49 protein-coding genes and 1 pseudogene (1 of these 50 cut by a window edge) are annotated in these 56,659 nt (G+C 74.2%); 24 read left to right on the top strand and 26 right to left on the bottom strand.

The genetic code is table 11. The annotated features are described in order from the left end of the window. The 3 genes from ACIP60_RS22440 to ACIP60_RS22430 form a co-directional block, all read left to right on the top strand. Positions 1-982 carry the 3' portion of an ABC transporter permease gene (locus ACIP60_RS22440; RefSeq protein WP_400687109.1) on the top strand. The gene continues 284 nt to the left of window position 1, outside the view, so only the last 982 of its 1,266 coding nucleotides appear in the window; the start codon falls outside the window, past its left edge; it ends in the stop codon at positions 980-982. After that, the gene (locus tag ACIP60_RS22435) at positions 979-1,374 is read left to right on the top strand and encodes a cytidine deaminase (protein ID WP_400687107.1); all 396 of its coding nucleotides are present in this window, start codon (positions 979-981) and stop codon (positions 1,372-1,374) included. The genes ACIP60_RS22440 and ACIP60_RS22435 overlap by 4 nt, the downstream gene beginning before the upstream one ends. A gap of 93 nt (positions 1,375-1,467) precedes the next feature. Then, the gene (locus ACIP60_RS22430) at positions 1,468-2,745 is read left to right on the top strand and encodes a thymidine phosphorylase (RefSeq protein ID WP_111556302.1); all 1,278 of its coding nucleotides are present in this window, start codon (positions 1,468-1,470) and stop codon (positions 2,743-2,745) included. A 49-nt stretch (positions 2,746-2,794) separates the two neighbouring features. Here the strand turns inward: ACIP60_RS22430 and ACIP60_RS22425 are convergent, their stop codons facing one another. The 4 genes from ACIP60_RS22425 to ACIP60_RS22410 form a co-directional block, all read right to left on the bottom strand. After that, on the bottom strand, positions 2,795-3,691 hold the full coding sequence (locus tag ACIP60_RS22425; protein ID WP_400687104.1) for a hypothetical protein: 897 nt from the start codon (positions 3,689-3,691) through the stop codon (positions 2,795-2,797). 11 nt (positions 3,692-3,702) lie between these two features. Beyond that, positions 3,703-5,529 (bottom strand): hypothetical protein, encoded by a 1,827-nt coding sequence (locus ACIP60_RS22420; protein WP_400687102.1) that lies wholly within the window; start codon positions 5,527-5,529, stop codon positions 3,703-3,705. 163 nt (positions 5,530-5,692) lie between these two features. Beyond that, positions 5,693-6,250 carry a Uma2 family endonuclease gene (locus ACIP60_RS22415; protein WP_400687100.1) on the bottom strand — a complete coding sequence of 186 codons (558 nt, stop codon included), beginning with the start codon at positions 6,248-6,250 and terminating at the stop codon, positions 5,693-5,695. Beyond that, positions 6,247-7,521 carry an MFS transporter gene (locus ACIP60_RS22410; protein ID WP_400687098.1) on the bottom strand — a complete coding sequence of 425 codons (1,275 nt, stop codon included), beginning with the start codon at positions 7,519-7,521 and terminating at the stop codon, positions 6,247-6,249. The genes ACIP60_RS22415 and ACIP60_RS22410 overlap by 4 nt, the downstream gene beginning before the upstream one ends. A gap of 64 nt (positions 7,522-7,585) precedes the next feature. Here ACIP60_RS22410 and ACIP60_RS22405 point away from each other — a divergent pair, with 64 nt between their 5' ends. The 3 genes from ACIP60_RS22405 (at position 7,586) to ACIP60_RS22395 (ending at position 10,518) form a co-directional block, all read left to right on the top strand. After that, entirely contained in the window at positions 7,586-8,542 is a 957-nt protein-coding gene (locus tag ACIP60_RS22405) for a LysR family transcriptional regulator (RefSeq protein ID WP_400687096.1), read from the top strand. Between the two features lie 128 nt (positions 8,543-8,670). Further along, entirely contained in the window at positions 8,671-9,816 is a 1,146-nt protein-coding gene (locus ACIP60_RS22400; RefSeq protein ID WP_400687094.1) for an adenosine deaminase, read from the top strand. A 225-nt stretch (positions 9,817-10,041) separates the two neighbouring features. Next, positions 10,042-10,518, top strand: a complete 477-nt coding sequence (locus ACIP60_RS22395; RefSeq protein WP_400687092.1) for a hypothetical protein — start codon at positions 10,042-10,044, stop codon at positions 10,516-10,518. A 94-nt stretch (positions 10,519-10,612) separates the two neighbouring features. Here ACIP60_RS22395 and ACIP60_RS22390 read toward each other — a convergent pair whose 3' ends face one another. Beyond that, on the bottom strand, positions 10,613-10,795 hold the full coding sequence (locus tag ACIP60_RS22390; protein WP_111556310.1) for a PspC domain-containing protein: 183 nt from the start codon (positions 10,793-10,795) through the stop codon (positions 10,613-10,615). A 311-nt stretch (positions 10,796-11,106) separates the two neighbouring features. Between ACIP60_RS22390 and ACIP60_RS22385 the strand changes: the two genes are divergently transcribed. Further along, a complete protein-coding gene (locus tag ACIP60_RS22385) occupies positions 11,107-11,922 on the top strand; it encodes a hypothetical protein (protein WP_400687090.1) in 816 nt (271 codons plus the stop codon). A 13-nt stretch (positions 11,923-11,935) separates the two neighbouring features. Here the strand turns inward: ACIP60_RS22385 and ACIP60_RS22380 are convergent, their stop codons facing one another. The 4 genes from ACIP60_RS22380 to ACIP60_RS22365 all read right to left on the bottom strand — a co-directional run bounded on the left by ACIP60_RS22380 (position 11,936) and on the right by ACIP60_RS22365 (position 15,296). After that, a complete protein-coding gene (locus ACIP60_RS22380) occupies positions 11,936-12,622 on the bottom strand; it encodes a VanZ family protein (protein ID WP_400687088.1) in 687 nt (228 codons plus the stop codon). A gap of 145 nt (positions 12,623-12,767) precedes the next feature. After that, positions 12,768-13,082, bottom strand: coding sequence for a hypothetical protein (locus tag ACIP60_RS22375; protein ID WP_400687086.1), 315 nt, complete (start codon positions 13,080-13,082; stop codon positions 12,768-12,770). Further along, on the bottom strand, positions 13,079-14,590 hold the full coding sequence (locus ACIP60_RS22370; protein WP_400687084.1) for an ATP-binding protein: 1,512 nt from the start codon (positions 14,588-14,590) through the stop codon (positions 13,079-13,081). The genes ACIP60_RS22375 and ACIP60_RS22370 overlap by 4 nt, the downstream gene beginning before the upstream one ends. Positions 14,591-14,618: 28 nt before the next feature. After that, complete coding sequence (locus ACIP60_RS22365) at positions 14,619-15,296, bottom strand: response regulator transcription factor (RefSeq protein ID WP_199528270.1); 678 nt, start codon at positions 15,294-15,296, stop codon at positions 14,619-14,621. Positions 15,297-15,578: 282 nt separating this feature from the next. Between ACIP60_RS22365 and ACIP60_RS22360 the strand changes: the two genes are divergently transcribed. Beyond that, positions 15,579-16,385, top strand: coding sequence for a SigE family RNA polymerase sigma factor (locus ACIP60_RS22360; RefSeq protein WP_400687574.1), 807 nt, complete (start codon positions 15,579-15,581; stop codon positions 16,383-16,385). Positions 16,386-16,617: 232 nt separating this feature from the next. On the opposite strand, the gene ACIP60_RS22355 is transcribed toward ACIP60_RS22360, so the two are convergent. The 4 genes from ACIP60_RS22355 to deoC form a co-directional block, all read right to left on the bottom strand. After that, a complete protein-coding gene (locus ACIP60_RS22355; protein ID WP_400687081.1) occupies positions 16,618-17,253 on the bottom strand; it encodes an ATP-binding protein in 636 nt (211 codons plus the stop codon). 193 nt (positions 17,254-17,446) lie between these two features. Further along, the gene (locus tag ACIP60_RS22350) at positions 17,447-18,349 is read right to left on the bottom strand and encodes an aldehyde dehydrogenase family protein (RefSeq protein ID WP_400687079.1); all 903 of its coding nucleotides are present in this window, start codon (positions 18,347-18,349) and stop codon (positions 17,447-17,449) included. Then, on the bottom strand, positions 18,342-19,895 hold the full coding sequence (locus ACIP60_RS22345; protein WP_400687077.1) for an aldehyde dehydrogenase family protein: 1,554 nt from the start codon (positions 19,893-19,895) through the stop codon (positions 18,342-18,344). The genes ACIP60_RS22350 and ACIP60_RS22345 overlap by 8 nt, the downstream gene beginning before the upstream one ends. A 5-nt stretch (positions 19,896-19,900) precedes the next feature. Beyond that, positions 19,901-20,887: a deoxyribose-phosphate aldolase gene (deoC, locus tag ACIP60_RS22340; RefSeq protein ID WP_400687572.1), complete on the bottom strand. Its 987-nt coding sequence runs from the start codon at positions 20,885-20,887 to the stop codon at positions 19,901-19,903. Between the two features lie 133 nt (positions 20,888-21,020). Here deoC and ACIP60_RS22335 point away from each other — a divergent pair, with 133 nt between their 5' ends. Continuing rightward, positions 21,021-21,611 carry a TetR family transcriptional regulator gene (locus ACIP60_RS22335; protein ID WP_111556317.1) on the top strand — a complete coding sequence of 197 codons (591 nt, stop codon included), beginning with the start codon at positions 21,021-21,023 and terminating at the stop codon, positions 21,609-21,611. 6 nt (positions 21,612-21,617) lie between these two features. Here ACIP60_RS22335 and metG read toward each other — a convergent pair whose 3' ends face one another. After that, positions 21,618-23,324, bottom strand: coding sequence for a methionine--tRNA ligase (metG, locus tag ACIP60_RS22330; protein ID WP_400687075.1), 1,707 nt, complete (start codon positions 23,322-23,324; stop codon positions 21,618-21,620). Between the two features lie 320 nt (positions 23,325-23,644). Between metG and ACIP60_RS22325 the strand changes: the two genes are divergently transcribed. The 3 genes from ACIP60_RS22325 to ACIP60_RS22315 all read left to right on the top strand — a co-directional run bounded on the left by ACIP60_RS22325 (position 23,645) and on the right by ACIP60_RS22315 (position 25,964). Beyond that, on the top strand, positions 23,645-24,394 hold the full coding sequence (locus ACIP60_RS22325; RefSeq protein WP_400687073.1) for an ABC transporter ATP-binding protein: 750 nt from the start codon (positions 23,645-23,647) through the stop codon (positions 24,392-24,394). Beyond that, positions 24,391-25,134 carry an ABC transporter permease gene (locus ACIP60_RS22320; RefSeq protein ID WP_100837953.1) on the top strand — a complete coding sequence of 248 codons (744 nt, stop codon included), beginning with the start codon at positions 24,391-24,393 and terminating at the stop codon, positions 25,132-25,134. Before ACIP60_RS22325 ends, ACIP60_RS22320 begins: the two co-directional genes overlap by 4 nt. 164 nt (positions 25,135-25,298) lie before the next feature. Next, positions 25,299-25,964 (top strand): PH domain-containing protein, encoded by a 666-nt coding sequence (locus ACIP60_RS22315; protein ID WP_282205895.1) that lies wholly within the window; start codon positions 25,299-25,301, stop codon positions 25,962-25,964. Positions 25,965-25,997: 33 nt separating this feature from the next. On the opposite strand, the gene ACIP60_RS22310 is transcribed toward ACIP60_RS22315, so the two are convergent. After that, entirely contained in the window at positions 25,998-26,984 is a 987-nt protein-coding gene (locus ACIP60_RS22310; protein ID WP_400687070.1) for a zinc-binding alcohol dehydrogenase family protein, read from the bottom strand. Positions 26,985-27,092: 108 nt separating this feature from the next. Here ACIP60_RS22310 and ACIP60_RS22305 point away from each other — a divergent pair, with 108 nt between their 5' ends. Both ACIP60_RS22305 and ACIP60_RS22300 read left to right on the top strand, forming a co-directional pair. Next, a complete protein-coding gene (locus ACIP60_RS22305) occupies positions 27,093-27,425 on the top strand; it encodes an ArsR/SmtB family transcription factor (RefSeq protein WP_400687068.1) in 333 nt (110 codons plus the stop codon). Between the two features lie 147 nt (positions 27,426-27,572). Continuing rightward, positions 27,573-28,229, top strand: coding sequence for a DUF3710 domain-containing protein (locus ACIP60_RS22300; RefSeq protein WP_400687066.1), 657 nt, complete (start codon positions 27,573-27,575; stop codon positions 28,227-28,229). Between the two features lie 234 nt (positions 28,230-28,463). Here ACIP60_RS22300 and ACIP60_RS22295 read toward each other — a convergent pair whose 3' ends face one another. From ACIP60_RS22295 to ACIP60_RS22280, 4 genes are all read right to left on the bottom strand, one after another. Beyond that, the gene (locus ACIP60_RS22295) at positions 28,464-30,509 is read right to left on the bottom strand and encodes a hypothetical protein (RefSeq protein WP_400687064.1); all 2,046 of its coding nucleotides are present in this window, start codon (positions 30,507-30,509) and stop codon (positions 28,464-28,466) included. Between the two features lie 156 nt (positions 30,510-30,665). Next, positions 30,666-32,363: a phospho-sugar mutase gene (locus ACIP60_RS22290; RefSeq protein WP_400687062.1), complete on the bottom strand. Its 1,698-nt coding sequence runs from the start codon at positions 32,361-32,363 to the stop codon at positions 30,666-30,668. Positions 32,364-32,627: 264 nt separating this feature from the next. Continuing rightward, on the bottom strand, positions 32,628-33,458 hold the full coding sequence (locus ACIP60_RS22285; RefSeq protein ID WP_111556946.1) for a purine-nucleoside phosphorylase: 831 nt from the start codon (positions 33,456-33,458) through the stop codon (positions 32,628-32,630). 251 nt (positions 33,459-33,709) lie between these two features. Then, positions 33,710-34,147, bottom strand: coding sequence for a gamma-glutamylcyclotransferase (locus ACIP60_RS22280; RefSeq protein ID WP_014136114.1), 438 nt, complete (start codon positions 34,145-34,147; stop codon positions 33,710-33,712). Positions 34,148-34,274: 127 nt separating this feature from the next. On the opposite strand from ACIP60_RS22280, the gene ACIP60_RS22275 reads away from it, so the two are divergent. From ACIP60_RS22275 to ACIP60_RS22260, 4 genes are all read left to right on the top strand, one after another. Then, positions 34,275-34,493: a hypothetical protein gene (locus tag ACIP60_RS22275; protein ID WP_400687059.1), complete on the top strand. Its 219-nt coding sequence runs from the start codon at positions 34,275-34,277 to the stop codon at positions 34,491-34,493. A gap of 128 nt (positions 34,494-34,621) precedes the next feature. Continuing rightward, entirely contained in the window at positions 34,622-36,076 is a 1,455-nt protein-coding gene (locus ACIP60_RS22270; RefSeq protein WP_400687057.1) for an NAD(P)H-quinone dehydrogenase, read from the top strand. A 241-nt stretch (positions 36,077-36,317) separates the two neighbouring features. Beyond that, positions 36,318-37,238, top strand: coding sequence for a DeoR/GlpR family DNA-binding transcription regulator (locus tag ACIP60_RS22265; RefSeq protein WP_400687570.1), 921 nt, complete (start codon positions 36,318-36,320; stop codon positions 37,236-37,238). Between the two features lie 149 nt (positions 37,239-37,387). After that, a complete protein-coding gene (locus tag ACIP60_RS22260) occupies positions 37,388-38,740 on the top strand; it encodes a condensation domain-containing protein (protein WP_400687055.1) in 1,353 nt (450 codons plus the stop codon). A 101-nt stretch (positions 38,741-38,841) separates the two neighbouring features. Here ACIP60_RS22260 and ACIP60_RS22255 read toward each other — a convergent pair whose 3' ends face one another. Continuing rightward, positions 38,842-40,617, bottom strand: coding sequence for an acetyl/propionyl/methylcrotonyl-CoA carboxylase subunit alpha (locus tag ACIP60_RS22255; RefSeq protein ID WP_400687053.1), 1,776 nt, complete (start codon positions 40,615-40,617; stop codon positions 38,842-38,844). A 219-nt stretch (positions 40,618-40,836) separates the two neighbouring features. Next, positions 40,837-41,589 carry a hypothetical protein gene (locus ACIP60_RS22250; RefSeq protein ID WP_100837963.1) on the bottom strand — a complete coding sequence of 251 codons (753 nt, stop codon included), beginning with the start codon at positions 41,587-41,589 and terminating at the stop codon, positions 40,837-40,839. A gap of 246 nt (positions 41,590-41,835) precedes the next feature. On the opposite strand from ACIP60_RS22250, the gene ACIP60_RS22245 reads away from it, so the two are divergent. Continuing rightward, complete coding sequence (locus ACIP60_RS22245; protein WP_400687051.1) at positions 41,836-42,597, top strand: alpha/beta hydrolase family protein; 762 nt, start codon at positions 41,836-41,838, stop codon at positions 42,595-42,597. A 31-nt stretch (positions 42,598-42,628) separates the two neighbouring features. On the opposite strand, the gene ACIP60_RS22240 is transcribed toward ACIP60_RS22245, so the two are convergent. The 4 genes from ACIP60_RS22240 to ACIP60_RS22225 all read right to left on the bottom strand — a co-directional run bounded on the left by ACIP60_RS22240 (position 42,629) and on the right by ACIP60_RS22225 (position 45,294). After that, positions 42,629-43,240 carry a Maf family protein gene (locus ACIP60_RS22240; RefSeq protein WP_400687049.1) on the bottom strand — a complete coding sequence of 204 codons (612 nt, stop codon included), beginning with the start codon at positions 43,238-43,240 and terminating at the stop codon, positions 42,629-42,631. Between the two features lie 40 nt (positions 43,241-43,280). After that, on the bottom strand, positions 43,281-43,406 hold the full coding sequence (mmpB, locus tag ACIP60_RS22235) for a morphogenic membrane protein MmpB (protein ID WP_255410785.1): 126 nt from the start codon (positions 43,404-43,406) through the stop codon (positions 43,281-43,283). Positions 43,407-43,481: 75 nt separating this feature from the next. Then, positions 43,482-43,682, bottom strand: a complete 201-nt coding sequence (locus ACIP60_RS22230; protein ID WP_100837966.1) for an acyl-CoA carboxylase subunit epsilon — start codon at positions 43,680-43,682, stop codon at positions 43,482-43,484. A 22-nt stretch (positions 43,683-43,704) separates the two neighbouring features. Then, complete coding sequence (locus tag ACIP60_RS22225) at positions 43,705-45,294, bottom strand: acyl-CoA carboxylase subunit beta (protein WP_400687046.1); 1,590 nt, start codon at positions 45,292-45,294, stop codon at positions 43,705-43,707. 202 nt (positions 45,295-45,496) lie between these two features. On the opposite strand from ACIP60_RS22225, the gene ACIP60_RS22220 reads away from it, so the two are divergent. From ACIP60_RS22220 to ACIP60_RS22210, 3 genes and pseudogenes are all read left to right on the top strand, one after another. Continuing rightward, a complete protein-coding gene (locus ACIP60_RS22220; RefSeq protein ID WP_400687044.1) occupies positions 45,497-46,393 on the top strand; it encodes a biotin--[acetyl-CoA-carboxylase] ligase in 897 nt (298 codons plus the stop codon). 197 nt (positions 46,394-46,590) lie between these two features. After that, positions 46,591-47,655 (top strand): adenylate/guanylate cyclase domain-containing protein, encoded by a 1,065-nt coding sequence (locus ACIP60_RS22215; RefSeq protein WP_400687042.1) that lies wholly within the window; start codon positions 46,591-46,593, stop codon positions 47,653-47,655. A gap of 168 nt (positions 47,656-47,823) precedes the next feature. Continuing rightward, positions 47,824-48,969, top strand: a pseudogene (locus ACIP60_RS22210) (diguanylate cyclase domain-containing protein); the annotation flags it as partial. Between the two features lie 584 nt (positions 48,970-49,553). On the opposite strand, the gene ACIP60_RS22205 reads toward ACIP60_RS22210, so the two are convergent. Then, a complete protein-coding gene (locus ACIP60_RS22205; RefSeq protein ID WP_400687040.1) occupies positions 49,554-50,462 on the bottom strand; it encodes an IS5 family transposase in 909 nt (302 codons plus the stop codon). Positions 50,463-50,599: 137 nt separating this feature from the next. Here ACIP60_RS22205 and ACIP60_RS22200 point away from each other — a divergent pair, with 137 nt between their 5' ends. Further along, positions 50,600-52,132 carry an esterase/lipase family protein gene (locus tag ACIP60_RS22200; RefSeq protein WP_400687038.1) on the top strand — a complete coding sequence of 511 codons (1,533 nt, stop codon included), beginning with the start codon at positions 50,600-50,602 and terminating at the stop codon, positions 52,130-52,132. Between the two features lie 16 nt (positions 52,133-52,148). Further along, complete coding sequence (locus tag ACIP60_RS22195; RefSeq protein WP_400687036.1) at positions 52,149-56,549, top strand: AAA family ATPase; 4,401 nt, start codon at positions 52,149-52,151, stop codon at positions 56,547-56,549. Positions 56,550-56,659 lie beyond the last annotated feature (110 nt).

Raw genomic sequence — 56,659 nt, 5'->3', positions numbered from 1 at the left:
CGGAGCCTGGGGCGGCTTCCTGGTCAACCCGTGGGTCGGCCTGCTGGCCGGCATGGCGGGCGGCGCGCTCGGCGGCCTGCTGCACGCGCTGGTCACCGTCACCTTCGGCGTCGACCACATCGTCTCCGGCGTCGGCATCAACCTGCTGATCCCCGGCATCTGCGCCTACGTCAACCGGATCTACTACAAGGACTACGTGGCCGACGGCGCCGGCGCCAACCAGTCGCCGCCCTCCGACTCGCTGCCCACCTTCACCTTCCCCGGCCTGTCCGGCTGGCTGGACGGCGTCGAGAAGCACCACTGGTTCCTGGTCTCCGACGTGGCCGGCATCGTCCGCGGCCTGGTCACCGAGCTGTCGGTGGTCACCCTGATCGCCGCCGTGTTCCTGGTCGCCAGCTACTTCCTGCTCTGGCGCACCGTGTTCGGCCTGCGGCTGCGCTCCTGCGGCGAGAACCCGTCCGCCGCCGAGTCGCTGGGCGTCAACGTCTACAAGTACAAGTACCTCGCGGTGACCGCCTCCGGCGCCTTCGCGGGCCTCGGCGGCGCGTACCTCTCGCTGGTCGCCGCGCACTTCTACCGGGACGGGCAGACCCAGGGCCGCGGCTTCATCGGCCTGGCCGCGATGATCTTCGGCAACTGGATGCCGGGCGGCCTGGCCGCCGGCGCGGGCCTGTTCGGCTTCACCGACAGCCTCCAGCTGCGCGACGCCGACTCGGTGCACGTGCTGCTGCTGGTGGTCGCCGTCGCGATGGCGCTGCTCGCGCTCTGGCAGTTCTACCGCCGCAAGTTCACCGCCGGTGCGATCAGCATCGTCGTCGCGGGCGGCGTCGCCGCGTGGTACGCCTGCACCGACGAGGTGCAGCGCCCGCTGATCGTGGCCACCCCGTACGTGATCACCCTGGTGGTGCTCGCGCTGGCCTCGCAGCGGCTGCGGATGCCCAAGGCGGACGGCCTGGTCTACCGCAAGGGGCAGGCCAAGTGACGGCGGCACCGGAGGTCGACTGGGCGGCGCTGCGCGAGGCCGCCCGGGCGGCGATGCGGCACGCGTACGCGCCCTACAGCAAGTACCCGGTCGGGGCCGCGGCCCTGGTCGAGGACGGCCGCACGGTGGTCGGCTGCAACGTGGAGAACGCCTCGTACGGACTCGGCCTGTGCGCCGAGTGCGGGCTGGTCTCCGCGCTGCACGCCTCCGGCGGCGGCCGGCTGGTGGCCTTCACCTGCGTGGACGGCGGCGGCGAGCTGCTGATGCCGTGCGGGCGCTGCCGCCAGCTGCTGTACGAGCACGGCGGGCCCGAACTGCTGGTCGAACTGCCCTCCGGCATCCGCCCGATGAGCGAGGTGCTGCCGGACGCGTTCGGACCGGAGCGGCTGTAGCCGCCCGCCTTGTTACGCGCGTAGAGTGTCGCGGGAGGACATCCCGCGGCACTCTTCGCATTTCACCTCTTCTGGATCTTCTGGAGCACCTGCATGGACGCCATCTCCGTCATCCGGGCCAAGCGCGACCGGGGCGAGCTGACCGACCCCCAGATCGACTGGGTCATCGACGCCTACACCCGCGGCGAGGTCGCCGACGAGCAGATGTCCGCCCTGGCCATGGCCATCCTGCTGAACGGCATGACGGCCCGCGAGATCAGCCGCTGGACCGACGCGATGATCCGCTCCGGCGAGCGGATGGACTTCTCCTCGCTCGGCGTGCCCACCGCCGACAAGCACTCCACCGGCGGCGTCGGCGACAAGATCACCCTCCCGCTCGCCCCGCTGGTCGCCGCCTGCGGCGCCGCCGTCCCGCAGCTCTCCGGCCGCGGCCTCGGCCACACCGGCGGCACCCTCGACAAGCTGGAGTCCGTCCCCGGCTGGCGGGCCCTGCTCTCCAACGAGGAGATGCTCGACGTGCTGCGCGGCTGCGGCGCCGTGATCTGCGCCGCCGGCGACGGGCTGGCCCCCGCCGACAAGAAGCTCTACGCCCTGCGCGACGTCACCGGCACCGTCGAGGCGATCCCGCTGATCGCCTCCTCGATCATGTCCAAGAAGATCGCCGAAGGCACCGGCGCCCTCGTCCTGGACGTCAAGGTCGGCTCCGGCGCGTTCATGAAGAACCTCGACGACGCCCGCGAGCTCGCCCGCACCATGGTCGGCCTCGGCCGCTCGGCCGGCGTCGCCACCGTCGCCCTGCTCACCGACATGTCCACCCCGCTCGGCCTCACCGCGGGCAACGCGCTCGAAGTCCGCGAGTCCGTCGAGGTGCTGGCCGGCGGCGGCCCCGCCGACGTCGTCGAACTCACCCTCGCCCTGGCCCGCGAGATGCTCGCCGCCGCCGGCGTCCACGGCAAGGACCCGGCCGACGCCCTGCGCGACGGCTCCGCCATGGACCACTGGCGCCGCATGATCACCGCCCAGGGCGGCGACCCCGACGCCGCCCTCCCGGTGGCCCGCGAGACCCACGTCGTCCCCGCCCCCGCCACCGGCGTCCTCACCGCCCTCGACGCCTACGCCGTCGGCGTCGCCGCCTGGCGCCTCGGCGCCGGCCGCGCCCGCAAGGAGGACCCGGTCCAGGCCGGCGCCGGCGTCGAACTCCACGCCAAGCCCGGCGACCCCGTCACCGCCGGCCAGCCCCTGCTCACCCTGCACACCGACACCCCCGAGCGCTTCCCCTACGCCCTGGAGGCCCTGGCCGACGCCGTCACCGTCGCCCCGGCCGGCACCGCGTTCACCCCGGCCCCGATCGTCCTGGACCGGATCGGCTGACCGCCGCGGCCGGGGGGCCGGCGGGACCGGACCCGCGTTCACCGGCCGCTCAGCGGCCGGTGAACGCGAGGCCGATCCCGCCGGCCGGGACCTCCGCGCCGATCCGGTACTGGACGACCTCGAACGGCGCGAACGTCCCGGCCGCCACCGCCCCGGCCGGCTCGACCGTGACCTCCAGCCGCCGCCGCTCCCCGCCGTCCAGGACGAGGGCGCAGGACAACTCGCCCTCGTCGCGCGCCAGTTCCTGCCCGTCCGGGCCGGTGAGCACGATCGGCCCGGCCTCGGCCCCCACCGGCTCCGGGCCCCCGTCCAGCCGGAAGCCCGGCCACCGCAGCGGCGGGACGGGACCCACGCTGATCAGGTACTCGGCCTCCTCCGCCAGCGGGTTGGACGCCAGGAACGGGAGGGTCCCGGCACCGCCGGACGGCAGCACGACGAGGTTGTGCTGCGCCCAGTGCCGGTCGTTGACCGGGTCGGCCACGTTCGTGCCCGGCGGGTCGAGCGGGTGCCGGACCTGGGCCAGCAGGCAGACGTGGTCGCCGGCGTCCGCGGGGATGCGCCCGGTCAGCGGGTCGGAGACCACCTGCCCGCCGTGCGGCGGCACCACCACGGTGGTGAGGCCGAGGAACTTGTCGGCGTCCGGGACGAGCGGGCCGCTGACCGGGGGCGACCACCACAGCCCCAGGTAGGCGATCGACTCGCTGTTGCCGCCCTGCCAGTTCCCGACCGTCACCTGCACGGTCAGGTCCTCCCCGGGCTGGAAGGCGGTGAGCGGCTGGATGCCGGAGCACAGGTACCAGCAGACCTCCGGCGGCACCGGCCGCACGCCGCTGTCGACCGGGAAGGACCCGGCCGGCAGGACCGGCGGCGGGTAGCTGTGGACGAACAGGTACGGCCGGTCGTCGGTGGTCCCCTCCCGGTCGCGGCCGTCGTTGCGCGCGGGCATGGCCGGCCTCCTCACGTCTCGTCGTAGTCGAGGACCCGGACGTCCACCGGGTCGTCGTCGATCGACCCGCCGGCCGCCCAGCAGTCGTAGCGGCGGAACCGGTCGGCGTCCAGGTCCGGGTTGGCCTCGCCGGAGGCGCCCTCGGCGATCCCGGTCCACAGCGCGGTCACCGCGGCGGTGGACTCCCGCAGCAGCCAGCCGGGGTCGGTGCCGACCGGCAGCCCGCCGCCGCCGTCGGACGGCTCCTCCAGCGGGGTCAGCGGGTAGCGGTAGAACACCGCCACCGGATCGGCCTCGGGGCGGCGCGGGGTGATGTTGTCACCGCTCGACGGCACCGCGAGGAACTGCCGGTACAGCGGGTAGCGCAGCCGCCCGTCCGGCGCCGCCACCCCGCACCCGGCCAGGTAGCCGCCCGCCTTCCGCAGGCCCTCCCACAGCCGGGCCTGGAAGTCGAACAACAGGCCCACCAGCTGGGTGAGCTGGGGCAGGTCGGCGCCCCGGGCGAACTCCTCCGAGGTGAGCGGCTGGTACTGCGAGGCGAGGGCGGCCTGCTCCTCCGGGCTGAGGCTGGTCTCGAACGCGTGCCGGAAGTTGTCCGACACGTGCTTGTCCCAGAAGGTGCACGAGGTGCCGTTCCCCCACTGCTCCCAGCACACGCCGCCCAGCGTCCCGACGAAGGCGATGAACCCCAGCACGCCCAGCCAGAAGCTGCCGCACTGGTTGTCGCTGTCCCGGGTGCTGTCCGTCGCGGACGGCGGGCGCTGGTACGGGGGCACCGCCGGCCCCGAGTACGTGGCCGGGCCGAGCCCGGAGTCGGCGACGGCGGGCGGGGTGGCCGTCTCGGTCGTCACCACCGGGACCGGCGGGTTCGCCGGGTCGGCCCACAGCCGCCGGACGAACACCGGGGCGGGGAGCTTCGGCCGGGGCGGCTGCCGGAACGTGCCGAGCAGCTCCAACTGCCGCACCAGGCGCCGGTACCCGAGCCCGAGGTCCGGCGGCGGCGCCGTCGCGCCGAGGTCGTAGGTCCGTTCGAGCACCTCGGTCAGGAACGCCGCCGCCTCGTCCGGGAGCCGGGCCCCGGGGGACGCGTCGTACCGGAGGGTGGCCGCGAGCCGGCGGAAGTCCCCGGCCTCCGGCCGCAGTTGGGCCAGGTAGCAGCCGACGGTGTGGCGGGCGATCCGGTCCCGGAACCGGTGGCTGCGCCGGGGCCCGCCGACGACCTTGCCCAGGTAGGCCGAGCCGGCGGCGTTCGCCGCGTGGCCGGACAGGACGCCGAAGGCCGTCGCCCGGGTGGCGGGGGTGTCCGCCGCCGCGAAGGCCGCGCGGACGAAGGCGTCGGTGCGCCGGGCCAGGAAGACGTCGCCCCAGCCCCAGGCGTCCAGCGGGAGGTCGCCCTGCCGCGGGTGCTCCGGCACGTGCCGCATCTCGGCGAGCCGCCGGCCCAGGTCCTGGATCTCCAGGTGCTTGCCGTGCACCCGCTCGCCCAGCTTCCGCAGGCGCACCGTGGCCCCGCAGTACTTCGCCGCCGCGTCCGGGTGCGCCGGGTCGGCGAGGGCGGCCTCGATGTCGGCGCGCACCGCGCCGATCTCCGTGTAGAGGTCCACCCCCTCGGTCCACATCGCGGCGGCCTCGGCGAGCAGGTCGAGTTCCAGGCCGTCCGACTGGGCGTGCTGGAGCAGGTGGTCCAGCAGGCTGCCCAGGGCGGCGTCCGCGGGGTGGTCGGCCACCTCGGCGAGCAGCTCGTCCAGGGCCGGGCGCAGCGCGGGGTCGACCTGCGCGGCGGCCAGGCCCTCCCGGTGCTCGGCCAGCGCGGCGGCATGGGTTCTGGCATCGATCATGGGGGTCACCCACATCCCACTGTCGGGCGGGCGTCCTGCGGCCGACCGGCGGCGCGGCACGCGGACCCGCGGCCGACCGGACGCGCGCGAATCTTCAGACCGCCTCCAGCGTCACGCCGCCCGCCGCCCCCGGCAACCCCCCGCGTCCACCGGCCCGGCCCGGCTACCCGGCGTACGTGCGCAGGACGCCGGTGTCGAGCGTCCAGGGGCCGACGGTGATCACGTCGCCGAAGGCGAAGTCGGTACGGCGGGTGTAGTTCGGTTCGGAGTGGACGATCCCGGTGCCCAGGCGGGGGTCGACCAGGAGGTAGAGCGGAATGCCCATGGCGGCGTAGTCGGCGACCTTGGCGTGATAATCGGTCTCGGAGTTGGATGTCGAGACGATCTCGACGACGAGCAGGATCTCGTGGGGCAGGAACGCCGGAGCCTCGTCGTCCAGCGCCGCCTCCGGGAAGACCATGAGGTCGGGGTTGCGGAGGCGCCCGTGGGCGGGGTCGGCCAAGTCGGCGCCACCGTGGGCGATGTAACCGGGGTGGGTCTGCGGAAGCTGCCCGTTGAGCTGCTGGGCGATGCGGATCACCGCGAGTTCGTGCCGCTTCACCGGCGACATCATCACCACGACCGTGCCGTCCGCGATCTCGATCTTCCCCATCCCCGGAGTCTGCGGCAACTGGTCGGCGATCTCACGGAGCATGGCGAACACGGCGGGGTCGATGCTCATGCCCGAAGTGTAGTGACGGCTCCCGCCCGGCGGGCCGCGTGGGCGCGGCGGGTGGCGTAGAGGGTGACGCCGGCCGCGCAGGCCATCGCGGTGAGGGCGACGGCCGCGGTGCCGGACCAGCCGGTGGAGTGGTAGGCGTCGGCGCCCAGGGTGCCGCCGAGGCTGTTGCCCAGGTAGTAGGCGATCAGGTAGAGCGCGGAGGCCTGGGCGCGGCCGGTGGTGGCGGTGCGGCCGACGGCGGAGGAGGCGGTGGCGTGGCCGGCGAAGAAGCCGGCGGTGATCAGGACCAGGCCGAGGACCGCGCAGGGCAGCGAGTCCGCGAGCGAGAGCAGCAGGCCCGCCGTGGTGGTGGAGATCGCCAGGTAGAGGGTGCCGCGGCGGCCGCAGCGGGCGGTCAGGCGGCCGGCCGAGGCGGAGGACGCGGTGCCGACCAGGTAGACCACGAAGATCGAGGCGGCCACCGACTGCGGGAGGTGGAAGGGCGCGGCGGTGAGCCGGTACCCGACCGTGTTGTAGACCGCGCCGAAGACGGCCATGAACAGCATGCCGAGCGCGTACAGCCGCAGCAGCAGCGGGTCGCGCAGGTGCCCGGCGACGGTCGCGGCCAGCGCCCGGGCGTCCACCGGCGCCCGGCGGAAGTGCCGGGCCCGCGGGATCAGCGCGCGGAAGGCCAGCACCGCGAGCAGCGCCAGGACGGCCGAGACGGCCAGCCCCCAGCGCCAGCCCCAGGCGGCCGCGGCCCAGCCGGAGACCAGCCGGCCGCCCATCCCGCCGATCGAGTTGCCCGCCACGTACAGCCCCATCGCGGAGGCCAGCGCCGCCGGGTGCACCTCCTCCGCGAGATAGGCCATCGCGGTGGCGGGCAGCCCGGCCAGCGCCGCGCCCTGGACGGCGCGCAGCACCACCAGCGTGGTGAGGTCCGGGGCGAACGGCAGGGCCACCGCGAGCAGCGCGGCGGCCAGCGTGGAGGCCGTCATCACGGCGGTGCGCCCGTACCGGTCGGACAGCGCGCTGGCCGGGAGCAGGGCGAGGGCGAGTCCGAGGGTGGAGGCGGAGGCCGTCCAGCTGGCCTGGCCGGGGGTCAGGCCGAGGTCGGCGGAGAGGATCGGCAGCAGGCCCTGGGTGGAGTACAGCAGGACGAAGGTGGCCACGCCCGCCGCGAACAGGGCGAGGTTGGCGCGGCGGAAGTCCCGGCTGCCGGGGCGCAGGCGCAGATCGGCGGGGGTGCTGGTGGGGACGGGCGCGGACGCCTCGGTACTGGCGGGCTGCATGGCGTCGACGCTAGGACCGGGCCGGTTGATGCGTCCAATGCATCAATGCGCGATGATCCATGCCATGGCGCATCAGAGCAGCTCCGGGCCGGTCCGTCCCGCCGAACTCGGCCCCGACGCCGATGTGACGCTGCTCGCACCGCAGTTGGCGGAGTTCGCGGCGGTCGCCCGGCTGGAGCACGTCACCCGGGCCGCCCAGCTGCTCGGCATGCCGCAGCCCACCCTGTCGCGGGCCGTCGCCCGGCTGGAGGCCGACCTCGGCGTCGACCTGTTCGCCCGGCAGGGCCGCGCCGTCCGGCTCACCCGCTCCGGCCGGATCCTGCTGGACGCCGTCGAACGGGCCCTCGCCGAGGTCGAGCGCGGCGTCGAGGCGGCCCGCGCGGAGGCCGACCCGGCGGCCGGACGGGTCGCCTTCGGCTTCCTGCACACCATGGGGACGGACGCCGTCCCCGCCCTGCTGCGCGGCTTCCGGGCCGGACACCCGCGGGTGCGCTTCCAGCTGGTGCAGGACTACGTCGCCGCGATGCTGGAGCGCCTGCGGGCGGGCGAGCTCGACCTCTGCCTGGTCTCCCCGCTCCCGGACGACCCCGACCTGGTGGCCCGCCCGCTGGACGAGCAGCGGCTGTTCCTGACCGTCCCGGCCGACCACCGCCTCGCGGCCCGCCGCCGGATCCGGCTGGCCGAGGTCGCGGACGAGCCCTGGGTGACGGTCGAGGAGGGGTACGGGCTGCGCCACATCATGGAGGGCTTCTGCGCCGAGGCCGGGTTCGCCCCGCGGATCGCCTTCGAGGGCGAGGAGGTGGAGACCCTGCGCGGCCTGGTCGCCGCGGGCCTCGGCGTCGCCCTGCTGCCGCCCGCGCTGGTCCCCCGCCCCGGCGTCGTCGAACTGGAGGTCACCGCCCCCCGCACCCGCCGCGCCATCGGCCTGGCCTGGCTCGCGGCCCGCCCGCTCACGCCGCCGGCCGCGGCCTTCCGCGACTTCGTGCTCTCGCGCCGGGGGAGCATCCTGGCGCACGACTAGGGCGCGCCGGGCGGCGCGACGGGGGGGAGTTCGCCTGACGCGGCCCCCACGCCCCGCCGGGCCCCCGGACGTGCGCCCCGCGGGCTTCGCGGTAGGCAATCTACGCGCGTAGGAGGTATGCTCCTGCGATGGAGAAGCAGATCACCGCGTTCGCGGGCACGGCCCCGCGCGTTCCCACGTCCGAGCAGATCGTCCGGGCGCCGAAGGTGCTGCTGCACGACCACCTGGACGGTGGACTGCGGCCGGAGACGATCGTCGAACTGGCCGCCGACTGCGGCTACCGGGGGCTGCCGACCACCGACCCGAAGGAGCTCGGGACGTGGTTCCGGGAGGCCGCCGACTCGGGGTCGCTGGAGCGGTACCTGGAGACCTTCGCGCACACCTGCGCGGTGATGCAGACCCGGGCGGCGCTGGTCCGGGTGGCGGCGGACTGCGCGGAGGACCTGGCCGCGGACGGCGTGGTGTACGCCGAGGTGCGGTACGCGCCGGAGCAGCACCTGGAGGCCGGGCTGAGCCTGGACGAGGTGGTGGAGGCCGTCAACGAGGGCTTCCGGACCGGCGAGGCGAACGCCCGGGCCCGCGGGCACCGGATCCGGGTCGGGACGCTGCTGACCGCGATGCGGCACGCCGCCCGCTCACAGGAGATCGCCGAGCTGGCCAACCGCTACCGGGACCACGGCGTGGTCGGGTTCGACATCGCGGGCGCCGAGGCGGGCCACCCGCCGACCCGGCACCAGGCGGCGTTCGACTACCTCAAGGGCGAGAACAACCACTTCACCATCCACGCGGGCGAGGCGTTCGGCCTGCCGTCGATCTGGGAGGCGCTGCAGTGCTGCGGCGCGGACCGGCTCGGCCACGGCGTGCGGATCGTGGACGACCTCACGGTCGGCGAGGACGGCCGGGTGCAGCTGGGCCGGCTGGCCGCGTACGTCCGCGACAAGCGGATCCCGCTGGAGATGTGTCCGACCTCGAACCTGCAGACCGGCGCGGCGGCCTCGTACGCGGAGCACCCGATCGGGCTGCTGACCCGGCTGAAGTTCCGGGTCACCGTCAACACCGACAACCGGCTGATGAGCGGCACCTCGATGAGCCGCGAGTTCGCGCACCTGGTGGACGCGTTCGGGTACACCCTGGCGGACCTGGAGTGGTTCACCGTCAACGCGATGAAGTCGGCGTTCCTGCCGTTCGACGAGCGGCTGGCGATGATCAACGACGTGATCAAGCCCGGTTACGCGGGGCTGAAGGCGGAGTGGCTGTTCGGCCCGCGCGGCTGACCCGCGGCCGATCCGCAGCCGATGCGCGGCCGATCCACGGCCGATGCGCGGTGCCGCGCTCCGGAGGGATGGTCCGACTTATCACTCTCCGGAGTGGACGGGCTTTGGCTGCGGGGCGGCCTTCTCACTACGGTGGGCCGGTCACTGCTGACTCGGTGTGACGGCGACGTCCCCAACCCCGGGCGTCCGCCGCGCACCGGCCCGACCAGGACTGAGGACGCACACATGAAGCAGGCCACTCTCAAGGCCGCCGGCGCCGCCGCGCTCGGCGTCGCCTTCGCCGCCGCCGCCGCGGGCTCCGCCGCCGCCGCGCCGGTCGCCCCCGGCGGCCTCGGACTGCCGACCAGCGCGCTCACCAACCCCGGCGTGACCGGCGCGGCCACCGGCGCGGTGAGCAAGCTCCCCGGCGGCGACCAGCTCGGCACGGTGACCGGCACCCTCAACCCGGCCGCCGGCGCCCCGGCCGCCGCCCCCGTCGAGGAGCAGGCCCCGCCGGTCGCCGAGCAGACCGGCCCGGGCGGCGTCGACCAGGAGCAGGGCGCCCCGACGGCGGCCAACCGGGTCGGCGGCCTGGACTCCGTCCCCGGCGGCCAGGGCCTGGCCAAGACCCCGGTCGGCGGAGTGGTCGGCACCCTGACCAGCCTGTCCCCGACCGGCGGCGGCGCCCCCGGCCTGCCCGGCCTGCCGGGCCTGGGCGGCTGACACCCGCCGCACGCACGAACGGAGGGGCCGCCCCGCTGGGGGCGGCCCCTCCGTTCGTGCGTGCCGGGCGCGGGCTCCCCGCGCCGCGGGCGGCTCACGGCTCCTGGGGGAGCAGCAGCCACAGCGCCAGGTAGACCAGGAACTGCGGGCCGGGCAGCAGGCAGGACACCAGGAAGATGATCCGGACCGTCCACGGGGTCAGCCCGAAGCGCTGGGCCAGCCCGGCGCAGACGCCGGCGATGACGCGGTGGTGACGGGGACGGGCGAGGCTGCTCATCGTCTCCTCCGAGGAGTGGGCCCGACCGGTCCGTCCGGCCGGGGCGATGACTCCATCCTGCCGCCGTGACCTGCGCTTTCGCGTCCACCGGGAAGCCGATCCGGACCCTGGTGCGGCCCCCGTCCGGGAGGAGGCCGGTCTCGGGGTCGGCTCCGGGTCCTCCCTGAGTTTGTCCGCCGGATTTTTTTCCGGGGAAATGATCAGCAAAGGAGGGGTAAAGGCGGTGGAGGCGGTGCCGGAAGCGTCCCGGGCCGCTGGAAGACTCGCGCCTCCGATCGTCGTAGGAAACCAGGAAACAGGAAAAAGCTCTGATGCGTGCGAACCGGCTGCTGGCCGTCACCGTCCTCTCCGCCCTCGGTGTCACCGGCCTGGCGGCCTGCGGTTCCGACGGGACCAAGAAGGGCGACGCCGCGCCCACCGCCGCCACCACTGCGGCCGCCTCCGCCGCAGCCTCGAAGTCGGCGGCGGGCGGCGGGCTGGAGGCGCTGTCGGTGGAGCAGATCCTGGACCGGATGCGGGCCGCGAACGCGAAGCTCAAGAGCGTCAAGGCCGACTTCCAGGTGCAGGACTCGGACGGCGACATCAGCGGTGACGTCGCCTCCGACTCCGAGGGGAACTGCGCCGGCACCATCGCCATCAAGGACAAGGGCAAGGCGGAGATCCTGCGCACCGGCGGGAAGGTGTGGCTCAAGCCGGACGCCGACTTCATCAAGGTGGTCGTCCCCGGCGCCAACACCTCGGTCGCCAACCTGATCGCCGGCAAGTGGCTGACCTCCAGCAAGACCGGCGACCTGGCCGACGGCTTCGGCGAGTTCTGCGACATGTCCCTGCAACTGCTCAAGAAGGCCGGCCTGAACGACGACGGCACGCCGGAGAACGACGGCACCAAAGGCGGCACCAAGCAGGTCGGCGGCGTCGAGGCGGTCGTCCTCCGGGTGAAGAGCAAGGAGAGCGGCGACCCGCTGGAGGTCGCCATCGCCAACGAGGGCGAGGCCCACCTGCTGTCCATGGTCAGCGGCGAGACCGGCAGCATGCAGTTCAGCGACTTCGACGCGCCGGTGCGGGCGGCCGTCCCGGCGGCCGACCAGATCGTCGACCTGGACGCGCTCAAGACCGCGGCGGGCTGACCCGGCCGACGGCTCAGCCCCGCGGCGCGGCCGGGGAGCGGAGCACCGGCAGCCCGGGGGCCGGGGCGGGGCGCGGACGCGTCCGGTCCCGGCCCGCCGCGCGTTCGGTCGTCGGAACCGTCGGAACCGCCGGAACCGCCGGAGCGGTCGCCGCCGGGTGGGGGGCGTCCCCGTCCGCCGGGGCCTCGATCCACGTCCCGGCGGAGCGGCGGCGGTCCAGGGCGCGCAGCGGCGGCATCAGCAGCAGGTGGGCCAGCGCCGCGCCCGCGGTGCCGAGCAGTACGTCGTCCACGTCCAGGACGCGGCCGGGCGCCCAGCCCCCCAGGATCTCCAGGGCGGTGCCGAGCAGCGCGGCGGCGCCCGCGGTGCGCAGGAAGGACAGCAGCCGGGAGCGCAGCGGCGAGCCCACCGCCAGCGGCAGCAGCACCCCGACCGGGGCCAGCGGCAGCACCCCGGAGCCGATCCGGCGGGCGGCGGCGGGCGCGCCGAGGGAGAGCGCCTGGTGCACCGAGGCGAACGGGCTGAGGTTGGGCGGGCTGGTCCAGTCGCCCGGGACCGGCCGCAGGCAGAGCCAGCCGAGCAGCAGCAGGTGCAGGCCCAGCAGCAGCCGGGCCGCCGTCCGCGACCGGTACGGCGCCGCCGGTCCGGTACCGGCCCGGCCGCTCGTCGGTCGGCGGGTCGGGCGGTCGTCGGCGGTCACGCGGTCGCTCGGTGCGGTGGTGGGCACACTACCGGGGACGCAGCTTCCGTCCGGCCCGGTTCCCCGCGGCCCGGCCGTCCCCCGTCCGGCCGCGCCCCCGCGCGTCGCTCCCGCCGCCCCCGCCGGGCCCCCGGCGCCGCCGCGGTCAGGGGCAGTGGCTCGGGGACGGGGCGACGAACGCGCTGCTGGGGGTGGCCGTGGCGGCGGGGGCCGGGGAGGCGCTCCGGGTGGGCCCGGAGGCGGTGGGCTTGGCGGTGCCGGGCCCGGAGGCGGCGGGCGCGGGGGACGGGACGGCGCTGTCCGGGGCGAGGGGGACGGTGACCTCGTTCGGGCAGGCGGTGCGGCTGGCCGGGGCGCCGGCGTCGACCGGGACGGCGATGGGGCGGATGCCGCAGCCGGTCAGCAGGGCGGTGGCGAGCAGGGCGCCGAGCGCCAGGAGCGGGAGTCGGCGGGCGGTCATCGCAGGTCCTCCGGCCCGGGGGCGGGCGGCTGGGTGAGCGGCAGGGTGAGGGTGAAGACCGCGCCGGGGCCGTCCGGGTTGTTGGCGGCGGTGATGTCGCCGCCGTGGATCCGGGCGTTGGCCTCGGCGATGGACAGGCCCAGGCCGCTGCCCTCGGAGCGGGCCCGGCCCTTGTCGGCCTTGTAGAAGCGGTCGAAGACGTGCGGCAGCACGTCCTCCGGGATGCCGGGGCCGCCGTCGGAGACCGACACCACCACGGTGTGCGCCTCGTCGTCCTGGCGGACCCTCACCTTCACCGGGGAGCCGCCGTGCTTGAGCGCGTTGCCGATCAGGTTGGCGAACACCACGTCCAGGCGGCGCGGGTCGACCACGGCCAGGATGCCGCGCGGCGCGTCCAGTTCGACCGCGTCGTACCAGGCCCGGCCGTCGATGCAGGACATGATCAGGTCGGCCATGTCGACCTCGTCGGCGACCAGCTTGGCGGTGCCCGCGTCGAACCGGGTCACCTCCATCAGGTTCTCCACCAGGCCGGAGAGCCGGCGGGTCTCGGAGACCACGATCCGCACGGCCGGCTCGATCATCGGGTCGAGGACGTCGGCCTCGTCCTCCAGGATGTCGGTGACGGCGGTCATCGCGGTCAGCGGGGTGCGCAGTTCGTGCGACATGTCGGCGACGAACCGGCGGGACTGCGCCTCGCGCGCGCTCAGCTCCGCGACCTGCTCCGACAGCGATTCCGCGGTGCGGTTGAACGTCCGTGCCAGGTCGGCGAGTTCGTCGTTGCCCTCGACGTCGAGCCGGGTGTCCAGCTCGCCCTCGCCGAGCCGCCGGGCGGCGTCCCCGAGCCGGCGCACCGGCCGCAGCACGGTCGCCGAGGCGGCCTGGGCGAGCAGCGCCGAGCCGACCAGGGCCAGCAGGGTGGCGATCGCCAGCGAGACGCCCAGGGTGTTCAGGTCGGCCCGCTCGTTCTGCAGCGACTTGAACATGTAGGCGGTCGGCCCGCCCGGCACCACCTTCGTCCCGCCGACCACGTACGGCCCGGCCAGGTTCACCCGCTGCCAGTACAGGTGGTACGGGTACGGGTTGCCGGGTCCGGTCTCGCGCGGCTTGTTCACCGCGGTGAGCAGCGCGGCCGGCACCTGGCGGACGCCGAACGCGATCGGGTCGGAGGACGCGGTGCAGTCCGGCACCGAGTCGTCCACCACCACCACGTCGTACGCCAGCCCGGAGCTGGCCACCTGCACCGCCAGCGCCCGCAGGTCCGCGCAGGACGGGTGCAGCGGCAGCTGGGAGACGTTCCGGGTCAGCGAACCGCGGAAGTCGTTCAGCGCGGTGTCCTGGGCGCGCTTGAGCACCGCGTCGCGGTTCAGCCAGTAGGCGATGCCGGACGCGGAGACGGCGGTGACCAGCGCGACCGCGGCGAACACCGCGATCAGCCGGACCCGCAGCGAACTGAGCCGCCGCCAGGACGCCGAACGGGCCCGGCGCGGCGCGGTCTGATGGTCGGTCAAGAAGGGCTCACCAGTCGGAGGGGAAGTGTCACGCGGGCGGGTCGAGACGGTAGCCGACGCCGCGGACGGTCCGGATCAGGGTCGGCGCGGACGGCACGTCCTCGACCTTCGCCCGCAGCCGCTGCACGCAGGCGTCCACCAGCCGGGAGTCGCCCAGGTAGTCGTGCTCCCACACCAGCCGCAGCAGCTGCTGGCGGGAGAGCGCCTGCCCGGGGCGGCGGCTCAGCTCCAGCAGCAGCCGCAGCTCGGTCGGGGTCAGCTGGAGGTCCTGGCCGTCCTTGGTGACGGTCATCGCGGAACGGTCGATCACCAGGCCGCCGTACGCCGCCGAGTCCGAGTTCTCCCGCTCGCCGCGGCGCAGCACCGCGCGGATCCGGGCGTCCAGCACCCGGGGCTGCACCGGCTTCACCACGTAGTCGTCGGCGCCGGACTCCAGGCCGACCACCACGTCGATGTCGTCGGAGCGCGCGGTCAGCAGGATGATCGGCAGCTGGTCGGTGCGGCGGATGCGCCGGCACACCTCGAAGCCGTCGATGCCGGGCAGCATCACGTCGAGCACGATCAGGTCCGGGCGCTGCTCCTTGAACAGGCGCAGGCCGTCCTCGCCGGACGCGGCGGCGGCCACCCGGTGACCCTGGCGGGTGAGGGCGAGTTCGAGGCCGGTGCGAATGGCGTCGTCGTCCTCGATCAGAAGCAGGAAAGACACGGGGGTCATTGTGTCCCACCCCGCCTCCGGAAGCACCCACCCGGGTGACCCCCGGCGCACCGGGAACCGGACCGCGCGGCTCCGGCGTCCGGATCGGCGGGGCACCCGACCGTCACGGACCGCCCTCCTTGTGACAGCCCTGTGACAGTCGGCGGACACCGCCATGACGCGCGGACGGCAGGATTTTCCTCGTCGCCGCAGAACGGCGCCGGGCCGACGCCCGGAGCCGCGGCGGCGCAGATCCGCTCGTACCGACCATGGGGGTGCCCGATGACCGCAACGCTGACGACCCGAAACGCCGGGCCGCGTTCCGCCGTCCTCGGCGCCAACCGGCCTCGGCACGAGGAGGAGAACGCCGGCACCGTGCTCGTCCGGGGGTGCGCGCACAACGCCGGGACCCGTCGCCCGGTCGTGGGGACCAGGAGCGGGGACACCGTCCACCACCGGACCGGGAACCCGGTGGCGGGCCGGACGCTGCGGCTCGCGCCGCAGACCTTCCGGGGTGAGCAGGCCGACCAGGGGGGCGCGCAGGGGGAGCACCCGGCCGCCGCGGCGGACGAGGCGCGCGACATCGCCGAGTTCACCGCGTACGTCCGCGAGCGCCGCGCCTCCCTGTACGCCACCGCCTACCACCTCACCGGCGACCGCCACGAGGCCGAGGACCTGCTGCAGAGCGCGCTCTTCTCCACCTACCGCGCCTGGGGCCGGATCACCGACAAGGCCGCCGTCGGCGGGTACCTCCGCCGCACCATGACCAACCTGCACATCTCCGCCTGGCGCCGTCGCAAGATCAACGAGTACCCGACCGAGGAGCTCCCCGAGCACGCCGGCGACACCGACGCGATGGGCGGCACCGAGCTGCGCGCCGTGCTCTGGCAGGCGCTCGCCAAGCTGCCCGAGAACCAGCGCACCATGCTCGTGCTGCGCTACTACGAGGGCCGCACCGACCCGGAGATCGCCGACATCCTCGGCATCAGCGTCGGCACCGTGAAGAGCTCCATCTGGCGCGCGCTGCGCCGGATGCGCGAGGACGAGCAGCTCAACCGCTCCGGCGACACCGTGCACGCCTTCGGCGAGCTGGTCGCCTGAGCCGCGCCGGTAGCTGAGCCGCGCACGGCGCACAGGACTCCCGTCGGGGGACGGGCAGCGGGGGGAAAAGAGGGGGGGAACAGGGGGGAAGGGCACGGGACGCGGCGGCCGACTCGGGGGAGACGGCCGCGGGGGGAGGTCCCGGACCCGGACGGAACGGGCGGGGCCCCGGTGCGGGGGAAACGGCACCGGGGCCCCGCCCGCTCCCGTCCGTCCCCGTCGTCCCCGCCGCTCAGACCAGTTCGGCGGGCAGCTGCCGGGCCACCGCGGCGATCCGCCGGCCCGCCTCCACGCCCGAGCAGGCGTACGAGCCCAGCTCCACCTGCCGGGCCACGATGCCGCGCTCGGCCCGCATCAGCCGCAGGCCCCGGCGCACCAGGTACGGCACCGACTTGCGGCCCTCCCGGACGTCCCGCCGGAACCGCCGCCAGGCCGTCGTGGCCGGCTTGTTGCGCAGGCACAGCGCGTCGCCCAGCAGGCCCTCGGCCGCGCACCGGCGCACCAGCTCGGCGGCGAAGATCCCCTCCGCCACGAAGCCCGCCGCGCCGTCCAGCTCCAGCAGGCGGCTGCCCGCCCGGCCGTTGTCCGGGATCGAGTACACCGGCACCTCGGCCCGGCCCTCGAAGACCAGCGCCCGGATCGCCGCCAGCGCCTGCTCCTCGTGCCAGGACAGCGGCGAGTCCCAGTCCGTCCCGCCGCCGTCCGGCAGCTGCGGCAGCGTCGGGTCGTCGCCGTCCTTGTAGAAGTCGTCCAGTTGCAGGACCGGGAGCCCGCTGCGCTCGGCCAGCGAGGACTTCCCCGACCCCGAGGGGCCCGACAGCAGGATGACGCGGGATATCGGGCGGCGGTTCAGCGGGGTGTCACTCACGGGAAACCAGTCTGAGGCATGGGAGGGGCAGCTCGGAACCCACCGGTCGGCCCCGTCACGCAGCGTGCGGGCATGGGGACGGGCCCGCACCAGGGGGGGAGAAGTGCGGGCCCGTCACGGCCGCCCGGGCCCCGGGGGGGGGTAGGGCGCTGAGGACGGCCGGTCTGTGTGGAGTTGGCCGGTCGGCCGGGGGCTAGATGCCCATCGGGTGCCAGACCGTCTTCGTCTCCAGGAAGGAGAGCAGCCGCCCGGTGCCGGGCTCGGCCGTCCAGTCCTCGGCGGACGGGTCGGCGGCCGGTCGGACCACTCGCTTCAATGTATCCGCCGCCGACTCCTCCAGCGCCGCCGCCGCGCCGGGCCCGTCCGGGGCGATCGCCCCGGCCAGGTCGAGCGCGTTGACGTCCTGGTGGGAGGCCAGCGTCGGGGCGAGGTCCGCGGTGCGGCCGGAGAGCAGGTTGACCACGCCGCCCGGCACGTCCGAGGTGGCCAGCACCTCGCCCAGCGACAGCGCCGGCAGCGGGGCCCGCTCGGCCGCCGCGACCACCACGGTGTTGCCGGTGGCGATCGCCGGGGCGATCACCGAGACCAGGCCCAGCAGCGAGAAGCCGGTGCCGGCCTGCGGCGCCAGGACGCCGACCACGCCGGTCGGCTCCGGGGTGGACAGGTTGAAGAACGGCCCGGCCACCGGGTTGGCGCCGCCCGCGATCTGCGCGACCTTGTCGGTCCAGCCCGCGTACCAGACCCAGCGGTCGACCGCCGCGCCCACCAGCGCCGCCGCCCGCCCGGCGCTCACGCCCTCGGCCGCCGCCACCTCGGCGGCGAACTGCTCCCGGCGGCCCTCCAGCATCTCGGCCACCCGGTACAGCACCTGCCCGCGGTTGTACGCCGTGGTGCCCGACCAGCCCTTCACCGCCGCGCGGGCCGCCAGCACGGCGTCCCGGGCGTCCTTGCGGGTGCCCAGCGGCGCGTTCGCCAGCCAGGTGCCCTCCGTGTCCGTCACCTCGTACACCCGCCCGCTCTCCGAGCGCGGGAACTTCCCGCCGACGTACAGCTTGTAGGTCTTGAAGATGTCCAGTCGGACAGTCTGCTCAGACATCGAGGTACGCCTCCAGACCGTGGCGGCCGCCCTCGCGGCCGTAACCGGACTCCTTGTACCCGCCGAACGGCGAGGTCGGGTCGAACTTGTTGAAGGTGTTCGCCCACACCACGCCCGCCCGGAGCCGGTTCGCCATCCACAGGATGCGCGAGCCCTTCTCCGTCCAGATGCCGGCGGACAGGCCGTACGGGGTGTTGTTGGCCTTCTCCACCGCCTCCGCGGGGGTGCGGAAGGTCAGCACCGACAGCACCGGGCCGAAGACCTCCTCGCGGGCGATCCGGTGGGCCTGCGAGACGCCGGTGAACAGGGTCGGGCGGAACCAGTAGCCCGCGCCCGGGAGTTCGCACTCCGGGGCCCAGCGCTCGGCGCCCTCCTGCTCGCCCGCCGCGGCCAGCTCGGTGATCCGGGCCAGCTGCTCGGCCGAGTTGATCGCGCCGACGTCGGTGTTCTTGTCCAGCGGGTCGCCGACCCGCAGGGTGCCCATCCGGCGCTTGAGCGCGTCCAGCAGCTCGTCCTGCACCGACTCCTGCACCAGCAGGCGGCTGCCCGCGCAGCACACGTGGCCCTGGTTGAAGAAGATGCCGTCGACGATGCCCTCGACCGCCTGGTCCAGCGGCGCGTCGTCGAACACGATGTTGGCGGCCTTGCCGCCGAGCTCCAGCGAGAGCTTCTTGCGGGTGCCCGCGACCTGCTTGGCGATCGCCCGGCCCACCGGGGTGGAACCGGTGAAGGCGACCTTGTCGACGCCCTCGTGCGCGGTCAGCGCGGCGCCGGTGCGGCCGTCGCCGGTGACGATGTTCACCACGCCCTTCGGCAGGCCCGCCTGGCGGCAGATCTCGGCGAAGCGCAGCGCGGTCAGCGGGGTGGTCTCGGCCGGCTTCAGCACCACCGTGTTGCCGGTGGCCAGCGCCGGGGCGACCTTCCAGGCCAGCATCAGCAGCGGGAAGTTCCACGGGATGACCTGCGCGGCCACGCCCAGCGGGCGCGGGTTGCGGCCCCAGCCCGCGTGGTCGAGCTTGTCGGCCCAGCCCGCGTAGTAGAAGAAGTGCGCGGCGACCAGCGGCAGGTCGACGTCGCGGGTCTCGCGGATCGGCTTGCCGTTGTCGATCGTCTCCAGCACCGCCAGTTCGCGGCTGCGCTCCTGGATGATCCGGGCGATCCGGAACAGGTACTTGGCGCGCTCGCTGCCCGGCAGCGCCGACCAGTCGGCGAACGCCTTGCGGGCGGCCGCGACCGCGCGGTCCACGTCCTCCGGGGTGCCCTGGGCGAACTCGGCCAGCACCTGCTCGGTCGCCGGGTTGACGGTCTTCAGCGCCTCCGAGCCGGAGGAGTCGACGAACTCGCCGCCGATGAAGTGGCCGTAGCCGGTGGCGATCTCACCCGCGGCGGCCGGGGACTCGGGGGCCGGGGCGTACGCGAACAGGCCGGAGCGGCGGGCGGGCGGCCGCTCGGTCCCGGTCGCGGCTGCGGTCGCCGGGTTCGAGGCCGCCGGGTTCGCGGTTCCGGGCGTGGCCCCGGGCTTCTCGGTCTTCTTGGTCTTCGACATCGTCCTCAGTCCACCGTCACGTAGTCGGGACCGGAGTACCGGCCGGTGCTCAGCTTCTGGCGCTGCATCAGCAGGTCGTTCAGCAGGCTGGAGGCGCCGAACCGGAACCAGTGCGGGCTCAGCCAGTCGTCGCCGAGCGTCTCGTTCACCATCACCAGGTACTTCATCGCGTCCTTGGTGGTGCGGATGCCGCCGGCCGGCTTCACGCCGATCTGCACGCCGGTCGCCGCGCGGAAGTCCCGCACCGCCTCCAGCATCAGCAGCGTCACCGGCGGGGTCGCGTTCACCGCGACCTTGCCGGTGGAGGTCTTGATGAAGTCCGCGCCGGCGATCATCGCCAGCCAGGACGCCCGGCGGACGTTGTCGTACGTCTGCAGCTCGCCGGTCTCGAAGATCACCTTGAGGTGGGCCGCGCCGCCGTCCGGGCGCGCGCAGGCCGCCTTGACCGCGCGGATCGTCTCGAAGACCTCCAGGTAGCGGCCGGAGAGGAAGGCGCCCCGGTCGATCACCATGTCGATCTCGTCCGCGCCGGCGGCGACCGCCTCCGCGGTGTCCGCCAGCTTCACCGGCAGGCCGGCCCGGCCGGACGGGAAGGCGGTGGCCACCGAGGCGACCTGGACGCCGCTGCCGCGCAGCGCCTCCTTCGCGGTGGCCACCATGTCCGGGTACACGCAGATCGCCGCGACCCGCGGGGCGGAGCGGTCGGACGGGTCCGGGCTGAGGCCCTTCGCGCACAGCGAGCGGACCTTGCCGACGGTGTCCGCGCCCTCCAGGGTGGTCAGGTCGATCATCGAGATGGCGAGGTCGATGGCGAGCGCCTTGGCGGTGGTCTTGATCGACCGCGTGCCGAGGCTCGCCGCCCGCGACTCCAGGCCGACCTGATCGACCCCGGGCAGGCCGTGCAGGAAACGGCGCAGGGTGGCCTCGGACGCCGCGACGTCCGCGAGACCGCCGCCCGCGGCGCCGGGGGCGTTGGCTGCAAGAGTGGACATAGTCACCAGAGCAGCATATCTACGCGCGTAGGCAGGCGGTAGGGCGGGTCGGTTTCGAGTCCTGACCGAAATCTGCCCGCTCCCGGCGCGGGCGGCGTCCCCGGCCCCGCGCCGCCCCGGGGACAATGGCGGGATGGACGGCGGCACGAAGGCGCGGGGGCGGCGGCCCGGGGGCGAGGACACCCGGGGGGCGGTGCTGGCGGCGGCCCGGACGGAGTTCGCGGCGCGCGGCTACCAGAAGGCCAGCATGCGGGCGATCGCCCGGGCCGCGGGGGTGGACCCGGCGCTGCTGCACCACTACTTCGGCAGCAAGGACCGGCTGTTCGCGGCGGCGCTGGAGTTCCCGTTCGACCCGCGCACGGTGGTGGAGCAGGTGTTCGCGGGCGACCCGGCGACGGTCGGCGAGCGGGTGGCGGGCTTCGTGCTGGCGCTCTGGGAGCAGCCGGCCGTGCGGGAGCGGCTGCTGGCGCTGGTGCGGACGGCCGCCGCCAGCGAGGAGGTCGCGGCGCTGATGCGCGGCTTCATGGTGACCGAGCTGGTCGCCCGGGTCGCGGACCGGCTCGACGTGCCGGAGCCGGAGCTGCGGGTCGAACTGGTGATGGCGCAGGTCGTCGGCCTGGCGGTGGCCCGGTACGTGATCGCGGTCGAGCCGCTCGCCTCGGCACCCCCGGAGGTGCTGGCCCCGCTGCTGGGCCGCACCGTCCAGGGGTACCTGACGGGCTGAGGAAGGCTACGCCTGGCCGCCGAAGCGCTCGGTCCAGGCGGCCAGGTCCTCGTCGGTGATCTTGGCGAACAGCACCGGCGGGACGGTGAAGCCCGTCCCGGCCGGGACGAGCGACAGCGCGCGGGCCTCGTCCGCGGACACCCAGGTGCGGGTGTCGCCGTCCAGCGCGAAGGACTCCCGGACCGCCTTGGCCGCGGCCGGGATGAACGGCTCGGAGACCACCGCGTACAGGTGGATCAGGTTGATCGCGGTGCGCAGGGTGCGGGCGGCCGCCTCCGGGTCGGTCTTGATCTCCGTCCAGGGCGCGGTGACGTCCAGGTACGCGTTGCCCGCCGACCAGAGCGCGCGCAGCGCCTGCGCGGCCTTGCGGAAGTTCAGCGCGTCGAGCTGGGCCTCGTACTCGGCCAGCAGCTCGGCGATCTGCCCGCCCAGCTGCTCCTCCGCCGCGCCGTTCGCCGCGCCGGCCGGGACCTCGTCGCCGAAGCGCTTGCGGCTGAAGGAGAGCACCCGGTTGACGAAGTTGCCCAGGGTGTCGGCGAGGTCCTTGTTGACGGTGGCCGCGAACAGGTCCCAGGTGAAGCTGGAGTCGTCGGACTCCGGGGCGTTCGCCATCAGGTAGTAGCGCCAGTAGTCGGCCGGCAGCAGTTCGAGCGCGACGTCGGTGAAGATGCCGAGCTTCTGGCTGGTGGAGAACTTCCCGCCGTAGTACGTCAGCCAGTTGAACGCCTTGACGTAGTCGACCTTCTTCCACGGCTTGCGCGAGCCGAGGATGGTGGCCGGGAACATCACGGTGTGGAACGGGACGTTGTCCTTGGCCATGAACTCGGTGTACCGGACGGTGTCGTCCGCCTCGTACCACCAGGAGCGCCAGTCGCCGCCGGTGGCGTCCGCCCACTCCTTGGTGGCGCCGATGTACTCGATCGGGGCGTCGAACCAGACGTAGAACACCTTGCCCTCGGCGGCCAGTTCGGGCCACACGTCGGCCGGGACGGGGACGCCCCACTCCAGGTCGCGGGTGATCGCGCGGTCCTGGAGGCCCTCGGTCAGCCACTTGCGGGCGATCGAGGAGGCCAGCACCGGCCAGTTGTCGCCGTTGGCGGCGATCCAGGACTCCACCTCGTCGGTCAGCTTCGACTGGAGCAGGAACAGGTGCTTGGTCTCGCGCACCTCCAGCTCGGAGCTGCCGCTGATCGCCGAGCGCGGCTCCAGCAGGTCGGTCGGGTCCAGCACGCGGGTGCAGTTCTCGCACTGGTCGCCGCGGGCCTTGTCGTAGCCGCAGTGCGGGCAGGTGCCGACGATGTAGCGGTCCGGCAGGAAGCGGCCGTCGGCCACCGAGTACACCTGGCGGATCGCCCGCTCCTCGATGAAGCCGTTGGCGTGCAGCTCGCGGGCGATCTCCTGGGTGATCTCGCGGTTCTGCGGCGAGGAGGAGCGGCCGAAGTAGTCGAAGGACAGCTGGAAGCCGTCGTAGATCGCCTTCTGCTGGTCGTGCGCCCGGGCGCAGAACTCGGCCACCGGCAGCCCGGCCTCCTGGGCGGCCAGCTCGGCGGGGGTGCCGTGCTCGTCGGTCGCGCAGATGTACAGCACCTCGTGGCCGCGCTGGCGCAGGTACCGGGAGTAGACGTCCGCCGGGAGCATCGACCCGACCATGTTGCCCAGGTGCTTGATCCCGTTGATGTAGGGAAGCGCGCTGGTGATCAACTGCCGAGTCATCCTGGGGGACTCCCATGCTCTCCGGCGGGCGCGCCGGGAGCGCGGCCGCGGACGGGTTCAGAGGGGCCGGTGCGGGGCGTTTCGGCTGCCGTCCGGCCGACGCAATCGTACCGAACCGGGGTGTCCCGGCCGTACCGCTTATCGGTGGGCTGTCAAGGGGGGAGCGCGCGGTCCGTTCCGGGCGCCGTCGCGGCGGGCGGGGGCGGGGAGCGGCCGTTCCCCGGGTGCCGGGCGGGGGCCGGTGGGCGGGGCCTCCGCGAGGGCTTGACGGGGCTTGACGGGGGCTTGACGGGGATGGTGCGCGACAGGAAACTCATCACATGATGAATTCTCTGGCGGGGCCGGTCGACGGCCCCGCGATCAGGGTCGAGGGGCTGGTGGTGCGCCGCGGCGCGGCCACCGTGCTGCCGGGACTGGACCTGGAGGTCGCCCGCGGCAGCGTCACCGGGCTGCTCGGGCCCAGCGGCTGCGGGAAGACCACCCTGCTGCGCAGCGTCGTCGGCGTGCAGCGCACCGCTGCCGGGACGGTCACGGTGCTCGGCCGCCCGGCCGGGTCCGCCGCGCTGCGGGACCGGGTCGGGTACGTCACCCAGGCCCCGTCCGTGTACGGCGACCTGACGGTCGGGGAGAACCTCGACTACTTCGCCGCCGTCCTCGGCGCCCCGCCCGGCGACCCGGCCCGGGTGATCGCCCGGGTCGGCCTGGACGCCCACCGCCGCACCCCCGCCGCCCGGCTCTCCGGCGGCCAGCGCGCCCGGGTCTCGCTCGCCGCCGCGCTGCTCGGCCGCCCCGAACTGCTGGTCCTGGACGAGCCCACCGTCGGCCTCGACCCCGTCCTGCGGCAGGAGCTGTGGGAGCTGTTCCAGGGCCTCGCCGCGGACGGCGCCACCCTGCTGGTCTCCAGCCACGTCATGGACGAGGCCACCCGCTGCGACCGCCTGCTGCTGATGCGCGAGGGCCGCCTGCTCGCCCACGACACCCCCGCCGCGCTGCTCGCCGCCACCGGCACGGCCGACGTCGAGAACGCCTTCCTCACCCTCGTCCGGACCGGACCGGAGGACCCCCGGTGAACCCCGCCGCCCGCCGCACCCTCGCCACCGCCGGCCGCGTGCTGGCCCAGCTGCGGCACGACCCGCGCACCGCGGCCATGCTGCTGCTGGTGCCCTGCCTGCTGCTCGTCCTGCTCAGGTACATGTACGACGGGCAGCCCGGCACCTTCGACCGGATCGGCCCCGAGCTGCTCGGCGTCTTCCCGCTGCTGGTGATGTTCCTGGTCACCTCGGTCGCGATGCTCCGCGAACGCACCGGCGGCACCCTGGAGCGCCTGCTCACCATGCCGCTCGGCAAGCCCGACCTGCTGCTCGGCTACGCGCTCGCCTTCGGCGCCGTCGCCCTGGTCCAGGCCGCGCTCGCCTCCGCCCTCACCCTCGGCGTGCTCGGCCTCGACGTCGCCGGGCCGACCTGGATGCTGTTCGCCGTCGCGGTCGCCGACGGGCTGCTCGGCACGGCGCTCGGCCTGCTGGTCTCCGCGTTCGCCGCCACCGAGTTCCAGGCCGTCCAGTTCCTGCCCGCGGTCCTGCTGCCCCAGCTCCTGCTCTGCGGGCTGTTCGTGCCCCGCGCCGGGATGGCGCCCGTGCTGCGCTGGGTCTCCGACGTGCTGCCGCTCTCCTACGCCGTCGACGCGATGGGCCGCACCGCGGCGCACGGCGGCGTGAGCGGGCGCGTCCTGGCCGACCTCGCCGTGGTGGCCGGGAGCGCGCTGCTGGCGCTCGGCCTCGCCGCCGCCACCCTGCGGCGGCGCACCGGCTGACGCGGGCGGCGGCGGGGTCGGCGGGGGCGTCGCGGTGTCGTCCCGGGGCTTTCGCGGGGTCGTCGCGGGGCTTTCGTGGGACTTGCACGGGGCGGTCATTCGTGACCGTCCCGTGCCCGGGTCGCCATTGGGGACGGCCGCGGGCCTGGGGCAGAATCGACGGCATGACCGAATCCGACCGGACACCCCACCAGGGTTCCGCCGCCGACGAGCCCGTGTACGCCGACCGCGTGTACCGCTCCGTCCCCAGCGTCATCGCGGGCGTCATGATGCTCGCCGTCGCCGCCTGGCTGATCATCGACGCCGTGGTGTCCGGCACCGGCTCGACCCCGTGGGTCGCCCTCGCCGCCGCGCCCGTCTTCGCCTTCCCGGTGATCGCCTACACCCTGCGGCCGGTGGTGCGCGCCAACGACCGTCGGCTGCTCGTCCGCAACCCGCTGCGCACGATCGTCGCGCCCTGGGCCACGGTCGAGGGGCTCAAGGCCGGCTACTCGGTCGAACTCTTCGCCGCCGGACGCAAGTTCCAGGTCTGGGCGATCCCGGTCTCGATCCGCCAGCGCAAGAAGGCCACCCGCCGGGCCGGCCGCGCCGCCGCCGCGGGCGACCCGCACCTCCCGGCCCGGCCCGCCGGCAAGACCGCCCGCCCGGACCGGCTCGACCCCACCCGCGCCTGGTCCGACGCCGTGGTCACCACCCTCCAGGAGCAGGCCGAGCGCAACGCCCACAAGCCCTCGGCGGCCGGCGAACTGCGGACCACCTGGTGCTGGTGGGTCATCGCCCCGACCCTGGCGGGCCTGGTCGCGCTGGTCACGGTGATCGCGGCGACCTGAGCGCGGAGGCCCGGGCTTCCCGGGGCTCTCCGGTCAGGGATTCAGCGCGACGACGTACTTGCCCTCGCCGCGCCCGGCGGCCAGCAGGTCGTGGGCGGCGGGGACGTCGACGAGGTCCGGGAGGACCGTCACCGGCGTGGCGAGCGCCCCGGTGGCCAGCAGGTCGAGGGCGCGGCGGACGGCGCCGGCGACCTTCGCGGGGGCCTGGACGAGCAGCCCGCCGTGGCTGAACCCGGTGAGCGTGGCGTTGGCCCCCAGCAGCCGGGTGAGCGGCGGCAGCGGCGCGGGGCCCGCCCCGCTCGCGTTGCCGAACAGGACGATCCGGCCGCCCGGTGCGAGCAGGTCGAGGTCGAGGTCGAGCGCGGTGGCCCCCAGCGGATCGAGAACGAGGTCGACGCCGCGCCCGCCGTTCGCCGCCCGCACCTCCTCGGCGAGGCCCGCGCCCCGGACGTGCACCGCCTCGTAGCCGTGCCGCCGGGCGCCCGCGGCCTTCTCCGGGCGGCCGACGGTGCCCAGCAGGCGCCCGCCGCCGAGCAGCGGCAGCAGACGGGCGACGGCGGTGCCGATGCCGCCGCCCGCCGAGTGGACCAGGACGCTCTCGCCGGGGGCGAAGCGTCCGGCGTCGGTGAGCAGCAGCAGCGCGGTGGCCAGGCCGAGGGGCGCGGTGGCGGCGACGTCCAGCGGCACGCCGTCCGGGACGGGGACGGTGAGCTCCGCGTCGGCGACCACGACCTCGGCGAGGCCGCCGCCGCGGGTGGCGGCCACCACGGGGGTGCCGACGGCGGGCCCGGTGACGCCCTCGCCGAGGGCCAGCACGGTGCCGGCCACCTCCCGGCCGGGGTGGTGGGGCCAGGCGGCGGTGTAGCCGGCGTCGCCGCGGCGGGCCATCACGTCCACGAAGTTGAGCCCGGCGTAGGCGACCCCGATCGCGACCTGCCCCGGGCCGGGCCGCGGCGCTTCGAGCTCGCGGACGTGGCTGTGCTCGGCGCCGCCGGCTTCGGTCATGACGAGTGCGCGCATGGTGGTCCCCCTGGAGCGGTCGCAGTTACGATGTTCTACGAACGTCGAATTACTACCACTGGTACCACGAAACTTCGACACCTGTCGAACATCGCCGGAGGAGACCCCGTGCCCCGTGCCGCCCGCCGCCGCGAGGCGCCCCACTACCCCGCCACCGACGACATCGACCTGCTGGACGTCCTGCACGCCCTCTCCGACCCGACCCGGATGACCATCGTGGAGACCCTCAGCGACGAACCCGAACGCGCCTGCGGCACCTTCCCGGTCGACGTCGCCCCCTCCACCCTCAGCCACCACTTCAAGGTCCTCCGCGAAGCGGGCGTGATCCGCCACCGCGAGGAGGCCAACCGCCGCCTCACCACCCTCCGCGCGGCCGACCTGGAACAGCGCTTCCCGGGCCTCCTGCCCACGGTGGTGGCGGCGTACCGGGCGGACCGGTAGCGCGGGCACGCCCGGGTCCGTCCGGACTCGACGCCGAACACCTCGCAAGTCGCCAAGTCGCCAAGTCGCCGAGTCCGAGTAAGCACAGGAAGCATTCAGCGCCGACCGCGTGGGAACGGCTGCGGATGATCGTCAGAAAGGGATGGAATGGGTGACACCCGTAGTTCTGTCGAGGAGGTTCCCGGAGAACCCTGGCGGACCGGTGATCCGCACCGTTCGATGGTGAGGGGGGTCGACACCGGGCCCTGGGACGTGCGTGAGAACGGTTGGCAGTCGACACGACTCATCGATCTCGGCGGGTTGCTGATTCCCGACGAGGACGGCATCGAGGTTCAGCTCGGTACCATGAGGGCGTCTTCCGACCTCGTGGCGGCCACTGTGCTGCGGGATTCCTGCGCCCTGCAGTTGCAAGCGTTCCACGCGATGCGATCCGGCGCGTGGGACCGGACCCGCAAGAAGCTGTTGTCGAACACTTTCAACCCGAAGAACAGGTTCCTGGAACGGGACGGACGCTTCGGTGCGGAACTGCGGTGCGAGATCGAGGTGGAGACCGCATCGGACCGTCGAAAGATGACCGCCGTCTGCTTCCTCGGGTGCGAGGGGCCGGGCTGGCTCTTGAGAGGGGTGCTCAGCGGCGCGATCGCCTTCGACGAACCCCCGGCGGAGTGGTTCTCCTCCTATTTCGGGCGGGTGGTGGTGGCCCCTTGGAACGGCCGACCCCTCGTGTCCGCCTCACCGACCGGGTTCGGTTCCCTGCAACCGGATCTGGACGGCAAGCCGATCCTGCTCCGGCTGCCGGACTGACGGAGACCGGCGTGTGACTCCCCTGGGGCAGCGGCCCCGTTCGAGGCGCCGCCCCCAGGGCGGTGCAGGCGTGTCGGCGGCATGCCACGCCCTGTCCGACCGAGTGGCACCCCGGATCAAGGGGCGCGCCGGTCACACCCCCACCCTCCGACAACCAACCCGTGTACTCGGCCGGGCAGTTCGACGCGGATGCGAACGGCGTGATCACGGTGGCCGACAACGGCCCCGGTCTTCTCAGCGGCGTCCCCGGACCGGTGGACGCACGAGCGCGACGTCATGGCCGAATCCGACCACGATGCCTCCGTCGGCAGTGGCTGCGAGGCAGCTGGCCGGTCCGGGCAGCAGGAGTGGGCGGGCCAGCAGCTCGCCGGTGCGCAGGTCGACGACGGTGAGGGTGCGGTCGGCGCGGGCCACGTACAACTCGGGCCAGGTGCGGCCTGCCACGGCGGTGACGGGGGCCGGGCCGTCGATCTCCGGGCCCGCGGGTCTGCCGCTGGGGTGCCAGGTACGGAGGGTGGTGGCACCGTCAGGGGTCGGACGTTCGGTGCGGACGGTGACGAGCCGGCCGTCGAGGAGTGCCAGTGCCGGGTGACCCTCGGTGCCTCGTACGACCGTCGGTTCGGATGACGGGTCGTCCAGGTCGTAAAGCCGGATCGGCTCCTGGTGGGGCGACAGCGCGGCGGTCGCGCGTCCATCGACCGCGCCGACGGCGAATCCGGTGGAGAGCCGTCCGACGGCGTCGTTGATGGTGGCCAGGATCGCTCCGTCGGAAGGGTTCACGAGCGAGATGTCCTCGTACCCATGGACGATCAGTGCATCGCCGATGCGCAGGCGCTGATGAGCGATCCAGTGGATGAAGGAGTTGTCGGTCCGGACTGGCGCACCTGAGGGGCCGCCCGCAGTCAGATTCCAGCGGTACAGGAGCGGATCGCCGGCGCGGAGGCGCCCGGAACCGGTGGCGGCGTGCAGGTGGCTGCCGTCGGTCCAGGTGGCCAGGGCCTTGGTGATCTTGACGTCCGTGGCGAGGGGCGGTGCGAGCAGGGTGCCGTCGGCGGCGTGTCGCGCCACCAGGGTTCCGCCCTCGTCGGCGCTGACCACCACTCCGTCCGGCTCGGTGACGGTGACGGCCGCCAGCCGCTGGCGGTGGCCGGGTTCGCGGTCAACCGGGACGGCGAGGTCCCAGAGCGCGACCACGCCGTCCTGCTGGGAGGAGGTCAGCAGGAGGTCGCGCCCCTGCCAGCGGACGGCCTCTGCGGCTGCCTGCGCGACGGGGCCGGTGAGAGGTGCCCCGAGCGGGCGCATGGTGTGTGCGTCCCAGAGGTGGACCTGCCACCTCACCGGTACCGCGAGGGTGGACCCCGTCACGGTCGGGTTGCTGAACGGGCCAGGCCGTCCCACGGCCGCCATCAGCCCGTCTGCCAAGGTGTCCGAGTGGGCCGTGAGCAGCGTGTGCTGACCGGACGTCAGGTCGATGCTGGCGAGGGTGGCATACGTGTCGATGACGGTCAGCATGTCCCGACCTGCCGATCGCCACGAGGTTCCGCCTCGGACCGGTCGCAGTCCGCCGGGAACCGGGAGCTCCCGTACGCGGTTGTCATCCGGGTTCCACAGCAGGGCCGCCTTCTCGGTGGGCAGCACGACCGTTCCGTCCGTGAGGGTGCCGACACCGATCCCGTAGACGGGCGGCAGGTGCGGGAGGAGGAGTGGTGCGCCGGTCGACAGGTCCCACTGCCCGAGGTGGCCCTGACCACTGCGGATCAACAGACGGATGCCGCGACCGGAGCCGAGGACTTCCAGGGCGTGTGGCTGTCCTTCGACGTCGAGCGTCCGCCGGTGCGTGAGGTCCGGGAACTCCCAGATCCGCACCCTGTCGTCCTCGTGTCCGGAGATCAGCAGCGGCTCCGACGCGTCGGGCGCGAATGCCAGGACGCGGACGGGTACTTCGCAGTCCACCGTACGGACCCGGCCGGACAGCACGTCCCGGACCTCCAGCCGGTGCCGCCGCTGCTTCTGCTCGGCCGGTGGCCGTTCCTCGATCTCGACGGCGGTGGCGAGCAGCGGTCGGCCGTCGATCTCGCCCCAGGCGGTGGCCACCACGGGGCCGACCCGGAGTTGCCACACCATCCGGGGGTCCAGGTCGACGCCGGTCACCCAGTCGACCCGCCACAGGTCGGCGTCCGGGGTGTCGACGGTCCCGCCGCGGCGGACGGCGTCGAGGAGCGCGGACTGTCGCCGGTCGACGTCGTCCGGCTCTGGTTCGTCGGCGAAGAGCGGTTCCATCGGCGTTCCCCTTCTCCGTGGCCCCGCGGCTTCGCGGCCACGCTCCGGGGCGGCGGGCCGTGCGGGTGCGGACCGATCGTAGTGCCGGCGGTCGGGTGGAACGCCGGAGGGGCCCGGACATCACCGTCCGGGCCCCTCGGGGGAGTTGAGGCGTGGTCAGGCGAGGCCCGCCGCCGTCGCGAAGTCCTGCTTGAGGGCGTCCAGCAGCGCCTGGGCGCGGCGGCGGGCGGCCGGGAGGTCGGCCGGGGTGGGGACGGGGAGGACGGCTTCGAGGTAGCACTTGAGCTTGGGCTCGGTGCCGGAGGGGCGGACCACGATGCGGGCCGAGGTGATGGCGGGGCCGTCGAGGTGGTAGCGGAGGCCGTCGGTGGGGGGGAGGTCGGGGGTGCCGGTGGTGAGGTCGTCGGCGCGGGTGACGGTGAGGCCGGCGAGTTCGACCGGGGGCTTGTCGCGGAGGGCGGACATCGCGTCGGTGATGACGGTGAGGTCGTCGACCCGGACGGAGAGCTGGTCGGTGGCGTGCAGGCCGTGGGTGAGGGCGAGGTCGTCGAGGAGGTCGGTGAGGGTGCGGCCGTCGCGCTTGAGCCCGGCGGCGAGTTCGGCGATCTGGAGGGCGGCGGTGATGCCGTCCTTGTCGCGGACGCCGTCCGGGTCGACGCAGTAGCCGAGGGCCTCCTCGTAGCCGTAGCGGATGTCCTCGGCGCGGGCGATCCACTTGAAGCCGGTGAGCGTCTCGGCGTAGCCCAGCCCGGCCGCGGCGGCGATCCTGCCGAGCAGGGTGGAGGAGACGATGGTGGTGGCGAACACCCCGTCGGTGGTCTTGGCGGCGAGGGCCGCGCCGAGCAGGGCGCCGACCTCGTCGCCGCGCAGCATCCGCCAGTCGCCGTCGGCGGTGGGGACGGCGACGGCGCAGCGGTCGGCGTCCGGGTCGTTGGCGATGACCAGGTCCGGGCGGGCCGCGCGGGCGGTGGCGAAGGCGAGGTCCATCGCGCCCGGCTCCTCCGGGTTGGGGAACGCGACGGTGGGGAAGTCCGGGTCCGGCTCGGCCTGTTCGGCGACCAGGGTCGGCGCCGGGAACCCGGCGGTGGCGAACGCGGCGAGCAGCACGTCGCGGCCCACGCCGTGCAGCGGGGTGTAGACGGTGGCCAGGTCGCGCGGCCCGGCCGGGTCGAGGACGGCGGCGGCGCGGGCGAGGTAGGCGGCGAGGACGTCGTCGCCGAGCACCTCCCAGCCGGACTCGGCGCGCGGGACGTCGGCGAGCGCGCCCAGCGCGTCGATCTCGGCGGCGATCTCGGCGTCCGCGGGCGGGACGATCTGCGAACCGTCGCCCAGGTACACCTTGTAGCCGTTGTCCTGCGGCGGGTTGTGGCTGGCGGTGACCACCACGCCGGCCGCCGCGCCCAGGTGCCGGATCGCGAACGCCAGGACGGGCGTCGGCAGCGCGCGGGGCAGCAGCGCGGCGCGCAGCCCGGCGCCCACCACCACGGCGGCGGTGTCGAGCGCGAAGTCGTACGACTTGTGGCGGGCGTCGTAGCCGATCACCACCAGGTCGCCGAGCGCCGGGTTCTTCCGGACGTACGCGGCCAGGCCGGCGGCGGCCCGGATCACCACGGCGCGGTTCATCCGCATCGGCCCGGCGCCCAGCTCACCGCGCAGCCCGGCAGTGCCGAACTGCAGGCGCCCGGCGAAGCGTTCGGCCAGCCGGGACCAGGCGATCCGCTCCTCGGACTCGGCCTCCGGCCCCTCGGCGGCGGCCAGCAGCGCGGTCAGCTCCGCGCGGGTCTGCGGGTCGGGGTCCTCGGCCAGCCAGGCGCGGGCCCGGTCGAAGAGGTCGGTGGTGGGTGCCTTCGGCATGCGGCCCGCTCCCTGGGTGTGGAGGACGAGAGGACGAGAGAGGAGAGGAGAAGAGGAGGGAAGTGCGAGGAGGGAGGTGCGAGAGGTGGTGCGTGGCGGTGTGGGCCTGCGGCGGCCGGGCGGGGCTGCGGTGCCGGAGCCGCGACGGCGGACCGGTCCCGTGGGGTCGGGGCCGGTCCGCCGTCGTGTGCTGCTCGCCGTCACGGTTCCCGATTCTCCGTCAGAACTGCCGTGCGGGGCGGGAGTCGGGCTCCCGCCGGGGTGTCAGATCCGCTCCAGGACCTTCGCCAGCAGGGTGCCCATCCGCTCGGCGGAGGCCCGGCCGGCCTCCAGCACCTCGGCGTGGTTGAGGGGTTCGCCGGTGATGCCCGCGGCCAGGTTGGTGACCAGCGAGATGCCGAGCACCTCGGCGCCGGCCTCGCGGGCGGCGATGGCCTCCAGGGTGGTGGACATGCCGACCAGTTCGCCGCCGATCACCCGGGCCATGTTGACCTCGGCCGGGGTCTCGTAGTGCGGGCCGCGGAACTGCACGTACACGGCCTCGTCGAGGGTCGGGTCGACCTCGCGGCACAGGGCGCGCAGGCGCTTGGAGTACAGGTCGGTGAGGTCGACGAAGTTGGCGCCGACGATCGGGGAGTCCGCGGTCAGGTTGATGTGGTCGCTGATCAGCACGGGCTGCCCGGGGACCCAGCCCTGGCGCAGGCCGCCGCAGCCGTTGGTGAGCACGACGGTGCGGCAGCCGGCCGCGGCGGCGGTGCGCACGCCGTGCACCACGGTGGCCACGCCGTGGCCCTCGTAGTAGTGGTTGCGGCCGAGGAAGACCAGTGCGCGGCGCTCGCCGCCGCCGGGAATCCGCACCGAGCGGATGGTCCCGGCGTGGCCGGCCACCGCGGGGGCGGGGAAGCCGGGCAGGTCGGTGACCGGGAATTCCGCGAGTGTCTCGCCCAGGGCGTCGGCGGCCGGCACCCAGCCGGAGCCCATCACCAGGGCGACGTCGTGGCGCTCGGCGCCGGTGAGTTCGCGCAGCCGGTCGGCGGCGGCCCGGGCAGCGGCGTAGGGGTCGGCGGAGACGACCGTCTGAGGAGATGCGTTCACACGGTCGAGGATAGGTCACATCTGCCTACGCGCGTAGACAGCACGCCCAGGGCATGCCGGATCGTTACCCGGATTGCGTGGAACGACAGGATTCCTCCCCGGCCGGGGACGTCGACCGGGAGGAAAGTACGGAGCGGGGGAGGGAAAGCACCCGGGAGAAAGCCGGGGAGAAAGCTGGGGGACGGCGGGGAAAGCGCGGGGCAAGGGGAGGGCGGGAACGGGAAAAGCGGCGGTGCGGGAGGCGGACGGCCTCAGCAGGGCCGGCGGCGCAGGTCCAGGACGTAGTCGTCGGGGGCGCCGGCGCTCTCCGCCGCGTCCGCGATCAGGCCCAGGTAGCGGGCGGCCGGCAGTCCGCCCTCGTAGTCGTTGAGCACGTACGTCCAGACCGCGACCTCGCCGTCCAGGGTCTGGGCCCGCAGCTTCACCTTGCGGTAGATGCCGAGCTGCACGCCCTCCCAGCGGTCCAGGCCCTCCTCGTCCATCGGGGCGACGTCGTAGAGCGAGACGAAGACCTGCTCCTTCTCGTCCTCCACCACGGTGGCCAGCGAGCCCTCCCAGCCGAGCTGTTCACCGCCGAAGGTCAGCCGCCAGCCGGGCAGCCAGCCGGTGCCGCGCAGCGGGGAGTGCGGGGCACGGCGGGACATCTGCCGGGCGTCGAGGTTGGTGGCGTAGGCGGCGTAGAGCGACATGGCGCCAGCCTACGGGAGCCGGACGGCCCGCCGGGCTGCGCGCCGGGGGCGGGCCCGCGGTGGAGGGGGCCCCGCGGGCGGACCCGCCGGACCGGGGGCGGGGTGCGCGCCGGACGGGGGCGTCCCGGTGCGACGACCACCGGTGGCGGTGGGCGGACCGGCCGTGGCGGCGGTGCTGCTCGCGGTCGCGGTCACCACGGCCGGCGGCGGCAACCCGACGCCCACCGGCGCGATCGTCGCGGCGCGCAGACCGACGGCAGCACCTGGGACCGGCGAGGGCGCCCGCACGGTGTCCGGCGGGCCGTCGGTGGGGGCCTCCGGTCTGGCGGACCGGCCGATCCCGTGAGGCGGGCGGGGGACGGGAGGCGGAGGGGACGGGAGGGAGGGCGGGAGACGGCCGGAAGGCGGCCGGGAGGCGAGTGAGAGGGGAACAACAACGGCCCCGGCGTGGAATCGGTTCCGGCATGCGGGAGAATGGGGCACGTGACTCGGATCGTGATCATCGGTGGCGGACCAGGCGGATACGAGGCGGCCCTCGTGGCCGCCCAGCTCGGCGCGGAGGTGACCGTCGTCGACCGCGACGGTCTGGGCGGATCGGCGGTGCTGACGGACTGCGTGCCGTCCAAGACGCTGATCGCCACCGCCGAGGTGATGACCAGCTTCGACAGCTCCTACGAGGAACTGGGCATCCTGGTCGCGGACGGCACGGCGGACCCGGCCGACCCGGCCCGGGTGGTCGGCGTCGACCTCGGCAAGGTCAACCGGCGCGTCAAGCGGCTGGCGATCGCCCAGTCGCACGACATCACCCAGGCGGTCACCCGGGCCGGCGTCACCGTGCTGCGCGGTCGCGGCCGGCTGGGCGGCGGCGGCCAGGCGATCGACGGCTCCCGCGAGGTGCTGGTCGAACTGGCCGACGGCGGCACCGAGTCGGTGCGCGCCGACGCGGTGCTGATCGCCACCGGCGTCCGCCCGCGCGAGCTGCCCGACGCGCAGCCGGACGGCGAGCGGATCCTGGCCTGGACGCAGGTGTACGACCTGGAGGAGCTGCCGCGCGAGCTGATCGTGGTCGGCTCCGGCGTCACCGGCGCCGAGTTCGCCGGTGCGTACCAGGCGCTCGGCTCGAACGTCACGCTGGTCTCCTCGCGCGACCGGGTGCTCCCGGGCGAGGACCCGGACGCGGCCGAGGTGCTGGAGGACGTGTTCCGCCGCCGCGGCATGAACGTGATGAGCCGCTCCCGGGCCGAGAGCGCCAAGCGGGTGGGCGACCGGGTCGAGGTGACCCTCGCCGACGGCAAGGTGATCACCGGCACGCACTGCCTGATGGCGGTCGGCTCGATCCCCAACACCGCGGACCTGGGCCTGGAGGAGGCCGGCGTCGCGGTCAACGACTGGGGCCAGATCAAGGTGGACCGGGTCTCCCGCACCTCCGCCCCCGGCGTGTACGCGGCCGGCGACTGCACCGGCGTCTTCATGCTGGCCTCGGTGGCCGCCATGCAGGGCCGGATCGCGATGTACCACGCGCTCGGCGACGCGGTGCAGCCGCTGAACCTGAAGACCGTCGCCTCCAACGTGTTCACCGACCCGGAGATCGCCACCGTCGGCTACACCCACGCCGACGTGTCCTGCGGGAAGATGGACGCCGTCGAGGTCAAGCTCCCGCTGCGCGGCAACCCGCGGGCCAAGATGCAGGGCATCCGGGACGGCTTCGTGAAGCTGTTCGCCCGCCCCGGCACCGGCATCGTGGTCGGCGGCGTGGTGGTCGCCCCGCGCGCCTCCGAGCTGATCCACTCGATCTCGCTGGCGGTGGACAACAACCTGACGGTGGAGCAGGTCGCGAGCGCCTTCACGGTGTACCCGTCGCTGTCCGGTTCGACCGCCGAGGCGGCCCGCCAGCTGCACATCCGCAAGCGCGAGGGCGCCGGCTCCTGACGTCCGCGGGCCGCCCGCGGGCCCCGGTGGCCCGGGGCGACCAGGAGCGCGGGGGGCCGCGGGAGTGAGCCGGGCGCGCACCGTCCGGCTCACCCGGGCGGAGGAGCGCGCATTGTACGGTCGTGCGCCGTTCCGAGGTGAGCAAATCCCGTTACCAGGTGCAAACGCCTGAAAGCAGACGGTCACTCGGGTTACCGTCGGTCCTGTGTTTGCAGCAGAACGTCGCCAGTTGATCCTAGAGATGGTGCGCGCCAACGGAGCCGTGTCGCTCCGTGAGCTGGCCCGCGTCGTCCAGACCTCCGAAGTCACCGTGCGCCGGGACGTCCGGGCGCTGGAGTCCGAAGGGCTGCTCGACCGCCGACACGGCGGCGCGGTGCTGCCCGGCGGGTTCAGCCGGGACCCGGGCTACCCGCAGAAGACCCACCTCGCCACCGCCGAGAAGAGCGCCATCGCCGACCTCGCCGCGGACCTGGTCGAGGAGGGCGACGCCATCGTGGTCGGCGCCGGGACGACCACCCAGGAGCTGGCCCGCCGGCTGGCCCGGGTGCCCGGCCTGACGGTGGTCACCAACTCGCTGCTGGTCGCCCAGGCGCTGGCGCACGCCAACCGGGTGGAGGTGGTGATGACCGGCGGCACCCTGCGCGGCTCCAACTACGCCCTGGTGGGCAGCGGCGCCGAGCAGTCGCTGGCCGGGCTGCGGGTCACCAAGGCCTTCATCTCCGGCAGCGGCCTGACCGCCGAACGCGGCCTGTCCACCGCCAACATGCTCTCCGCCTCGGTGGACCGGGCGCTGGTGCAGGCCGCCAACGAGGTGATCGTGCTGGCCGACCACACCAAGCTCGGCGCGGACAGCATGTTCCAGACCGTCGCCACCGAGGCGATCACCCGGCTGGTCACCGACGAGCGCACCCTGCTGGAGGACCTCACCTCCCGCGAGCAGCACGCGCTCGCCGACTGCGGGGTGCAGGTCTCGGTGGCCTCGCTCGGCCTGACCGCCGAGACCGCCGGGCACCAGCAGCCCGCCCGCCGCCCGGTCCCGCCGCAGCCCGGCCTGGCCCCCGGCAGCCCGCTGCCCGGCCAGCGCCGCCCCGCCCCGCACGGTGGAGCGCCGCACGGCGGCGCCCTGCCGCCCGCCGCCCGGCTGGCCGAACGGATCCGCTGAGCGGGGCGCACCGGCCCCGCCGCACGGGGCACCGGTCACGCCGGCACCGGAGCGCCACCCCCGCCGCGGACGGCCGCACTGACCGGTTCCGGCCCGCCCGCGGCCGATCCCTGGCCGCCGCGGCCGACCCGCTTGTAGCGTCTGCGCCCATGGACGCAGCGAGCGAAACACTCGACCGCACAACAGAACTGACGGTGCGTGAGGCGCGCGGCGGGCGCGGCCCCGCGACCTGGGGACAGCGCGCCATCCACTCCGCCCTGGTCCGGCTCGGCACCGAGGCGCCCCGCTACAACCTGCGGCTGGCCGCCCCCGTCGAGCCCGGCGCGGAGCCGGCCGTGGTGCTCCGCGCCTACACCGAACTGCTGCACCTGCACGACGCGTTGCGCACCCGGCTGGTCGAGGAGGACGGCGACCTGGTCCAGCTGGTGGACGCCGACGGCACCCTCCCGGTGGCGCTGCTGCACCGGGAGACGCCCGAGCGGGCCGCCGCCGCGGCCGGGGAACTGCTCGCCGAGTACGCCCGGCGGCCCTTCGACCCGGCCCGCGAGTGGCCGGTGCGGATCGGCCTGGTGCTGGTCGACGGCCTGGTCCGGCAGACCGTCCTGGTGCTCTCGCACACCGCCTCGGACGGCTGGGGGATGCGCCGCACCGTCCGCGACCTGATGCTGCTGGCCGCCGGGCGCAGCGCCCGGGACCTGCGCGCCGAGCGGGAGTTCGCCCAGCCGCTGGAGGAGGCCGCCGAGCAGGCCACCGCGCGCGGCCGCCGCCGGGACGCCGCCGCCCGCCGGCACTGGCGGGAGAAGCTGACCGCCGGCCCGCGCGCCCTGCTGCCCCGCCCGGCCGCCGCGCCCGACCCGGAGCGGACCTTCCCGTACGCGGTGCTGCGCTCCCCGGCGCTGGCCGTCGCCCTCCCGGAGGCCGCCGCCCGGCTGCGCACCGGCGACGCCACGGTGCTGCTGGCCGCCGCCGCGACCGAGCTGGGGCGGCTGGGCGGGCAGCGCGAGTTCCTGTGCCAGGTGGTGGTCGGCAACCGGTTCACCGAGCAGGCCGCCGAGGCCGTCACCACGCTCGCCCAGGAGGGCCTGTTCCACCTGCCGGAGATCGCCGCGGACTTCGCCGAGACGGTCCGCCGCGCCCACGGCCCGGCGCTCACCGCCTACCGGCACTCCGGCTACGACAAGCCGCGGCTGGACGCGGACCTGGACGGACTGCGGGCGGCGGGCGTCGAGTTGGCCGACCACTCGGTGTTCTGGAACGACACCCGGGACCCGCTGGCCGCGCTGATGGCCGACGCGCCGGGCCAGGGGGGTGCGGGGGAGCGGGAGTTGAGCTTCCCGGACGACTTCCCGGCCCGCCCGGGGGTGTCCGTCGCGGTCGACGTGGTGGCGTTGCCCGGAGCGGTCGAGCTGCGGATGGTGGCGGACGGCGCGCTGCTGAGCCGCGCGCAGATGGCGGGCTTCCTGTGCGGCGTCGAGGAACTGGTGCTCGGCGCGGCCGGATAGCCCGGAGGAGCCGGGCAGCCCGGAGGGCCCGGACAGCCCGGAGGGGCGGGAGTCCTGAGACTCCCGCCCCCTCGGAGGGTGCCGTCGGTGCTGTCGGCGGGTCAGACGTCCTTGATCTCGCAGAGCGCGGCGCCGCTGGAGACCGAGCCGCCGACCTCGGCCTTGAGGCCGACGATCGTGCCCGCCTTGTGGGCGTTCAGCGGCTGCTCCATCTTCATGGCCTCCAGGACCACGATCAGCTCGCCCGCGGCGACCACCTGGCCCTCCTCGACGGCGACCTTGACGATGGTGCCCTGCATCGGCGAGGCCAGGGTGTCGCCGGAGACCGCCGCGGCGGCCTTCTTGGCGCCGACCCGGCGCTTGGCCTTGGCCGCGCCCGCACCGGCGGCCGGGGCCGCGGCGACGCCGAGCGAGGACGGCAGCGAGACCTCGATCCGCTTGCCGCCGACCTCGACCACCACGGTCTCGCGGCCCTCGGGCTCCTCGCCGTCGGGGCCCGCGCCCGCGAACGGCGCGATGGTGTTGTCGAACTCGGTCTCGATCCACCGGGTGAAGACCGTGAACGGGCCGTCCGAGCCGTGCACCTCGGGGGCGAACGCCGGGTCGGTCACCACGACCTGGTGGAACGGGATGGCGGTGGCCATGCCCTCGACCTTGAACTCCTCCAGGGCGCGCTTGGCGCGCTGGAGGGCCTGCTTGCGGTCGGCGCCCGAGACGATCAGCTTGGCCAGCAGGGAGTCCCAGGCGGGGCCGATCACCGAGCCGGACTCGACGCCGGCGTCGAGCCGGACGCCCGGACCGGACGGCGGGGCGAACAGCGTGACGGTGCCGGGGGCGGGCAGGAAGCCGCGGCCCGGGTCCTCGCCGTTGATCCGGAACTCGAAGGAGTGGCCGCGGACCTCGGGGTCGTCGTAGCCGAGCTCCTCGCCGTCGGCGATCCGGAACATCTCGCGGACCAGGTCGAGGCCGGTGACCTCCTCGGAGACCGGGTGCTCGACCTGGAGGCGGGTGTTGACCTCCAGGAAGGAGATCAGGCCGTCCTGGGAGACCAGGAACTCGCAGGTGCCGGCGCCGACGTAGCCCGCCTCGCGCAGGATCGCCTTGGAGGCGCGGTACAGCTCGGCGTTCTGCTCGGGGGTGAGGAACGGCGCGGGGGCCTCCTCGACCAGCTTCTGGTGCCGGCGCTGGAGCGAGCAGTCGCGGGTGGAGACCACCACGACGTTGCCGTGCTGGTCGGCCAGGCACTGGGTCTCGACGTGCCGCGGCTTGTCGAGGTACTGCTCGACGAAGCACTCGCCGCGGCCGAACGCGGCGACCGCCTCGCGGACCGCCGAGTCGTACAGCTCGGGGATCTCCTCCAGCGTGCGGGCGACCTTCAGGCCGCGGCCGCCGCCGCCGAACGCCGCCTTGATGGCGACCGGCAGGCCGTGCTCGGTGGCGAACGCGACGACCTCGTCGGCGCCGGAGACCGGGTCGGCGGTGCCGGCCACCAGCGGGGCGCCGGCGCGCTGGGCGACGTGCCGGGCGGTGACCTTGTCGCCCAGGTCGCGGATGGCCTGCGGCGGCGGGCCGATCCAGGTCAGGCCGGCGTCGAGGACGGCCTGCGCGAACTCGGCGTTCTCCGACAGGAAGCCGTACCCGGGGTGGATCGCGTCCGCGCCCGAGTCGGCGGCGGCCTTGAGCACCTTGGCGATGTCGAGGTAGCTGGTGGCGGGGGTGTCGCCGCCCAGCGCGTACGCCTCGTCGGCGGCCCGGACGTGCAGCGCGTCCCGGTCAGGCTCCGCGTACACGGCGACGCTGGCGATACCCGCGTCCCGGCAGGCCCGGGCGACGCGGACGGCGATTTCTCCGCGGTTGGCGATGAGCACCTTGCGCACTGTGGCTCCCTTCTCGAACCTCGTCGAGTCTATGGATTGGAGGGTGCTACCGGCGAGTAGTCCCTGGTGGTGAGCGTGCTCACACGCTCGGTTGCCGTACTCCCGTACGGGCGGCGGCCGTTGGCGGCGCGCCGCAGGCAGCGGGCCCGGGGCGGTGGTGCGCCGGAGGGCCGGAGCACCCGGCGGGCCGGGGTGGTCTTCGCCACACCGGGGCTCGGCTCAGGCCGCCGCCGGTTCCGGGCGGGTGGCCGCCGCGCCCGTCACGTCCGCCTCGAACTCCACCACGTCCGGCCCGTAGGCCCGGGCGTTCACCACCCGGAGCACCACCGCGAACGCGCCGTCCCGGCCGTGCTCGCGGGCCAGCGCGCGGTGGTGCGCGGCCAGGTAGCGGACCGCGGCCCGGTTGGAGACCGCGGTCTGCCCGGCTATCACGAACACCGGACGGCCGCCCTCGCGCAGGTGCACCCGGGCCAGCAGCGCGTACGCCCGCTGGCCTGGCTGCTCGGTGGAGGTCAGGAACCGGAACTCCCGCGGGCCGACCCGCAGGGTGTGCACCGGGTGCCCGGCCCCGGCGGGCGGTTCGGCGAACGACACGCCCGGCAGCCAGGACGCCAGGTGGGCCGCGGTCCGCCGGTTGCCGGCCGGCCCGCCCACGCAGAACTCGGCCTTGTCGCCCAGCCCCTGCCGGACCTCGTCGTGCCCGGCCAGGGTGGCGCGGGCCCCGCACTCGCGCACCAGCGCGGCCAGCTCCATCAGGGCGTACGCGTCGTCGCGCGCCACGCTCATCGGGTCCGGCGCCGACGCCTGGCGGTTGACCACCAGCAGCGCCTCGCCGCCGGCCGGCAGGCCGAAGAACGCCCGCTGCCGTTCCAGCCGGCGCCGCCGGCGCAGCGACTGGGCCAGCCAGCCCAGCCCGGCACTGATCGCCGAAGCGACCAGTCCCAGAACGACGTTGAGCATCCCATCGGTCATCTTCCGCTCCTCGTCGCCCCTTTCCGGTCCGGCTGCGTCAGCCTAACGGCGCCCGGCGGGGGAGGGGGTGGAACTCTGCAACAGATGTACGGGCCCGGTTCTGTCCGATTCCGCACCCGGGAAGCGGACCGGAGTGCTCCGGTTCCGGCCCCGGGATAACGGAATGGTTCAGACCATTGACCCGGATCGGGCCGCTCCCTACCGTCGCAGCGACCGCGCACCACTCGCACGATTCACGGGGGAAACGTGAAGCGTCCCATGCTGTCCACCGCGCTGGCCGCGACCGCGCTGCTGCTCACCGCCTGCTCCGGCTCCGGCGGCGACGGGGGCGGGAAGGCCGACCCGGCGCCCGGCGCCACCGCCCGCACCTACGGCTGCCTCACCCGGGACCAGGCCGCCGAGGGCGCCCTCACCCTCGACGCCGGCACCGCCGGCGGCACCGACCTGGACGCCTACTACCGGGACTCCGACGCCGGACGGGCCCGGGTCGGCGTGGTCTTCTCGCACCAGGCCGACGGCTCGCTCTGCGAGTGGGTGCCGGCCCTCGACGCGTTCACCCGGGCCGGCTACGCGGTCTTCGCCTTCACCTGCACGGGTGACGTCACCGAGGGCATCAAGGCCGCCGAACGGTACTACCGGGGCAAGGGCGTCGGCGCGGTCGCCCTGGTCGGCGCCTCCAAGGGCGCCGCCGCCTCGCTGGTCGCCGCCCGGCTCGACGACAACCCGCTGCCGGTGAAGGCCGTGGTCTCGCTCAGCTCGCCCGAGGTGTACCCGCTGTTCAACGCGGCGCTCGCGGTCAAGGCGGTCAAGGCGCCGACCTACTTCGCCGCCGAACGGGGCGACTCCCCGTTCGACGCCAGCGCGCAGACCCTCTACGACGCCTCCGCCGGCGAGGACAAGCAGCTCAGGATCTACCCGGGCTCCCGCCACGGCGCCCTGCTGCTCCAGGACGGCGCGCTGCCCGACGTGCTCGCCTACCTGGGCCGGCACGCCCCCGCGACGGGTTGACGGGCCGGCGGTCCGACGGGTCGGCGGCCGCTCAGGCCCAGAGGTCGGTGATCCGCACGTCCAGCTCGGCGAGCAGGCGGCGCAGCAGCGGCAGCGACAGGCCGATCACGTTGCCGGGGTCGCCGTCGATCCCCTCCACGAACGGTGCCGACCGGCCGTCCAGGGTGAACGCCCCGGCCACGTGCAGCGGTTCGCCGGAGGCGACGTACGCGGCGACCTCGGCGTCGTCCGGCGTCCCGAACCGGACGGTGGTGGAGGCGGTCTCGGCCGCCCGCCGCCCGGTCGCGGTGTCGATCACGCAGTGGCCGGTGCGCAGCACGCCCGCGCGCCCGCGCATCGACCGCCAGCGCGCCAGCGCCTCCGCCGGGTCGGCCGGCTTGCCCAGCGCGGCGCCGTCCAGCTCCAGCACCGAGTCGCACCCGACCACCAGCGGCGGCTCGCCCGGCTCGGCGGCCAGCTCGCCCGCGACCTTCTCCGCCTTGGCCACCGCCAGCACCAGCGCCAGCTCGCCCGGCGTCGCGGCGCTCAGCGCGTCCTCGTCCACCCCGCTCACCCGCACCAGCGGGTCGAGGCCCGCCTGCCGCAGCAGGCCCAGCCGGGCGGGGGAGGCGGACGCGAGAACCAGCGGGCGGCGAGCGGTCATGGCCCCAGCCTAGTACCGCCCCGCCACGGCACCGGCCCCCCTACAGCAGCACCAGGGCCGCCCCCGCGAGCGCCAGCAGCGCGAGCACCAGCGCCGTCCGCCGCAGCCGGCACAGCACCTCGCGGGCCTCTTGCGACGGCTCGTCGCGGGGGTCTGACCAGAGCACCCCACCACCCTGCAACGCGCGCCGGGCGCGGCGCCTGAGTATCCGTACTCACTCCGCCGCGCCCGGCGCCCCGGTTCACCGGGGCCAGAGGCTGGTGCGCCAGGCGTGCGGGCCCGGGGCGGGCAGGGGGCGGGGGGTGCGGGTGGTCCAGGCGGTGGCCGGGCCGGCGGCCGGGGCGGCGGCGGCCCCGGTCGCGGCCCGGGATTGGACCACCGCCAGGACGGTGGCCAGCTCCTCGGGGGTCGGCTGGCCGTGCAGCACCTGAATGGGGCTCATCGCGCGGGTTTCCCTTCGGTGGTCAGAGCGGGATGTTGCCGTGCTTCTTGGGCGGCAGCGACTCCCGCTTGCCGCGCAGCGCCCGCAGGCCGCGGACGATGTGCCGCCGGGTCTCGCTGGGGGCGATGACCGCGTCGACGTAGCCGCGCTCGGCGGCCAGGTACGGGTTGAGCAGGGTGTCCTCGTAGGAGGCGAGGAGTTCGGCGCGGCGCTCCTCGCCGAGGCCCTCGGCCTCGGCGGCGGCGATCTCGCGGCGGTGCAGGATGTTGACCGCGCCCTGCGCGCCCATCACGGCGATCTGGGCGGTCGGCCAGGCCAGGTTGATGTCGGCGCCCAGGTGCTTGGAGCCCATCACGTCGTACGCGCCGCCGAACGCCTTGCGGGTGATGACGGTGATCAGCGGCACGGTGGCCTCCGCGTAGGCGAAGATCAGCTTGGCGCCGCGCCGGATGATGCCGTCCCACTCCTGGCCGGTGCCGGGCAGGAAGCCGGGCACGTCGACGAAGGTCAGCACCGGGATGTTGAAGGCGTCGCAGGTGCGCACGAAGCGGGCGGCCTTCTCGCTGGCGGCGATGTCCAGGCAGCCGGCCAGGTCCATCGGCTGGTTGCCGACCACGCCGACCGGGTGGCCCTCGACCCGGCCGAAGCCGATCACGATGTTGCCCGCGTACAGCGGCTGGACCTCCAGGAAGTCGCCGTCGTCCAGGACGTGCTCGATCACCCGGCGGATGTCGTACGGCTGGTTCGCCGAGTCCGGGACGATGGTGTCGAGTTCGAGGTCCGCCGCGGTGATCTCCAGGTCGGCCCGCTCGGGGTAGGCCGGCGGGTCGGAGAGGTTGTTGGAGGGCAGGTACGAGAGCAGGCTCTTGACGTACTCGACGGCCTCCTTCTCGTCGGCGGCCAGGTAGTGCGCGTTGCCGGACTTGGTGTTGTGGGTGCGGGCGCCGCCCAGCTCCTCCATGTCGACGCTCTCGCCGGTGACCGTCCTGATCACGTCCGGCCCGGTGATGAACATGTGCGAGGTCTGGTCGGCCATCACCACGAAGTCGGTCACCGCGGGGGAGTAGACCGCGCCGCCCGCGCACGGGCCCATGATCAGCGAGATCTGCGGGATCACGCCGGAGGCGTGCACGTTGCGCCGGAAGATCTCGCCGTACAGGCCGAGCGAGACCACGCCCTCCTGGATCCGGGCGCCGCCGGAGTCGTTGATCCCGATCATCGGACAGCCGGTCTTCAGCGCGAAGTCCATCACCTTGACGATCTTCTCGCCGAACACCTCGCCGAGCGAGCCGCCGAAGACCGTGAAGTCCTGGGCGAACACCGCGACCTGGCGGCCGTCCACGGTGCCGTAGCCGGTCACCACGCCGTCGCCGTACGGGCGGTTCTTCTCCTGGCCGAAGTTGGTGGAGCGGTGCCGGGCGAACTCGTCGAACTCCACGAAGGAGTCCTCGTCCAGCAGCTCCGCGATCCGCTCACGGGCCGTCAGCTTGCCCTTGGCGTGCTGCTTCTCCACGGCCGCGGCCGAGCCGGAGTGCACCGCCTCGTCGATCCGCCGGCGCAGGTCGGCGAGCTTCCCGGCGGTGGTGTGCGGGTCCTGCGGTGCCTGGGTCATGTCCGGTGGCTCTCCCTGCGTCCTCGGCCGCCGGCCCGGCGCGTGAGGGTTGCGGGCAGGGCGGCGCTGCGGTCTACCGTGCAGTAGCGTAACCAGCGCGGGCGGGCGCGGGGTTATGGCCATCGACACATCGCTCCCCCTGCCCGTTCTGCGGGACGATGATGCGGCGTGCGTCGTCCCGGAACCGATCTAGGCTGGCCCGGTGACCACTCCCGACCGCCCTCGCCCCCGCCGCTCCGGCCTGCGCGGCTTCGGCCACGACGGCCCCTCCCCGTGGACCGACCTGGAGCGTCCGCCGCTGGACGAGCGGGCCCTGCGGCTCGACCTGGTGCGTCCCGGGGCGCTGTGGACCTCACTCGATGTGGTGAGCGAGACCGGCTCCACCAACGCCGACCTCGCCGCCCGGGCCGCGGCGGGCGCGCCCGAGGGCGCCGTCCTGGTCGCCGAGTCGCAGCACGCCGGCCGCGGCCGGCTGGACCGCCGCTGGACCGCCCCGGCCCGCTCCGGGCTGTTCCTGTCGGTGCTGCTGCGCCCGCGGGGGGTGCCGGCGGAGCGCTACGGCTGGCTGCCGATCCTGGTCGGCACCGCGGTCTCCGCCACCCTCGACCGGGTCGCCGACCTGCGCACCGGCCTGAAGTGGCCCAACGACCTGCAGACCGTCGTCGACGGGCGGGAGCGCAAGCTCGGCGGCATCCTCACCGAGCTGTCCGGCGGCGCGGTGGTCGCCGGGATCGGCCTGAACGTCTCGCTGCGCGCGGACGAGCTGCCCGTCCCCACCGCGACCTCGCTGGCGCTGGCCGGCGCCGGCACCACCGACCGGTCGACCCTGCTGCGCGGCGTGCTGCGCGAGTTCGCCGAGCTGTACGGCGAGTGGACGGCCGCCGCCGGCGACCCGCACGCCAGCGGCCTGCTGCCCGCGTACACCGCCCGCTGCACCACGCTGAACCGGCCGGTGAGGGTCCAGCTGCCCGGGGAGCGCGAACTGCTCGGCGAGGCCGTCGCGGTGGACGGCGACGGCCGCCTGGTGGTCCGCACCCCCGACGGGGTCCGGCACCCGGTGGCCGCCGGGGACGTGGTGCACGTGCGCCCGCGGGGTTGAGCCGGGGCCGGGCGCGGCGGTCTCACCCTGCGGGACCGTCCGCCCGGCTGCCGGGCGGATGCTCCGGATTACGCGATTCCGTGCGAACATTCCACCTGGCAGCGGTGTGAGGCTCGCCACTACCCCCGCGGTGGTCGCGTGCCCGCACCTCAAGGACGGCAAGACACAAGTGCGGCTGGCCGCACGGGGACGGACCGGTGACAGACAACGGCGGCGCCACGACGGGCTCCGGCAACGGCGCGACGGACGAGACCACCGTCGCCACCGACCTGGAGCGGCTGATCCTCGACGCGCCGCGCAAGTACACCCCGTACCAGGCCGCCCGCGCCGCGGAGGTCCCGATGGACCTCGCCACCCGGTTCTGGCGCGCCATGGGCTTCCCCGACATCGGCCAGTCCCGCGCCCTCACCGACAACGACGTGATCGCGCTGCGCCGGCTGGCCGGCCTGATCGAGTCCGGGCTGCTCAGCGAACCGATGGCGATCCAGGTCGCCCGCTCCACCGGCCAGACCACCGCCCGGCTGGCCGGCTGGCAGATGGACACCTTCCTGGACAACCTCACCCAGCCCGTCGAACCCGGGATGACCCGCTCCGACGTCGCCTACCCGCTGGTCGAGCTGCTGCTGCCCGAGCTGGAGCAGTTCCTGGTGTACGTCTGGCGCCGCCAGCTCGCCGCCGTCACCGGCCGGGTGGTCGCCTCCGCCGAGGACCACGAGGTCACCTCCGGGCGGCTCGCCGTCGCCTTCGCCGACCTGGTCGGCTTCACCCGGCTCTCCCGCCGGCTGGAGGAGGAGGAGCTCGGCGAACTCGTCGAGGGCTTCGAGAACACCTGCTCCGACCTGATCGCCGGGCAGGGCGGCCGGGTGGTCAAGACGCTCGGCGACGAGATCCTGTTCGTCTCCGAGGACCCGGCCACCGTCGCCGAGATCGCCCTCTCCCTGGTCGAGACGCTCGCCAAGGAGGACAACATGCCCGCGCTGCGGGTCGGCATGGCCTTCGGCACCGTCACCTCGCGGATGGGCGACGTCTTCGGCACCACCGTCAACCTGGCCTCCCGGCTCACCTCGATCGCCCCCAAGGACGCCGTCCTGGTCGACGGCGAACTCGCCGCCGCGCTCGAACAGAACGGCACCGCGCACCTGCCCGAGACCGCGCCCGGCCCGGGCCACCGCTTCCACCTCCAGCCGATGTGGCGCCGCCCGGTCCGCGGCCTCGGCCTGGTCGAGCCCTGGCTGCTCACCCGGGTGCCCGCCGCCGACTGAGGTTCGAGCCTCGGGCGCAAACGGTGCGTACCGCCCTAGTCTGGGTAGAAGTGCCCCACGGGTAGGGAGAGGTCAACGGTGAGCGAGGCGACCATGGACGAGCAGGCCTCGTTCGAGGCGGCGGCCCCCGACCTGCGGCTGCAGGCCGTGGTGGAACTCGCCCAGGACATGGCGGGCGCGCTGACCCCGCTGGAGGCGGTCCGGGCCGCCGCCGCCCGGGCCGTCTCCGCGCTCGGCGCCACGATGGCCGCCGTCTCGGTCTGGGACCGCGAGTCCGGGCGGCTGCGGGTGCTGGTCAACCACGGCGAACTCGCCCCCGGCGAGGAGGAGTTGCCCGAGGACGAGTCGTACCCCGTCGCCGACTTCCCGGAGATCGTCACCTACCTGGAGGAGCACTGGAGCACCGGCCGGCTGCCGCGCGCCTGGATCCAGACCGCCGAGGACGTCGGCCCGCACACCGGCCACCGGCCCCCCGGCTCCGGCGCCTTCTGCCGCCAGCGCGCGGCCGGACTGCGGCGGCGCGGGCGCGGCTGCTGCCTGGTCGCGCCGATCGTCCTGCACGGCCAGGCCTGGGGCGAGCTCTACCTGGCCCGCGGCACCGGCATGCCGGTCTTCACCGACCCGGACGCCGAGTACGCCACCCTGCTGGCCGCCCAGGTCTCGGCCGGGCTGGCCCAGACCGAGCGGGTCGCCGACCTGCGCCGCCTCGCCTTCACCGACGCACTCACCGGCCTGGCCAACCGCCGCGCCGTCGACGCCCGCCTCGACGAGGCGCTCAAGGCCCACACCCGGGACGGCGCGGTGGTCTCCCTGGTGGTCTGCGACGTCAACGGGCTCAAGCGGGTCAACGACCAGCTCGGCCACGAGATGGGCGACCGCCTGCTCGAACGCTTCGCCCACCAGCTCTCGCTGTCCGCCGCGAAGCTCCCCGGCAGCCTGGCCGCCCGGCTCGGCGGCGACGAGTTCTGCCTGCTCGCCGAGGGCCAGTCGGCCGACGAGGTGGTCGCCGTCGCCGAGGAACTCTGCGTCCGCGCCCTGGAGTTGACCGACGGTGAGGGCGTCGCCTGCGGCATCGCCTCCACCGGCGACTCGATCGGCCCGGTCACCACCCCCGACCGGCTGTTCCGGCTCGCCGACGCCGCCCAGTACCGGGCCAAGGCCGGGCGGGCCGCCCACCCCGTGGTGGCCGGCCGCAGCCACGGCCCCGCGTACGCCCCCGACCCGACGGTGCTGCTCGCCGACGCCGCCGACCCGCAGCAGCAGCGCAAGGCCCCCGCCGGGCGGACCGGCGGGGAGCGCCGCCGCTTCCGCGGCGCCGCGCACAGCGCCGACCCCGGGCAGCTGCTCGCCGCCGTCCTCGGCTCGCTCGACCAGGGCGGCCCGACGCACCCGGCCGACACCCTCGGGCGGCTCGCGCTGGTCGCCGAGACCGCCTCCCGGCTGCTCAACGCCGTCGGCTGGTGGATCTCCTACGTCCCGCCCGGCTCCTGCCTGATGCGCACCGCCCGGCACGCGGTCTACCGGATGACCGGCGGCCCGGCCTCCGCCCGGGCCCAGACCCAGCGGGCCCAGATCGAGGCCCCCGACGCGGTCTTCGACCTCCGCCACTACCCCCTCACCTCGCGCGCCGTCACCGGCGGCTCCTTCACCCTGCGGGTCGGCACGCCCGGCAACGACGCCGCCGAGGAGGCGGTCATGGTGGTCTCCGGCTACCGGGCGATGGCCGCCGCCGGCGGCAGCAACCCGGCCGGCGGCTGGCTGCTCGAACTCTTCGCGGACGAGTCGACCCTCCCGCTCACCCAGACCGCCCCCGCCCTGCGCGCCCTGGTCGCCGTGGCCCTCGCCGGGCCCTGCTCGCCGCCGCCCGCCTAGGCTCCCGCTAGGCACTGTCCTGGCGATCACGGGCGGAGCCAGATGATGAGGGCTGCCGCGGTGATAGTGCCAAGGTAGACGTAGGCGCGTTTGTCGAACCTCGCGGCGACGGCGCGGAAAGCCTTGAGCCTGTTGATCGCTCGTTCGACGGTGTTGCGTTTCTTGTAGCGGTCGTGGTCGAAGCCTGGCGGCCGACCACCGGCACTGCCGCTTCGGCTCCGGTTGGCTGCTTGGTCAGCCTTTTCCGGAATGACGTGCCGGATGCCGCGTCTGCGCAGGTAGTGGCGTGCACGTCGGTTGGAGTAGCCCTTGTCGGCGCTGACGCTGTCCGGCGTGGTGCGAGGTCTGCCAGTGGTGAGCCTCGGGACGCGGATCTTTTCCATGACCGGCTCGAACTGGGTGCAGTCGGCGCGCTGCCCCGGTGTGATGACCAGCAAGAGGATTCGGCAGTGGCCGTCGGCGCTCAGGTGGATCTTAGTTGTGAAGCCGCCGCGCGAGCGGCCGAGCGCCTCGCCCGCAGCTCCGCCGCCTCCCGCCGGCCGCTCGACCGTGGCCCGGCCGGTGCGGCCTGTCCCTGGTACAGACGGCGGAGTGCGCCGGGCGCCTGCGGCATGGTGGCGCGCGCGTACGACCATCGAGTCGACCGAGATGTCCCAGTCGATGCTTCCGGAAGCGTCCTCCTGGGCCTGGATCCGCTCCAGGAGCAGTTGCCACGTACCGTCCGCCGACCAGCGCCTGTGCCTCTCGTGCGCGGTCTTCCACGGGCCGTACCGCTCGGGGAGGTCCCGCCACGGAACACCGGTGCGGATGCGGTGCAGCACCCCGTTCACCACCTGCCGGTGATCGCGCCACCGCCCGCACCGCCCGCTGCTCACCGGCAGCAGCGGCTCGATCCGCTCCCACTGGGCATTGGTCAGCTCACCCCTGTATTCCACAGCACTGTCAACGCCTCGGGCCGGCTCCCCGGGTGGCGAGCCGGCGAGGGAGTCGCCGCAACGCAGAGCGGCCGGACGGCGGGATTCTTTGTGGAAGCCCGGGTTCGGACGGGTGTGCTGCTCTATCGTCGGACGGCATGGGGATGGTGGGGGCTGACGGGTGGGGGCGCGGGGCGGCGTTCACGGGGGTGGTGCCGGTGTTCGGCGACCGGACCCGGGATGCGTGCGTGGTGGTCCCGGGGATCATGGGCAGTGTCCTGGAGGACGCGGCGACGGGCCGCCCTCTGTGGGGTGTCGACCTCGCGACGCTGACCGGTGCGCTGAGCGGTGACGCCCTGTTCACCGCCCTGCGCGCGGAGGCCCAGGAACAGGAAGCTGATGCGGACACGGCCCGGCGGGCGCCGCTGACCCGCGTCCGGGCGACCGCTCTACTGGCCAGGCCGTGGTGGCTACCCGTCTTCGAGGGTCTCGACCCCTACACCGACGCGGTCACGGCTCTGCGGCAGGTCACGACGGCGCCGGAGGCGGTGGTGCCCTTCCCCTACGACTGGCGCCTGGCGGTGTCCTATAACGGCGCGCTGCTGGCCCGCGCGGCCAACGCGCATCTGGAGCGGTGGCGTCAGCGGGTCGCCGCCGCACCCGAATGGGCGGCGGCGGGCGGGAGCCGGCCGCGGCTGGTATTCGTGGCGCACTCGATGGGCGGGCTGGTGGTGCGGGCCGCACTGGAACAGGACCCGGAACTCGCGGCCGACACCCGGGCCGTGGTCACCGTCGGTACGCCGTTCCTCGGTTCGGCGAAGTCCGTCTTGGCCCTGAACCTTCTGCATGCTCAGGCGAAGCCGAACCGGTTGGTGCGACGGGTGCAGGAGATGGCGGCGACCTTGCCCGGCGTTCACGACCTGCTGCCCGGCTACCGCTGCCTGGACCTGGGCCTGGACGTGGAGCGCCTGACCCCAGCGGACGTAGCCCGGTTCGGCGGCGATGCGGATCTGGCCGCCCGCTCCCTGGACGGGCACGCACGCCATCGCTGGGAAGGGTTCGTCCTACCGGGGCACCGAGCGGTCATCGGCGAGGCCCAGCCCACCGTCCAGACCCTCGAAGAACAGCGGGCGGGCGGTGCGGCCGTCGTCGCGGGTCGCCGGCACGCCTTCGACGTCGAGGAGGACGGCGAACTGGTCCGCGATCCGACCACCGGCATCCCGGCCCGCCGCGACGCCTCCGGCGACGGCACCGTCCACCTGCCCTCCGCCCGTACCGGCACCGAGGCCGTCACCTACGTCTACGGCCAGCACGGCACCCTGATGCGCCACGACGAGGTACTGCGGCAGATCCGCCGCATCGCCCTGGAACGCCCCCAAGGCGTGCACCTCGGCGGTGACGGCACCGGACCCGGCCTGCAGACCCCCGAGCTCGGCGGAGTCCTCGGGGTGCCGCTCACCCTCACCGCCACCGGCCTGGACTCCCCGGCCGGCGTCACGTTGAGCGTGCACTCCGCCACCACCGGCCGCCCCGGCCACCCCATGACCCTGCGCCGGGACCCGGAGCGGGCCGACGGCGCCCTGTCGGCCCATTTCACCGCTGAGGTCCCGGACCTGTACCGGGTGGTCCTGGACACTGGCCGCCACACCCCCCTCACCCAGCTCGTCCTCGTCACCGAACCCGACGCCTGAGACCCACTGACCTGCCATGGCCGATCCCAACACCCCCGCCCCGCCGCCGCACCCGACCCACGGCGACACCAGCCCCCAGGAGCCCGAACCGCTTCCCGGGGGCGGCGTCGAGCTGTTCCCGGTCAACTTCACCGCCTACCAGCACCCCTACTTGCCCGACCTGGACACCGAGCGGCACGTACGGGAGATCGCCGACCTCCTCGCCCCCTACCGCGCGCGCACCACCGCGTGGGCGGTGCCGGCCGACAAGCGCGACCGGCAGGCCGTCGAAGACCGTCTGGCCCTCTGGTCCGACCCGACGCACCCGCCCGGCCGGAACACGGTGCTGTACTGGGTCGGCCACGGCAGCGCCGGCCACCTCGCCCACCACCGCACACCCGCGCCGATCACCAACGGCGTCACACCCGCCGACATCGCGCAGGCCATCGGCAGCCGCCAGCTCCACCCCGACAACGCCGACACCTGGGCGATCGTCGTCCTGGACGCCTGCTTCTCCCAAGACTTCGCCAGAGCAGTCCACCTCGAACTCTTCACCCACCACCGCGGCGCCGACCGCTACCTGCTGCTGTCCACCGCCGCCCAGGGCCCCGCCGAACTCGGCACCCTCACCCGCGCCCTCCGCAGGGCCCTGCACGTCACCTTCCCCGCCCAGCCCGCCATCGGCCTGCTCACCCTCGGACGCCACCTGGCCACCGAACTGGGCGGCTTCGTCGACGACCTCACCCTCGACGACCACCGCGACCAACTCGTCAACCAGAGCGCGAACGCCGCGGCCGCGATCTCCGCTCCCTTGGACCAGATCGCCGAACTCCAAGCCGTCATCGACCAGCTCCCCGCCGACGAACAGCGCCACTTCCTGCCCAAAGCATCCGGCGCCGAACTCGGCGAACTCGCCTGGTACTTCCACGGCCGCAGCCTGCAACGCGACCAGATCCTGCGCTGGCTGGCCACCGCCACCCACGGCACCCTCATCGTCACCGGCCCCGCCGGCGCCGGCAAATCCGCGCTCCTGGGCCACGTCCTGCTGCACACCAACACCCGCCTATACGACATCCTCACCCGCCACGGCCACCTCACCCCTCTGCCGCCCGGCACTCCCCGCCCCGACGACCCCTTCGACCTCACCGCTCACCTCGCCGGCCTCACCCCCGCCCGAACCTTCCACCTCATCGCAGCGGCAGCCGGCCTGCCCGACCTCGCCCAGCAGGCCACCGAAGGCCGTCCCCCCGCCGATCTCACCACCCGCCTCCTGGCCGCACTGCGCGCCCGCGACAAGCCGCTGACCCTGCTGCTCGACGCCCTCGACGAAGCCGACCAACCCCTCGTCATCGCCGACCAGATCCTGCGCCCCCTCGCCGCCCTCCCCCAGGTCCGCATCATGGTCGGCACCCGCCGCTCCACCCGCGAAGGCCCCGACCAGCCCACCCCGACCGACACCGACCTCCTCGACGCCCTCCACCCCCACCCGGCCGCAACCGGCACCCCCCAAGCGGCCGGCCCGCAGCGTGTCGAGGTCACCCAGGACCCGGAGGCCCTGGCCGGATACCTGAACGCCAAACTCCACGCCGCCAAACGCCGCGGCACCCTCCACGCCGACGAGGCGGCCATCGCCGACGCCGTGCACCGCCTGGTCACCGACAACCAGCACGGCAGCGCCGAACCCCAGCACTTCCTCTACGTCCGCCTCGCCGCCCACGAAATCCTCGCCGACCCCGACCTCCTCACCGACCCCACCCCCTTGATCGGCCGCACCCACCGCCAGCTCTTCACCTACGCCCTCCAGCGCCTTGACCGCACCGATGCCCGCTACACCCCCCTCCTGCGCGCCCTCGGCCTCGCCCAAGGCCGCGGCCTACCCGACCAGGACGGCATCTGGGCCACCGCCGCCGACGCCCTCACCCCCGACGCGGGCGACACCCATGCCGCCATCGCCCCTCTGGTCCGCGACGCCGCCCCCTACCTCGCCCTCGACCACGAAAGCGGCCAGAGCGTCTACCGCCTCGCACACCGCACCTTCACCGAACACTTCACCACCGCAGCCCACACCCCCACCGCCCACGCCCACATCACCCGCGCCCTCACTGCCCACACCCACCAAACCCTCATGTCCCACGGCACCACCCCGCGGCCCCAGGACGTCAACTCCTACACCCGCCGCCACCTCACCACCCACGCACGCCTCGGCCACACCGCCGGAGCCCTGCACACCCTCGCCGACCACGTCGACGTCCTCGACACCCTCGACCTCACCACCATCATCACCAACGCCTTCCACGGAAGCCTCGACCCCAACGACCTGCCACCCGCCCTCGCCGGCACCATCCTCCTCCAGCACCACGCCCAGCAGACCGACACCGACCCACCGGACCACGACACACTCGCCTGGCGGCGATGGTGGCGCCGACTCGGCACCACCTACATCCAAGGCACCCCGCCTCCACCTGAAACCCACAGCAGCCTCCAAACCTGGCCCCCCACCCTCACCACCGGCACCGTCCGCCGCCGCCAGCTCCACCTCGAACTCACCGGCCACACCGGCGGGATAAGGGCGGTTGAGGCGTTCACCGCGCCCGACGGCACCCCCCGCCTCGCCACCGTCGGCAACGACCGAACGGTGCGAGTCTGGGACCCCACCACCGGGACACAGGCCGGTGAGCCCCTCGTCGACCACACCGGCTGGGTGAATACGGTGACGGCGTTCACCGCGCCCGACGGCACCCCCCGCCTCGCCACCACCGGCCTGGTCGCGCCGGTAAGGATCTGGAACCCCGCCACCGGTATCCAGGACGGCCCACCCTTCACCGGCGACACCGGCGGGATAAGGGCGGTGGCGGCATTCACCGCGCCCGACGGCACCCCCCGCCTCGCCACCGTCGGCAACGGCAGGACGATGCGGATCTGGGACCCCACCACCGGCACCCAAGTCGTGGAGTTCCTCACCGGCCACACCAACGGGGTGATGGCGTTCACCGCGCCCGACGGCACCCCCCGCCTGGCCACCGCCGCCAGCGACGGGACGATGCGGATCTGGGACCCCACCACCGGCACCCAAGTCGTGGAGTTCCTCACCGGCCACACCGGCGAGGTGGCGGCGGTGGCGGCGTTCACCGCGCCCGACGGCACCCCCCGCCTGGCCACCGCCGGCATCGACGGGACGATGCGGATCTGGGACCCCACCACCCATGCCCAGGTCGGCGAGCCCCTGGCCGGCCACACCGGCAGGGTGTATGCGATGACGGCGTTCACCGCACCCGACGGCACTCCCCGCCTGGCCACCACCAGCAACGAAGAGACAGTGCGGATCTGGGACCCCGCCACCGGCACCCAGGACGTGGAGTTCCTGACCGGCCATTTCGGCTGGGTGAGAATGGCAACCTTCACCGCGCCCGACGGCACCCCCCGCCTGGCCACCGCCGGCGAGGACCAGACGGTACGGGTCTGGGGCCCCGCCACCATTACCCGGGTCGGCGAGCCGTACGTCGGCCATACCGGCACGGTGAGGGCGGTGGCGGCGTTCACCGCGCCCGATGGCACTCCCCGCCTGGCCACGGCCGGCGAGGACCAGACGGTGCGGGTCTGGGACCCCGCCACCGGCACCCAGGACGGCGAATCCCTGATCGGCCACACCAGCGATGTGACTGCTGTGGCGGCGTTCACCGCGCCCGACGGCACCCCCCGCCTCGCCACCACCAGCAACGACCAGACGGTGCGGATCTGGAACCCCGCCACCGGCACCCAGGACGGCGAGCCCCTCGCCAGATCCACCGGCTGGACGACGCCGGTGGCGGCGTTCACCGCACCCGACGGCACCCCCCGCCTCGCCACCACCACCCACAGCGAAGCAGTGCGGATCTGGAATCCTGCCACCCACGCCCCGGAAGGCTTGGCACTCAAAGGCCACACGAGGTTCATAACGGCGATTGCGGCGTTCACCGCACCTGACGGCACCCCCCGCCTCGCCACCACCAGCGACGACCGGACAGTTCGAGTCTGGGACCCTGCTACCGACACCCAAGTCGGCCAGCCCTTGACCGGCCACACCGGCAGGGTGAACGCGGTGGCGGCGTTCACCGCGCCCGACGGCACCACCCGCCTCGCCACCACCGCCAGCGACGACCGGGCGGTGCGGATCTGGAACCCTGCCACCGGCGCCCAGGTCGGTGAGCACCTGACCGGCCACACCGGCAGGGTGAACGCGGTGGCGGCGTTCACCGCGCCCGACGGCACCACCCGCCTCGCCACCGCCGGCGACGACCAAACGGTGCGGATCTGGAACCCCGCTAACACAGCAGCACACACGCTGCCTCTGGCAGACCGGGTCCACACACTCACGGAACTCCGCGGACTGCTCATCGCAGGAACCGACTCGGGCTACCTCGCGATCGACATATCGTCCGTACCCATCGACATAGCATGATCGCCAGGACAGCTCCTAGTGTCCTGAGTCGGAGATTCGGTGGCAGTAGGCAGCGACCTTGTCGAGGATTTCGTCGGCGGTCTTGGTCCAGATGAACGGTCTGGGGTGGT

Origin of the sequence: Kitasatospora sp. NPDC088783, from assembly GCF_044750705.1 — a bacterium.
Classification (GTDB): domain Bacteria; phylum Actinomycetota; class Actinomycetes; order Streptomycetales; family Streptomycetaceae; genus Kitasatospora; species Kitasatospora fiedleri.
The sequence above is the reverse complement of the archived record's forward strand: the minus strand, read 5'-3'. Positions and strand labels throughout refer to the sequence as shown.

Bases quoted from the DNA above. Each gene is read 5' to 3' on its own strand.
- ACIP60_RS22430 (WP_111556302.1), top strand. From the start codon at position 1,468: ATGGACGCCATCTCCGTCATCCGGGCCAAGCGCGACCGGGGCGAGCTG.
- ACIP60_RS22425 (WP_400687104.1), bottom strand. From the start codon at position 3,691: ATGCCCGCGCGCAACGACGGCCGCGACCGGGAGGGGACCACCGACGAC.
- ACIP60_RS22420 (WP_400687102.1), bottom strand. From the start codon at position 5,529: ATGATCGATGCCAGAACCCATGCCGCCGCGCTGGCCGAGCACCGGGAG.
- ACIP60_RS22415 (WP_400687100.1), bottom strand. From the start codon at position 6,250: ATGAGCATCGACCCCGCCGTGTTCGCCATGCTCCGTGAGATCGCCGAC.
- ACIP60_RS22410 (WP_400687098.1), bottom strand. From the start codon at position 7,521: ATGCAGCCCGCCAGTACCGAGGCGTCCGCGCCCGTCCCCACCAGCACC.
- ACIP60_RS22405 (WP_400687096.1), top strand. From the start codon at position 7,586: ATGGCGCATCAGAGCAGCTCCGGGCCGGTCCGTCCCGCCGAACTCGGC.
- ACIP60_RS22400 (WP_400687094.1), top strand. From the start codon at position 8,671: ATGGAGAAGCAGATCACCGCGTTCGCGGGCACGGCCCCGCGCGTTCCC.
- ACIP60_RS22395 (WP_400687092.1), top strand. From the start codon at position 10,042: ATGAAGCAGGCCACTCTCAAGGCCGCCGGCGCCGCCGCGCTCGGCGTC.
- ACIP60_RS22390 (WP_111556310.1), bottom strand. From the start codon at position 10,795: ATGAGCAGCCTCGCCCGTCCCCGTCACCACCGCGTCATCGCCGGCGTC.
- ACIP60_RS22385 (WP_400687090.1), top strand. From the start codon at position 11,107: ATGCGTGCGAACCGGCTGCTGGCCGTCACCGTCCTCTCCGCCCTCGGT.
- ACIP60_RS22375 (WP_400687086.1), bottom strand. From the start codon at position 13,082: ATGACCGCCCGCCGACTCCCGCTCCTGGCGCTCGGCGCCCTGCTCGCC.
- ACIP60_RS22350 (WP_400687079.1), bottom strand. From the start codon at position 18,349: ATGTCTGAGCAGACTGTCCGACTGGACATCTTCAAGACCTACAAGCTG.
- ACIP60_RS22345 (WP_400687077.1), bottom strand. From the start codon at position 19,895: ATGTCGAAGACCAAGAAGACCGAGAAGCCCGGGGCCACGCCCGGAACC.
- deoC (WP_400687572.1), bottom strand. From the start codon at position 20,887: ATGTCCACTCTTGCAGCCAACGCCCCCGGCGCCGCGGGCGGCGGTCTC.
- ACIP60_RS22335 (WP_111556317.1), top strand. From the start codon at position 21,021: ATGGACGGCGGCACGAAGGCGCGGGGGCGGCGGCCCGGGGGCGAGGAC.
- metG (WP_400687075.1), bottom strand. From the start codon at position 23,324: ATGACTCGGCAGTTGATCACCAGCGCGCTTCCCTACATCAACGGGATC.
- ACIP60_RS22325 (WP_400687073.1), top strand. From the start codon at position 23,645: ATGATGAATTCTCTGGCGGGGCCGGTCGACGGCCCCGCGATCAGGGTC.
- ACIP60_RS22315 (WP_282205895.1), top strand. From the start codon at position 25,299: ATGACCGAATCCGACCGGACACCCCACCAGGGTTCCGCCGCCGACGAG.
- ACIP60_RS22310 (WP_400687070.1), bottom strand. From the start codon at position 26,984: ATGCGCGCACTCGTCATGACCGAAGCCGGCGGCGCCGAGCACAGCCAC.
- ACIP60_RS22300 (WP_400687066.1), top strand. From the start codon at position 27,573: ATGGGTGACACCCGTAGTTCTGTCGAGGAGGTTCCCGGAGAACCCTGG.
- ACIP60_RS22295 (WP_400687064.1), bottom strand. From the start codon at position 30,509: ATGGAACCGCTCTTCGCCGACGAACCAGAGCCGGACGACGTCGACCGG.
- ACIP60_RS22290 (WP_400687062.1), bottom strand. From the start codon at position 32,363: ATGCCGAAGGCACCCACCACCGACCTCTTCGACCGGGCCCGCGCCTGG.
- ACIP60_RS22280 (WP_014136114.1), bottom strand. From the start codon at position 34,147: ATGTCGCTCTACGCCGCCTACGCCACCAACCTCGACGCCCGGCAGATG.
- ACIP60_RS22270 (WP_400687057.1), top strand. From the start codon at position 34,622: ATGGGGCACGTGACTCGGATCGTGATCATCGGTGGCGGACCAGGCGGA.
- ACIP60_RS22265 (WP_400687570.1), top strand. From the start codon at position 36,318: ATGGTGCGCGCCAACGGAGCCGTGTCGCTCCGTGAGCTGGCCCGCGTC.
- ACIP60_RS22260 (WP_400687055.1), top strand. From the start codon at position 37,388: ATGGACGCAGCGAGCGAAACACTCGACCGCACAACAGAACTGACGGTG.
- ACIP60_RS22250 (WP_100837963.1), bottom strand. From the start codon at position 41,589: ATGACCGATGGGATGCTCAACGTCGTTCTGGGACTGGTCGCTTCGGCG.
- ACIP60_RS22240 (WP_400687049.1), bottom strand. From the start codon at position 43,240: ATGACCGCTCGCCGCCCGCTGGTTCTCGCGTCCGCCTCCCCCGCCCGG.
- ACIP60_RS22230 (WP_100837966.1), bottom strand. From the start codon at position 43,682: ATGAGCCCCATTCAGGTGCTGCACGGCCAGCCGACCCCCGAGGAGCTG.
- ACIP60_RS22225 (WP_400687046.1), bottom strand. From the start codon at position 45,294: ATGACCCAGGCACCGCAGGACCCGCACACCACCGCCGGGAAGCTCGCC.
- ACIP60_RS22200 (WP_400687038.1), top strand. From the start codon at position 50,600: ATGGGGATGGTGGGGGCTGACGGGTGGGGGCGCGGGGCGGCGTTCACG.
- ACIP60_RS22195 (WP_400687036.1), top strand. From the start codon at position 52,149: ATGGCCGATCCCAACACCCCCGCCCCGCCGCCGCACCCGACCCACGGC.